Origin of the sequence: Leisingera sp. ANG-DT (genome assembly GCF_000813785.1) — a bacterium.
Lineage (GTDB): Bacteria > Pseudomonadota > Alphaproteobacteria > Rhodobacterales > Rhodobacteraceae > Leisingera.
Genome location: NZ_JWLE01000032.1, coordinates 1 through 57,079, shown reverse-complemented (window position 1 = coordinate 57,079; position 57,079 = coordinate 1). Strand labels below are relative to the sequence as shown.

At 64.2% G+C, this 57,079-nt stretch carries 52 protein-coding genes; 33 read left to right on the top strand and 19 right to left on the bottom strand.

Annotation, left to right across the window (positions count from 1 at the left end; translation table 11 throughout):
* The first annotated feature begins 252 nt into the window (after positions 1 to 252).
* Genes RA21_RS19770 through mdoH form a run of 4 tightly spaced genes read left to right on the top strand, consistent with a single transcriptional unit; the run spans position 253 to position 6,281 of the window.
* A complete protein-coding gene (locus tag RA21_RS19770) occupies positions 253 to 1,614 on the top strand; it encodes a tetratricopeptide repeat protein (RefSeq protein WP_039152040.1) in 1,362 nt (453 codons plus the stop codon).
* Between the two features lie 25 nt (positions 1,615 to 1,639).
* Entirely contained in the window at positions 1,640 to 2,902 is a 1,263-nt protein-coding gene (locus RA21_RS19765; protein WP_039152038.1) for an OpgC family protein, read from the top strand.
* Positions 2,899 to 4,407: a glucan biosynthesis protein gene (locus RA21_RS19760; RefSeq protein WP_039152036.1), complete on the top strand. Its 1,509-nt coding sequence runs from the start codon at positions 2,899 to 2,901 to the stop codon at positions 4,405 to 4,407. Before RA21_RS19765 ends, RA21_RS19760 begins: the two co-directional genes overlap by 4 nt.
* Entirely contained in the window at positions 4,404 to 6,281 is a 1,878-nt protein-coding gene (mdoH, locus tag RA21_RS19755) for a glucans biosynthesis glucosyltransferase MdoH (protein WP_039152034.1), read from the top strand. Before RA21_RS19760 ends, mdoH begins: the two co-directional genes overlap by 4 nt.
* A 249-nt stretch (positions 6,282 to 6,530) precedes the next feature.
* On the opposite strand, the gene RA21_RS19750 is transcribed toward mdoH, so the two are convergent.
* On the bottom strand, positions 6,531 to 7,376 hold the full coding sequence (locus RA21_RS19750; RefSeq protein WP_052257725.1) for an alpha/beta fold hydrolase: 846 nt from the start codon (positions 7,374 to 7,376) through the stop codon (positions 6,531 to 6,533).
* Positions 7,373 to 7,846: a rhodanese-like domain-containing protein gene (locus RA21_RS19745; protein WP_052257724.1), complete on the bottom strand. Its 474-nt coding sequence runs from the start codon at positions 7,844 to 7,846 to the stop codon at positions 7,373 to 7,375. Before RA21_RS19745 ends, RA21_RS19750 begins: the two co-directional genes overlap by 4 nt.
* Positions 7,847 to 8,101: 255 nt before the next feature.
* Between RA21_RS19745 and RA21_RS19740 the strand changes: the two genes are divergently transcribed.
* From RA21_RS19740 to selD, 7 genes are read left to right on the top strand one after another with little or no spacing between them, the layout of a single operon-like run.
* A complete protein-coding gene (locus tag RA21_RS19740) occupies positions 8,102 to 10,963 on the top strand; it encodes a monovalent cation/H+ antiporter subunit A (RefSeq protein WP_039152032.1) in 2,862 nt (953 codons plus the stop codon).
* Positions 10,964 to 10,965: 2 nt separating this feature from the next.
* Positions 10,966 to 11,319, top strand: coding sequence for a Na+/H+ antiporter subunit C (locus tag RA21_RS19735; RefSeq protein WP_019295817.1), 354 nt, complete (start codon positions 10,966 to 10,968; stop codon positions 11,317 to 11,319).
* Positions 11,319 to 12,851 (top strand): monovalent cation/H+ antiporter subunit D, encoded by a 1,533-nt coding sequence (locus RA21_RS19730; RefSeq protein ID WP_039152029.1) that lies wholly within the window; start codon positions 11,319 to 11,321, stop codon positions 12,849 to 12,851. Before RA21_RS19735 ends, RA21_RS19730 begins: the two co-directional genes overlap by 1 nt.
* Positions 12,848 to 13,345: a Na+/H+ antiporter subunit E gene (locus RA21_RS19725; protein WP_019295815.1), complete on the top strand. Its 498-nt coding sequence runs from the start codon at positions 12,848 to 12,850 to the stop codon at positions 13,343 to 13,345. Before RA21_RS19730 ends, RA21_RS19725 begins: the two co-directional genes overlap by 4 nt.
* A complete protein-coding gene (locus RA21_RS19720) occupies positions 13,342 to 13,611 on the top strand; it encodes a K+/H+ antiporter subunit F (RefSeq protein ID WP_019295814.1) in 270 nt (89 codons plus the stop codon). Before RA21_RS19725 ends, RA21_RS19720 begins: the two co-directional genes overlap by 4 nt.
* Before the next feature lie 11 nt (positions 13,612 to 13,622).
* Positions 13,623 to 14,024, top strand: coding sequence for a Na+/H+ antiporter subunit G (locus RA21_RS19715; protein WP_039152027.1), 402 nt, complete (start codon positions 13,623 to 13,625; stop codon positions 14,022 to 14,024).
* Positions 14,025 to 14,055: 31 nt separating this feature from the next.
* Positions 14,056 to 16,218 carry a selenide, water dikinase SelD gene (selD, locus tag RA21_RS19710; RefSeq protein ID WP_039152051.1) on the top strand — a complete coding sequence of 721 codons (2,163 nt, stop codon included), beginning with the start codon at positions 14,056 to 14,058 and terminating at the stop codon, positions 16,216 to 16,218.
* Between the two features lie 200 nt (positions 16,219 to 16,418).
* On the opposite strand, the gene mnmH is transcribed toward selD, so the two are convergent.
* Entirely contained in the window at positions 16,419 to 17,471 is a 1,053-nt protein-coding gene (gene mnmH / locus RA21_RS19705) for a tRNA 2-selenouridine(34) synthase MnmH (RefSeq protein WP_039152025.1), read from the bottom strand.
* A gap of 161 nt (positions 17,472 to 17,632) precedes the next feature.
* Between mnmH and RA21_RS19700 the strand changes: the two genes are divergently transcribed.
* Positions 17,633 to 18,124 carry a MarR family winged helix-turn-helix transcriptional regulator gene (locus RA21_RS19700; RefSeq protein WP_039152023.1) on the top strand — a complete coding sequence of 164 codons (492 nt, stop codon included), beginning with the start codon at positions 17,633 to 17,635 and terminating at the stop codon, positions 18,122 to 18,124.
* Between the two features lie 3 nt (positions 18,125 to 18,127).
* Here the strand turns inward: RA21_RS19700 and RA21_RS19695 are convergent, their stop codons facing one another.
* Positions 18,128 to 18,817: an SOS response-associated peptidase gene (locus tag RA21_RS19695; protein ID WP_039152020.1), complete on the bottom strand. Its 690-nt coding sequence runs from the start codon at positions 18,815 to 18,817 to the stop codon at positions 18,128 to 18,130.
* Between the two features lie 90 nt (positions 18,818 to 18,907).
* Between RA21_RS19695 and RA21_RS19690 the strand changes: the two genes are divergently transcribed.
* Positions 18,908 to 20,656 (top strand): tetratricopeptide repeat-containing sulfotransferase family protein, encoded by a 1,749-nt coding sequence (locus RA21_RS19690; protein WP_039152017.1) that lies wholly within the window; start codon positions 18,908 to 18,910, stop codon positions 20,654 to 20,656.
* 6 nt (positions 20,657 to 20,662) lie between these two features.
* Here the strand turns inward: RA21_RS19690 and RA21_RS19685 are convergent, their stop codons facing one another.
* Positions 20,663 to 20,971 (bottom strand): DnaJ family domain-containing protein, encoded by a 309-nt coding sequence (locus tag RA21_RS19685; RefSeq protein ID WP_039152014.1) that lies wholly within the window; start codon positions 20,969 to 20,971, stop codon positions 20,663 to 20,665.
* 152 nt (positions 20,972 to 21,123) lie between these two features.
* A complete protein-coding gene (locus RA21_RS19680; RefSeq protein WP_039152012.1) occupies positions 21,124 to 22,704 on the bottom strand; it encodes a bifunctional metallophosphatase/5'-nucleotidase in 1,581 nt (526 codons plus the stop codon).
* Positions 22,705 to 22,865: 161 nt separating this feature from the next.
* On the opposite strand from RA21_RS19680, the gene RA21_RS19675 reads away from it, so the two are divergent.
* The 3 genes from RA21_RS19675 to arsC are packed head-to-tail and all read left to right on the top strand — an operon-like array spanning position 22,866 to position 24,597.
* Positions 22,866 to 23,204 carry a DUF952 domain-containing protein gene (locus RA21_RS19675; protein WP_039152010.1) on the top strand — a complete coding sequence of 113 codons (339 nt, stop codon included), beginning with the start codon at positions 22,866 to 22,868 and terminating at the stop codon, positions 23,202 to 23,204.
* Positions 23,201 to 24,259: a quinone-dependent dihydroorotate dehydrogenase gene (locus RA21_RS19670; RefSeq protein WP_039152007.1), complete on the top strand. Its 1,059-nt coding sequence runs from the start codon at positions 23,201 to 23,203 to the stop codon at positions 24,257 to 24,259. Before RA21_RS19675 ends, RA21_RS19670 begins: the two co-directional genes overlap by 4 nt.
* Positions 24,256 to 24,597 (top strand): arsenate reductase (glutaredoxin), encoded by a 342-nt coding sequence (arsC, locus tag RA21_RS19665; protein ID WP_039152050.1) that lies wholly within the window; start codon positions 24,256 to 24,258, stop codon positions 24,595 to 24,597. Before RA21_RS19670 ends, arsC begins: the two co-directional genes overlap by 4 nt.
* Positions 24,598 to 24,721: 124 nt before the next feature.
* Here arsC and RA21_RS19660 read toward each other — a convergent pair whose 3' ends face one another.
* The 3 genes from RA21_RS19660 to RA21_RS19650 are packed head-to-tail and all read right to left on the bottom strand — an operon-like array spanning position 24,722 to position 26,983.
* Positions 24,722 to 26,041, bottom strand: a complete 1,320-nt coding sequence (locus tag RA21_RS19660) for an MATE family efflux transporter (protein WP_019295802.1) — start codon at positions 26,039 to 26,041, stop codon at positions 24,722 to 24,724.
* A 4-nt stretch (positions 26,042 to 26,045) separates the two neighbouring features.
* The gene (locus tag RA21_RS19655) at positions 26,046 to 26,564 is read right to left on the bottom strand and encodes a PaaI family thioesterase (RefSeq protein WP_019295801.1); all 519 of its coding nucleotides are present in this window, start codon (positions 26,562 to 26,564) and stop codon (positions 26,046 to 26,048) included.
* On the bottom strand, positions 26,561 to 26,983 hold the full coding sequence (locus RA21_RS19650) for a PaaI family thioesterase (RefSeq protein ID WP_019295800.1): 423 nt from the start codon (positions 26,981 to 26,983) through the stop codon (positions 26,561 to 26,563). The genes RA21_RS19655 and RA21_RS19650 overlap by 4 nt, the downstream gene beginning before the upstream one ends.
* 123 nt (positions 26,984 to 27,106) lie before the next feature.
* On the opposite strand from RA21_RS19650, the gene RA21_RS19645 reads away from it, so the two are divergent.
* From RA21_RS19645 to RA21_RS19605, 9 genes are all read left to right on the top strand, one after another.
* Positions 27,107 to 27,475: a MerR family transcriptional regulator gene (locus RA21_RS19645; RefSeq protein ID WP_019295799.1), complete on the top strand. Its 369-nt coding sequence runs from the start codon at positions 27,107 to 27,109 to the stop codon at positions 27,473 to 27,475.
* Between the two features lie 285 nt (positions 27,476 to 27,760).
* Positions 27,761 to 28,162, top strand: a complete 402-nt coding sequence (locus RA21_RS19640) for a MerR family transcriptional regulator (protein ID WP_029204772.1) — start codon at positions 27,761 to 27,763, stop codon at positions 28,160 to 28,162.
* A gap of 73 nt (positions 28,163 to 28,235) precedes the next feature.
* A complete protein-coding gene (locus RA21_RS19635; RefSeq protein WP_039152048.1) occupies positions 28,236 to 30,017 on the top strand; it encodes an acyl-CoA dehydrogenase C-terminal domain-containing protein in 1,782 nt (593 codons plus the stop codon).
* A 73-nt stretch (positions 30,018 to 30,090) separates the two neighbouring features.
* Positions 30,091 to 30,303: a hypothetical protein gene (locus RA21_RS19630; RefSeq protein WP_019295796.1), complete on the top strand. Its 213-nt coding sequence runs from the start codon at positions 30,091 to 30,093 to the stop codon at positions 30,301 to 30,303.
* Between the two features lie 23 nt (positions 30,304 to 30,326).
* Entirely contained in the window at positions 30,327 to 31,475 is a 1,149-nt protein-coding gene (locus tag RA21_RS19625) for an acyl-CoA dehydrogenase family protein (RefSeq protein WP_039152005.1), read from the top strand.
* Positions 31,476 to 31,754: 279 nt separating this feature from the next.
* On the top strand, positions 31,755 to 32,387 hold the full coding sequence (locus tag RA21_RS19620; protein WP_039152002.1) for a glutathione S-transferase family protein: 633 nt from the start codon (positions 31,755 to 31,757) through the stop codon (positions 32,385 to 32,387).
* 10 nt (positions 32,388 to 32,397) lie between these two features.
* Positions 32,398 to 33,609, top strand: coding sequence for an acetyl-CoA C-acetyltransferase (locus RA21_RS19615; protein ID WP_039152000.1), 1,212 nt, complete (start codon positions 32,398 to 32,400; stop codon positions 33,607 to 33,609).
* Positions 33,609 to 34,094 carry a cupin domain-containing protein gene (locus RA21_RS19610; RefSeq protein WP_039151998.1) on the top strand — a complete coding sequence of 162 codons (486 nt, stop codon included), beginning with the start codon at positions 33,609 to 33,611 and terminating at the stop codon, positions 34,092 to 34,094. Before RA21_RS19615 ends, RA21_RS19610 begins: the two co-directional genes overlap by 1 nt.
* Entirely contained in the window at positions 34,091 to 36,292 is a 2,202-nt protein-coding gene (locus tag RA21_RS19605; RefSeq protein ID WP_039151996.1) for a 3-hydroxyacyl-CoA dehydrogenase NAD-binding domain-containing protein, read from the top strand. The genes RA21_RS19610 and RA21_RS19605 overlap by 4 nt, the downstream gene beginning before the upstream one ends.
* A gap of 85 nt (positions 36,293 to 36,377) precedes the next feature.
* Here RA21_RS19605 and RA21_RS19600 read toward each other — a convergent pair whose 3' ends face one another.
* The 3 genes from RA21_RS19600 to RA21_RS19590 form a co-directional block, all read right to left on the bottom strand.
* Positions 36,378 to 37,052 (bottom strand): Hint domain-containing protein, encoded by a 675-nt coding sequence (locus RA21_RS19600; protein WP_039151993.1) that lies wholly within the window; start codon positions 37,050 to 37,052, stop codon positions 36,378 to 36,380.
* A gap of 183 nt (positions 37,053 to 37,235) precedes the next feature.
* Positions 37,236 to 37,901 (bottom strand): sulfotransferase family 2 domain-containing protein, encoded by a 666-nt coding sequence (locus tag RA21_RS19595; protein ID WP_039151991.1) that lies wholly within the window; start codon positions 37,899 to 37,901, stop codon positions 37,236 to 37,238.
* Between the two features lie 145 nt (positions 37,902 to 38,046).
* Positions 38,047 to 38,970 (bottom strand): DMT family transporter, encoded by a 924-nt coding sequence (locus tag RA21_RS19590; protein WP_019295788.1) that lies wholly within the window; start codon positions 38,968 to 38,970, stop codon positions 38,047 to 38,049.
* A 76-nt stretch (positions 38,971 to 39,046) separates the two neighbouring features.
* On the opposite strand from RA21_RS19590, the gene RA21_RS19585 reads away from it, so the two are divergent.
* From RA21_RS19585 to RA21_RS19575, 3 genes are all read left to right on the top strand, one after another.
* The gene (locus RA21_RS19585; RefSeq protein ID WP_039151989.1) at positions 39,047 to 40,675 is read left to right on the top strand and encodes an AMP-binding protein; all 1,629 of its coding nucleotides are present in this window, start codon (positions 39,047 to 39,049) and stop codon (positions 40,673 to 40,675) included.
* A 105-nt stretch (positions 40,676 to 40,780) separates the two neighbouring features.
* Complete coding sequence (locus tag RA21_RS19580; protein ID WP_019295786.1) at positions 40,781 to 41,791, top strand: hypothetical protein; 1,011 nt, start codon at positions 40,781 to 40,783, stop codon at positions 41,789 to 41,791.
* 102 nt (positions 41,792 to 41,893) lie between these two features.
* Complete coding sequence (locus tag RA21_RS19575; RefSeq protein ID WP_039151987.1) at positions 41,894 to 42,706, top strand: class I SAM-dependent methyltransferase; 813 nt, start codon at positions 41,894 to 41,896, stop codon at positions 42,704 to 42,706.
* An 82-nt stretch (positions 42,707 to 42,788) separates the two neighbouring features.
* Here RA21_RS19575 and RA21_RS19570 read toward each other — a convergent pair whose 3' ends face one another.
* The 6 genes from RA21_RS19570 to RA21_RS19545 form a co-directional block, all read right to left on the bottom strand.
* Positions 42,789 to 44,153: an SPOR domain-containing protein gene (locus RA21_RS19570; RefSeq protein ID WP_039151985.1), complete on the bottom strand. Its 1,365-nt coding sequence runs from the start codon at positions 44,151 to 44,153 to the stop codon at positions 42,789 to 42,791.
* 164 nt (positions 44,154 to 44,317) lie between these two features.
* Complete coding sequence (gene upp, locus RA21_RS19565; protein WP_039151983.1) at positions 44,318 to 44,950, bottom strand: uracil phosphoribosyltransferase; 633 nt, start codon at positions 44,948 to 44,950, stop codon at positions 44,318 to 44,320.
* Positions 44,951 to 45,026: 76 nt separating this feature from the next.
* Positions 45,027 to 46,238, bottom strand: coding sequence for a phosphopentomutase (locus RA21_RS19560; RefSeq protein WP_039151981.1), 1,212 nt, complete (start codon positions 46,236 to 46,238; stop codon positions 45,027 to 45,029).
* A complete protein-coding gene (locus RA21_RS19555; protein ID WP_039151978.1) occupies positions 46,238 to 47,542 on the bottom strand; it encodes a thymidine phosphorylase in 1,305 nt (434 codons plus the stop codon). Before RA21_RS19555 ends, RA21_RS19560 begins: the two co-directional genes overlap by 1 nt.
* Entirely contained in the window at positions 47,542 to 47,976 is a 435-nt protein-coding gene (locus tag RA21_RS19550) for a cytidine deaminase (protein ID WP_275041419.1), read from the bottom strand. Before RA21_RS19550 ends, RA21_RS19555 begins: the two co-directional genes overlap by 1 nt.
* Before the next feature lie 62 nt (positions 47,977 to 48,038).
* On the bottom strand, positions 48,039 to 49,124 hold the full coding sequence (locus RA21_RS19545; protein ID WP_039151976.1) for a cupin domain-containing protein: 1,086 nt from the start codon (positions 49,122 to 49,124) through the stop codon (positions 48,039 to 48,041).
* Positions 49,125 to 49,287: 163 nt separating this feature from the next.
* On the opposite strand from RA21_RS19545, the gene RA21_RS19540 reads away from it, so the two are divergent.
* From RA21_RS19540 to RA21_RS19525, 4 genes are all read left to right on the top strand, one after another.
* Positions 49,288 to 51,561, top strand: coding sequence for an NADP-dependent malic enzyme (locus RA21_RS19540; protein ID WP_039151974.1), 2,274 nt, complete (start codon positions 49,288 to 49,290; stop codon positions 51,559 to 51,561).
* A gap of 48 nt (positions 51,562 to 51,609) precedes the next feature.
* On the top strand, positions 51,610 to 52,002 hold the full coding sequence (locus RA21_RS19535) for a GFA family protein (protein WP_039151971.1): 393 nt from the start codon (positions 51,610 to 51,612) through the stop codon (positions 52,000 to 52,002).
* Between the two features lie 263 nt (positions 52,003 to 52,265).
* Positions 52,266 to 54,155, top strand: coding sequence for a propionate-CoA ligase PrpE (gene prpE, locus RA21_RS19530; RefSeq protein WP_039152044.1), 1,890 nt, complete (start codon positions 52,266 to 52,268; stop codon positions 54,153 to 54,155).
* 145 nt (positions 54,156 to 54,300) lie between these two features.
* The gene (locus RA21_RS19525) at positions 54,301 to 55,740 is read left to right on the top strand and encodes an amidase family protein (protein WP_039151968.1); all 1,440 of its coding nucleotides are present in this window, start codon (positions 54,301 to 54,303) and stop codon (positions 55,738 to 55,740) included.
* A 348-nt stretch (positions 55,741 to 56,088) separates the two neighbouring features.
* On the opposite strand, the gene RA21_RS19520 is transcribed toward RA21_RS19525, so the two are convergent.
* Positions 56,089 to 56,850, bottom strand: coding sequence for an NAD kinase (locus RA21_RS19520; RefSeq protein WP_019295774.1), 762 nt, complete (start codon positions 56,848 to 56,850; stop codon positions 56,089 to 56,091).
* On the opposite strand from RA21_RS19520, the gene RA21_RS23070 reads away from it, so the two are divergent.
* Positions 56,849 to 57,079, top strand: a 231-nt coding sequence (locus tag RA21_RS23070; protein ID WP_206540073.1) for a hypothetical protein, incomplete at its 3' end; no start/stop codon positions are given. The genes RA21_RS19520 and RA21_RS23070 overlap by 2 nt on opposite strands.

The window sequence follows — 57,079 nt, the reverse complement described above, 5'->3', positions numbered from 1 at the left end:
GGCAGCATTCCGCCAAGTGTTACAGTTTCCGGCAAAACACCGCCAAACCGGCGGTGTTTTTGCAATCAATTGCCACGGCCCCTTGCAGAATTTTCCGGGGAAATCCTACACATCCGGCGAAATTCGCATTTGCAGGCACACAGCCCATCACCAAACCGAGAGCGGGGTTCGCCCGGGTCAATCCGATGTTCTACTCTACATTACTGGAACACACGGAAACCGCGCAGAGTTCAAAAAAGAGATTGGAATCCCATGACGCATGACATTTTCGGCCAAGACAGCAGCCTGACTGACGCAGCCGCGCTGCAGGATTGGAACGCCGTGCAGCTGGGGGTTCTGGCCCACGCCGCCGTCACCGCCGACCACTTGGGCGCGGTGCTGAAAGCGGTACCGGAGTTTGCCCTGGCCCATGCGATCAAGGGGCTGTCGCTGCTAATGCTTGGCCGCTCCGAATTGCTGCCGACCGCCCGCGAGGCGCTGCGCGACGCCAAGGCGTTTTATGAAGGCGCCCTGCCCCGCGAACGCAAGTATGTCGACGCGTTGGAGAACTGGCTGTCGGGCCATCCCAGCCAGGCCATCCAGCGGATGGAGGAGGTGCTGGACATCTTCCCGCAGGACACGCTGGCGATGAAACTCAGCCACGGCATCCGCTTTATCATGGGCGACCCCGCTGGCATGCGCGCCTCGATTGAAAGGGTGCTGCCCTCTTACGATCCCGACCACGCAGGCCGCGGCTACCTCTTGGGCTGCCACTCCTTCTCGCTGGAGGAAACCGGCGAGTACGAACGCGCCGCCAACGCAGGGCGCCAGGCGCTGTGGATGGCACCGGACGATGCCTGGGGCTTGCACGCGGTCGCCCACGTTCACGACATGACCGGCAACGCGAAATCGGGGCTGGAATGGCTTGAGGGGCGCGAGGACGCCTGGGCTCATTGCAACAACTTCCGCTATCACGTCTGGTGGCACAAGGCGCTGATGCATCTGGACCTGGGCCAGATGGACGAAGCCATCGCGCTCTATGACAGTGAGGTCCGCAAAGACAAAACCGACGACTACCGCGACATCTCCAACGCCACCTCGCTCTTGATGCGGCTGGAACTGGAAGGCGTCAATGTGGGCCCCCGCTGGGAGGAACTGGCGAATCTCTGTGCCAGCCGGACCGAGGATGGAAGCCTGATTTTCGCCGACTTGCACTACCTCCTGGCCCTGACCGGCCACCGAAAGGAGGAGGCGCACCGGCTGGTTCAGCGGATTCACGCCGATGCTGATGCGGGCGGCAGCGAGGCGAAGGAGCGGATGGCCGCCCCCGGATGCGCCGCCGCCGACGGTTTGGAGGCCTTCGGAGACGGTAATTACAAGGCCGCTTTCGCAAATTTATCCACAGCCCGCGCCACCATGCAGCTGGCCGGCGGCAGCCACGCGCAACGCGATGTTTTCGAACGGATAACCATAGACGCCGGCCTGCGTGCAGGACAGCTTGACGAAGTCGAAGCAATACTGGATGACCGCTGCGTCAAGCGCGGCGGCACAGAGGACAATTACGCCCTGGCCCGCCGCGCTCTGATCGCCCAGGGCCGGAACTCACCCGACGCTGCAAGCGTTCCCGCCGAATAAGACCTTCAAGGACCAGAAACGACCGATGTCCAGCGTTGCGCCCTTCCCCGGGCCTCAGAAAGACCCCAATGCTGCCAACCGTGCAGAGCCCCCGCTGCAGGCGGCCCAACCCCGTGTGCGCGACCCGCGGCTCGACTTCTACCGCGGTATAGCGATGTTCATCATCCTGGTGGCGCATATCCCGGGCAACCGCTGGGCCAGCTGGATCCCGGCCCGGTTCGGCTTTTCCGATGCAACAGAGATCTTCGTCTTCTGCTCCGGCATGGCCTCGGCCATTGCCTTCGGCAGCTCCTATGCCAAGCAAGGCTGGTGGCTCGGCACCGCCCGCGTGGTGTTCCGCTGCTGGCAGGTTTACTGGGCCCATATCGGCCTGTTCTTCTTCCTCGCCGCCTCGATGGCGCTGCTCGACCTATACGGCGGCTTCGACAAGAGCTATATCGGCTCATTGAACCTGCACTGGTTCTTCACCAACACGGTGCAGCAGCTGACCGGGCTGTTCACCCTGACTTACGTGCCGAACTACTTTGACATCCTGCCGATGTACCTGGTGGTTCTTCTGCTGATGCCGCTGATGATGGGGCTGGAGAAGGCAGGTCTGTGGACTGTGGCCACCGCCAGCATCCTGATCTGGCTCACCGCCAACCCCTACATGATCGGCCTCGGCCCGGACGGTATCTCCTTCATGGCGGAGCCCTGGTCCGAGCGGGAATGGTTCTTCAACCCGCTCGGCTGGCAGCTGCTGTTCTTCACCGGTTTTGCCTTCATGAAAGGCTGGCTGCCTGCGCCGCCGGTCTCCAAGGCGCTGGTGATTCTGGCCGCCGCATTCCTGGTCCTGTCGGCGCCCTTCGGCTCATGGAAGGTGTTCCTGTGGGTGGAAGCTGCGAACAAGGACCTGGCCAGCCTGATCCGCCCGACCTGGGAAATCACCGCCGAATGGCGCGAGAAAACAGACTTCGGCCTGCTGCGTTATGCCCACTTCCTGTCGCTGGCCTATCTGGGCTGGGTAGCGGCCGGCACTGGCGGCAAGCGGCTCATCGCCTCCGGCCAGTCTCTGGCGGCCCGCACCTGGGCAGTTTTGCTGAAACTGATCACCAAGGTCGGCCAGCAATCGCTTGCGGTGTTTGTTTTCTCCATGGCTCTGGCGCGGTTCATCGGCTTTGCGCTTGACCAGACCGACCGCGCGGTTATGACCACGGCATTCGCCAACCTGGTTGGCTTTTTCCTAATCATTGTCTGCGCTTACACCGCAGCCTGGTTCAAGTCGCAACCTTGGAGAGCCAAGCGATGAGCACTTTGACCCGCCGCACATTCATGGCTGCCGCGCTTGGCAGCACCGCCCTTGCCGCATTGCCCGGCATGGCCAGCGAAGCCGTGCCGTTCACCCGCGACGTGGTGGTTGCCAAGGCCCGCGCCCTGGCCGCCAAGGATTATGCCGAGCGCCCGATGGTGCCGCAGGACTGGCTGGAGCAGTCCTATGACGACTACAAGGCCCGCTGGTTCCGCACCAAGGACGCGCTGTGGTCCAGCACGGACCGCAGCTACAACGTTGATTTCTTCCTTCCCGGCCTCTATTTCCCGCGCGCCATCCAGATCAATACGGTGACGGACGGGCTGTCCAGCCGCGTGCCCTTTGACCTCTCGCTGTTCGACAAAAACGAAAAGGCGCCGGACCTCACCACCGAGGGCGACCTGGGCTATTCAGGCCTGCGCCTGCGCACCGATTTGGACGACCCCACCAAGAAGACAGAGTTCTGCGTCTTCCAGGGCGCCAGCTATTTCCGCGCCATCGGCATCGGCAATGCCTACGGCCTGTCTGCCCGCGGCCTGGCTCTGAAAACCGCTGACCCCGAAGGCGAGGAATTCCCCGAGTTCATCGAATTCTGGCTCGAGGCCCCCGCCCCCGGCCAGCGCCATATGGTGGTGCATGCGCTGATGGACTCGCCGTCGGTCACCGGCGCCTACCGCTTCACCGTCACCCCGGGCAGCAGCGCCGTGATGGATGTGGAGGCAACGCTGTTTGCCCGCGAGGAGCTGAGCCATGCAGGCCTTGCGCCGCTCACCTCGATGTTCCTGTTCGATGCCACCAACCGCCACCGGTTCGACGATTTCCGCCCGGCGGTGCACGACAGCGACGGGCTGCTGGTACTGAACGGCAATGGCGAAACCCTGTGGCGGCCACTGGCCAACCCGAAACGCCTGCAAGTGTCCTCCTTCGTGGACGACAACCCGCGCGGCTTCGGTCTGATGCAGCGGTCGCGCAAGTTGTCGGATTTCAACGACCTCGAGGCCTTCTATCACAACCGCCCCTGCCTGTGGGTGGAACCCAAGGAAGACTGGGGCAAAGGCGCTGTCACGCTGGTGGAAATCCCGGCGGACAAGGAAATCTACGACAACATCGTCGCCTACTGGCGCCCGCGCGAACCCTATGCCGCCGGATCCGAGGTCAGCCTCAATTACCGCCTCACCTGGGGCGGCGAGCCGGTGCTGCCGATGCCGCGGGTGACCGACACCGCCGAAGGTGCCCGCATCTTTGGCGGTCCGGGCCGGATCATGACCATCGACTTTGCCGCGCACCCGTTGCTCGAAGGCGAACCGGACACCCTTGACGTCCACATCCACTCTCCCCATGTGGCGACCAGCGAAGGCGTGCTGCAGCGCAATCCGGAAACCGGCGGCCTGCGGCTCGCCTTCTACTTTGATCCGGGCGACCGGGACCACGTCGAACTTCGCGCCCAGCTCAGGAAAGACGGCAGCCCCGCCTCTGAGGTCTGGCTTTACAGGTGGACCGCATGACCATGTGTGATCTGATGCCTCCGGAACAGCCTCTGGCGATGCCGGAGCAAGATTTCAGCAAGGATTTTCGCGATGCGGAAGCCCCCGGCGGTGCCGCGCCGCGCCAGGTGGCGCTGTGGCGCCTGCTGGCGTTTTCGCCCGCGATGGCCGCAACCGGTGTTCTGACCTGGGTCATGGCCGGCTGGTTCACCGATGGCGGCTTCTCAGTGCTGGAGATGATCCTGCTGGCGCTGATCGCCTTCAACTTCTTCTGGATCGCCTTCACCGTCTCCACTGTTCTGCTCGGCCTCTACGGCCTGTCGCGCCGCGAGCGCACCGCCACCCGCGGTGCGGCCCGCCCGATGAAGGTGGCACTCTTGATGCCGGTCTACAACGAGGTGCCCTGGTACGTGCTGGGCAACGCCCAGACCATGCTGCAGGAGCTTCACGGCCGCGGCGGCCTGCATGAATACGCGATGTTCATCCTGTCGGACACCCGCGACGACGCCATTGCCGCGCAGGAGCGCGCCAGCGTCGAGGCGCTGCGCACCATGCTGCCCGAGGGCACTGAGCTCTACTACCGCCGCCGGGACGACAACGAGGGCCGCAAGGTCGGCAATATCTCCGACTGGGTGCGCCGCTGGGGCGCTGGGTATGAGGCAATGCTGGTGCTGGACGCCGACAGCCTGATGACCGGCCGCGCCATTGCCCGCCTGGCCGATGCACTGGCGCGCGACCCCGGCGCTGGTCTGATCCAAAGCTATCCTCAGCTAATTGGCGCCCAGTCCGTCTTTGGACGCATGCAGCAGTTTGCCAACGGTGTCTACGGCCTTGCGCTGGCCGAGGGCCTGGCCCGCTGGGCCGGGCACGAAGGCAACTACTGGGGCCACAACGCCATCATCCGCACCCGCGCCTTTGCCGCCTGTGCCGGCTTGCCGCTGCTGCGTTCCCGCTTTGGCGGCGGCGAGAAGCTGATCATGAGCCATGATTTCGTCGAGGCAGGCCTGTTGCGCCGGGCCGGCTGGTCGGTGCGCTTCCTGCCCCGCATCCGCGGCTCCTACGAGGAAACACCGGCCACCCTGATCGACCACATCCTGCGCGACCGCCGCTGGTGCCAGGGCAACCTGCAGCACCTCAACCTGCTGCACGCCAAAGGCTTCCGCGCGATCTCCCGCTTCCACCTGTTTGCAGGCGCGATCGGCTACCTGATGGCGCCGGTCTGGTTTGCACTGCTGGTCCTTTGGGCCGTGATCGGCCGCAGCGAAGAGGCGTCCGTCATCAGCTACTTCAGCGAAGCCAACCCCTTCCGCCCCAGCTGGCCCGACATGTCCGAGCCCAAGCATGTGCTGGTGATCATCCTGATCTACGCCATGCTTCTGGCGCCCAAGATGCTGGCCGCAGCAGCGCTGCCGCTCACAGGCAACCGGTTTTCCGAATACGGCGGCCCGGTGCATTTCGCACTGTCTTTCGTGTCCGAGGTGGTTCTGGCCATCCTCTATGCGCCGATCCTGATGGTGCAGCAGATGATCGCGGTGTTCCGCACTGCCCTGGGCCTCCAGCGCGGCTGGGCACCGCAGGCGCGTGACGGCGGCAGCTATTCTCTGCGCACGCTGATCACCTGCCACGCGCTGGAAACCGTCAGCGGTGTTGCGCTCTGGGCCGGGATCCTGACCGGGACCGTGTCGCTGTGGCTGGCGCCCATCGCACTGTCTCTGGTGCTGGCGGTGCCGCTGTCGGCGCTCTCCGGCGTCAAGACCGTGAACCGCATCCGCCACTGGATGGCCACGCGCGAGGAATTCACCGAACCCCAGATCACCCGCGCCGCCCGTGCCGCCCGCGCTGACCTGAAGGCGCTGCTGGACGGTACCACCGCCCGCGGCACCCCGGCAGAGTAACCGCCGCAAACAAGGAACTCCCGCGCCCGCTGGATGCCCCGGCTCACGCCGGATCACCTTGGCGGCCTTGGGCCCGGCGCCGCGCAGACGCGCGGCGAGGCCCGCGGCAAACGCTACCGCAGCGCGCCCGCACGGGAGCGCTGCCCGGCCCAACGCTTTGGCCTGCAAATCTTTGATTTTCAGGCCGAAGGGGCGGGTGCCCGCCGCCCTTTTCCAGACGCTCCGGCGGCGCTAGACGTTCCGGCGGCGTCAGCGCACCGCCGGCTGGTCCTCGAACCACTCCGCCATCAGCTCCGCCCAGCTCTTGGGCAGCGTATGGCCACCATCAAACAGCACCAGCTCAATATCCGCACCCGGCCCGCAGTCCCAGCGGCGGCGCATCAGGCCATCTGCGCTCCACGCCCTGTCCGGCGCATGAGAGGTGCAAGCGTTGGCCTCCCGCCAAACCTCCAGCGCGGCAAAGACATCGCCCTGCTCAAACCGCCCGCCACCCAGAATTCGACCCTCCAGCGGCACCACCTCGTCGCGCCAGCCATGCACCTGCAACAGCCGCACGGGGCCATTGCAGCGTTCCGGCTGCGGCCGCCAAAAGGCGCCGGACACCGGCGCATAAGCCGCAAAGGCGGCAGGGTCGCGGCAGGCCAAGTAATGCACCATGAAGGCACCGGCCGAGAACCCGGCCAGCACCGTCTGCGACCGGGAGGTTCCGAATTGCTCTGCCGCATCCGCCAGCACCGCGGCAAAAAACGCGCCCTCGTCACGCCCCCCGGTAAACGGGCCGAACCCCCAGGATTGCGGTCCGCTGCCATCCCGGCGCAGCCCCTCGGGCGCAATCACCGCATAGCCGCGCTGCGTCAGCCCCGCCACCAGCGTCCGGTTGCGCAGCACACTGCTGCTGCTGCCGCCATAACCGTGAAGGAACATCACCACCGGCACTGCGCCCTCTGCCCCCGCAGGATCCGGCAGGACAATTTGATACTGTCCCTCTTCAATGCTGCAGGCACCTGCCTCTGCGCCGCACTCCGCCATGGCCGCACTGCCGCAGACCGCAGCCAGAGCCGCGGCAGCCGCCGCCTTTCTCAACCCCTGCATCATCCCTTCCACCGCGCCACCGGCAGGTTGCCGGCGAGCCAGCCCGGCCCGGCTGCAGACCCCAGCATCCCTTCCGGCACGTCAATCACATGGGTATAACCCGCCTCCGACAGCATCAGCGTCACCCGTGCAGAGCGCACACCGCGGGCGCAGATCAGCGCCACAGGCACAGAGCGGTCAGGCCCCGCCACAGCCTGCAGGGCCTTGATGAAGTCTTCCCGCCGCATGTCGATCTGATGACTGCCCACTGGGACACCCGACGCCCGCCATTCCTGCGGCGTGCGGATGTCTACCAGGGTAATCTCGCCGGCCTGCGCCTGCGCATAGGCCTCCGCCACGGTCAGCCGCGGATGATCGTGGTCCGGTGGCTGGCGGCGCTGCCACCAGATGCCGGCCCCCGCTGCGGCAGCAGCGCCGCCCAGCAGCACCAGCCGCCGCGTAAGCGTCGGGTTTATTGCGTCTGCCCCAGCCATCGTTCCTCCGCTGCCGCTTTTGCCCCTATGGTCTAGCAGGCCACAGGCCCTCAATCACCAGAAACAGGCCGATTCCATCGGTCAAGTTCTTGTTATTGCGCGCCTGCTGCCCAATTATGCCCGTAACGAGCGTATTCACTCTGCCTTTGGCTGCGGCATTACCGCCGCAATCCGGGCGGCGGGGGTGGTTCTGAGCAACAAAATTGCTTAGCACTGGCCTAAAAACGACGCGCCAACCCGACAGGAGACTTGCACGTGTCCCTTTTCCTGATTGCGGCCCTGCCCTTTATCGGAGCCGTCTTTCCCGCGCTATTGATCCGCGCCGGACGCAATGCGGCTGCCTCTGCCGCCGGGCTGACCACGCTGCTCGCCTTCATCGGGTTGATGCTGCACATCCCAGCAGTGTTCCGCGGCGAGACGGTCTATGCCGCAGTGGACTGGCTGCCCGCCCTTGGCCTCAACGCGCATTTCTTCCTTGATGGCCTTGGCTTCCTGTTTGCGGCGATGATCCTCGGCATCGGCCTCCTGATCATCCTTTACGCCCGCTACTACCTGTCGCGCGAAGACCCGATGGGCCAGTTCTACAGCTACCTTCTGCTGTTCCAGGGCGCGATGGTGGGCATCGTTCTGTCCGACAACATCCTGCTGCTGCTGGTGTTCTGGGAACTGACCTCGCTCAGCTCCTTTCTGCTGATCGGTTACTGGAAGCACCTGCCCGAAGGCCGCCAGGGCGCGCGCATGGCGCTGACCGTCACCGGCTCCGGCGGGCTGGCGATGATTGCCGGCATGCTGATGCTGGGCCACATCGCAGGCTCCTATGACCTGAGCGTGATCCTCCAGAACAAAGACGCGATCCAATCCTCGGATCTCTACCTGCCCGCGCTGATCCTGATCCTGCTGGGCGCCTTCACCAAATCGGCGCAGTTTCCGTTCCATTTCTGGCTGCCGCACGCGATGGCCGCGCCAACGCCTGTCTCGGCCTATCTGCACTCTGCCACCATGGTGAAGGCCGGCCTCTTTCTGATGGCGCGCCTCTGGCCGGTTCTGGCCGGCACGCCAGAGTGGTTCTACATCGTTGCCACCACCGGCCTTGTCACCATGCTGGTCGGCGCGGTGATTGCGCTGTTCAAGGATGACCTCAAGGCACTGCTGGCGTTCTCCACCGTCAGCCACCTCGGCCTCATCACCATGCTGCTGGGCTTTGGCACCAAGATCGCCGCGGTTGCCGCGGTGTTTCACATCATCAACCACGCCACCTTCAAGGCGGCGCTGTTCATGACCGCGGGCATCGTCGACCACGAGGCTGGAACCCGCGACATCAAGCGCCTGGGCGGCTTGCGCCACCTGATGCCCATTACCTTTACCATCGGCACGGTGGCAGCCCTGTCCATGGCGGGCATCCCGCCCCTCAACGGCTTCCTCTCCAAGGAGATGATGCTGGAGGAAACCGCCCATACCATTTGGAACGGCTCGCACCTGATCGTGCCCGCCCTGGCCACTCTGGCGGCACTCTTCTCCGCCGCCTATTCCTTCCGCTTCATCGTGCACGTCTTCCTCGGGCAAAAGCGTGACGACTACCCCGGCCACCCGCATGACCCGAACACAGGCATGTGGATCGGCCCGGCCTTCTTGGTCGTACTGGTGGTACTGATCGGCCTTGCCTCGGCCAAACTCGCAGGACCGATGGTCGCCACCGCAGCAGGCGCAGTGATCGGCGGCGGCGAGCTGCCCTATTATTCACTCAAGCTCTGGCACGGGCTGACCCCGGCGCTCTACATGTCCATCGCAGCCACCATCGGCGGCCTGACCCTGCTGGCGCTGCACAAGCCCCTTCAGCGGGCCTGGAACGCCCTGCCCCGGCCTGAAGCCAAGACCATTTTCGAGGCCCTGATCGGCGCCTTCACTCGCCTCAGCCAGTTCGTGACCGAAGGCTTGCACAACGGCGTTCTCACCCGTTACGCGGCGATCATGGTCACCTTTACCGTGGCCATCAGCTATTTCGCCTACCGCGGCGGAACCCTGGGCGTTGAAACCCGCCAGATGCAGGAACCGGGCGCCCTGCCGGTTGTTGGCTGGTTCGCCCTGGTGGTGGCAACCCTGTTCATCGTCGCCAAGCACCGCAACCGCCTGCTGTCGCTGGTGCTGATCGGCGTGGTGGGCCTCGTGGTCTCGATGTCCTTCAACTACCTCTCCGCCCCCGACCTGGCGCTGACCCAGATCTCGGTTGAGGTGGTTACCATCATCCTGCTGCTGCTGGCCCTCAATTTCATGCCCAAGGAAACCCCGGTCGAGACCCCGGCCCTCACCCGCCTCCGCGATGGCGCAATTGCAGTAGTGGCGGGTCTTGGTGCCGGCGGGCTGATCTATGCGCTCCTGATGCGCGACTTCGCCTTCCCGACCATCTCGGACTTCCACCTCGCCAATTCCTACAAGGGCGGCGGCGGCACCAATGTGGTGAACGTGATCCTGGTCGACTTCCGCGGTTACGACACCTTTGGCGAGATCATCGTGCTGGGCATCGCCGCCATGGTGATCTTTGCCCTGACCGAGGCCGTGCTCGGATCCAAGGTCCGGGCCTATCTGCTGAACCGCAAGCCCGACCTGCCGCAAGCGGGCGACGCCCATCCGCTGATGATGGTGGTGGCAACCCGGGTGATGATGCCGCTGGCACTGATGGTCGCCGCCTATATCTTCTTCCGCGGCCACAACCTGCCGGGCGGTGGCTTTATCGCCGGCCTGGTCGCCGCCATCGCCATCATCATGCAGTACATGGCCTCCGGCTTTGCCTGGGCGACAGAGCGGCAGCGCTATCCCTACCACGCCATCATCGGCTCCGGCGTGCTGATTGCCGCCGCCACCGGCATGGGCGCCTGGTTCAACGGCAAGCCCTTCCTCACCAGCGATTTCGGCTACCTGCACTGGCCGCCGCTGGAGGAGTTCGAATGGGCCACCGCCGCCCTCTTTGACCTCGGCGTCTTCCTGGCCGTGGTCGGTGCGGTGCTGCTGGCGCTGGAAAGCCTGTCTCGCTTTGCCTGGCAGCCCGGCATCAGCTCCGAACACGCAATGGACATCAACCCGGCACGCGACGCAGCGGCCAAGACCGGGACGGAGGGATAACCATGGAACTTCTCGTTGCCTCTGCCGTGGGCATTCTGACGGCGGCAGGTGTCTACCTGATCCTGCGCCGCCGCAGCTTCCCGGTGATCCTGGGCCTGTCGCTCCTGACCTATGCGGTCAACGTGTTCCTGTTTGCCACCGGCAGGCTGGTCACCGGGGCGCCGCCGATCCTCAACAAATATGAGGAGGTCGCCTATACCGATCCGCTGCCGCAGGCGCTGGTGCTCACCGCCATCGTGATCTCCTTCGGCATGACTGCTGTTGTGGTGATGATCGCGCTGGGGGCCTATCTCTCGTCCCGCGATGACGGCACCGCCATGCCGGTTGAGGCAGACGGCGCAGAGGAGGACGCATAATGGAGCATCTTCTGATCGCGCCGGTGGTTCTGCCCGCCCTCGTTGCGCCCTTCATCATCATGGTGCTGCGCCACCATCTGGACCTGCAGCGGATCTTCTCGCTGGCCAGTGCGGTGCTGCTGGCAGGCATCACACTGGCGCTGGCCGCGCAGTCCGCTGATGGCACGGTAAAGGTCTACGAGCTCGGCGACTGGCCCGCACCCTTTGGCATCGTGCTGGTGCTGGACCGGCTGTCGGCAATGATGATCGTGCTGACGTCGCTCTTGGCGCTTCCGGTGCTGCTTTACGCCATCGGCTCCAACTGGGACACCCGCGGCGCCAACTTCCATGCGCTGTTCCAGTTCCAGCTGATGGGCATCATGGGCGCCTTCCTGACCGGCGACGCCTTCAACCTGTTCGTTTTCTTCGAAGTTCTTCTGATCGCCTCCTATGGGCTGATGATCCATTCCGGCGGCACCCGCCGGTTCCAGGCCGGGGTGCAGTATGTGGTGTTCAACCTCCTCGGCTCCACCCTGTTCCTGTTTGCACTCGGCACGCTCTACTCCGTGACCGGCACCCTCAACATGGCCGACCTGGCGGTGAAGGTCGCCCAGATTCCGGCAGAGGACACCGCCCTTCTGCGCGTGGGCGCGGTGATGCTCCTCTTGGTCTTCGCGATCAAGGCATCGCTCCTGCCGCTGCACTTCTGGCTGCCCTCGGCCTATGCCAACGCGCCGATGCCGGTGGCGGCACTGTTTGCAATCATGACCAAGGTCGGCGCCTATTCGATCCTGCGCATCTACACGCTGGTCTTTGGCCCCGAGGTTGAGGCCACCGCAGGCCTGACCGAAAGCTGGCTGCTGCCCGCCGCCATGCTGACTCTTGGCGCCGGCGCCATCGGCGTCCTCGGCTCCAAGAAGCTGGGCCGCCTCGCCGCTTTTGGCGCCATCGCCTCCATGGGCACGCTGCTGATTGCCATTTCGCTGTTCACCCAGACCGCCGCCGCCGCCGCGCTCTACTACCTTGTGCACTCCACCCTGGCCGCAGCGCTGCTGTTCCTGGTGGCTGACCTGGTGATGGAACGCCAGGGCCAATGGATCCTGCCGCAGCTGCCGATGCCCCAGACCGGGCTGATCTCGGCGCTGTTCTTTGCCGCGGCCATCGCGCTGGCGGGGATGCCGCCGCTGTCGGGCTTCCTGGGCAAGCTGCTGGTGCTGGACGCCACCCGCGGCGCCGCCCTCGCGCCCTGGATCTGGGGTGTGATCCTGCTCGGCTCGCTCATCACCATCATCGGCATGGCCCGCGCAGGTTCGCTCCTGTTCTGGAAGGGCCACGGCCTGCCTCAACGCGCTGCAGAGGAACCCGGCTACACCGCTGCTGAAACCGCACCGCCGCCTGCACTGGCCTTTGTGGCCTGCTTCGGCCTCCTGGCCGGGCTGGTGGCGCTCACCGTTTTTGCAGGCCCCGCCACCCGCTATGCCGAGGCAACGGCGGCGCAGCTCTACGCGCCCTCGGCCTATATCGACACCGTGCTTGGGAGGACGGCTGAATGAAACTGGTCTGGCGGCTTTTTCCGCACCCCTTGCTCACGCTCCTGCTGACCCTCACCTGGCTTTTGATGGTGAACCGCTGGTCGCTGAACTCATTGGTCTTCGGCTTCCTGCTGGGGGTGGTGATCCCCTTCGTGACCCAACCCTTCTGGCCCAACCGGCCCAACCTTCGCCGCCCGTTCAAGATCGCGGAATACATCCTGGTTGTGCTGCTGGACATCGTGCAGGCCAACATCATCGTCGCCCGCATCGTGCTGTTCAAACCCAACGCCGACCGGCGCCCCAACTGGATCACCATCCCGCTGGACCTGAAAACGCCGGAAGCAATCACCGCCCTTGCCGGCACCATCACCATGACGCCCGGCACCCTTTCGGCGGACGTCTCGGATGAGGGCCACGCCCTGCTGGTCCACTGCCTCGATGCCCCCAACCCCGACGCGGTGCGGGATGAAATCAAACAGCGCTACGAGCGCCGGCTGATGGAGATTTTCGAATGATCGAAAGCGCTGCCACCTTCGCCTTCGCCTGCTTCGCGCTCGCCATGCTGATGAACCTCTGGAAGGTCGTCACCGCCCCCGATGTGGCCGACCGCATCCTGGCGCTCGACACCATGTTCATCAACGCCATCGCCCTGATGGTGCTTTACGGCATGGCGCTGGGAACTGAGATCTTCTTTGAGGCCGCAATGATCATCGCGATGCTCGGCTTTGTCTCCACCGTGGCCTACGCGCGCTTCATCCTGCGCGGCAACATCATCGAGTAAGGGGCAGAAAGATGGAAACCCTGTTTGAATTCCTCGTCGCCGCCTTCCTGGTAACCGCCGGCATCTTCGGCATTGTCGGCTCCTTTGGGCTGATCAAGCTGAACGACCAGATGTCCCGCCTGCACGCCCCGACCAAGGCCACGACCCTTGGCGTCGGTGGCGTGCTCTTGGCCTCCATGCTGCACGCAGCTGCGTTTGAGAAATACTTCTCCTACCATGAACTGATGATCACGCTGTTCCTGTTCCTGACCGCACCGATCACGGCAAATTTCATTGCCAAGGTGCACATCCACCGGCAGGAAACCCGCGATACCATGCCGGAGGCGGGCGGCGACGATCACTGGGCCACCCATGACACGCCCGAGGATGAGGAACGCCGCAGCGCGGAACAGACGCCGCCCGCCGAAGACTGAACGCACAGCACTCAGGAAGGCCTGACCCGTGATCGACACCTCTCGCCTGCCGCTGACCCGTGACCTGGTTCTGGTGGGCGGCGGCCACACCCACGCGCTGGTCTTGCGCAAATGGGGGATGAAGCCCCTGCCCGGCGCCCGGCTGACGGTGATCAATCCCGGCCCCACTGCACCTTATTCCGGTATGCTGCCCGGCTTTGTGGCAGGCCATTACCAGCGGGATGAGCTGGACATCGACCTCGTGCGCCTCGCCCGTTTTGCCGGCGCCCGCGTGGTGCTGGGCGCGGCAGAACATATCGACACGGCTTCCCAGCTGGTGCATGTGCCCGGCCGCCCGCCGATTGCCTATGATGTCGCTTCCATCGACATCGGCATCACCTCCGCCATGCCTGACCTGCCGGGCTTTGCCGATCACGGCATCCCGGCAAAACCACTGGGACGCTTCGCCGCCCGCTGGGCTGGCTTTCGCGAGGATGACGGCCCCGCCCATGTCGCGGTGATCGGCGGCGGCGTCGCCGGGGTGGAGCTGATCCTCGCGATGGCCTATGCCCTCAGGTCACGCGGCCGCCTCGCTCAGGCAACGCTGATCGACAGTGACCAAGCCTTGCGCGCCATTGGCGAAAAGGCCCGCCAGACCCTGCGGCGCGCCTTGGTCGAACACGGCGTGCGGCTCGAGGAAAACGCAGCGATAGAACGTATCGAAGACGGCTACATCATGCTGCAGGACGGGCGCGAGATCCTCTCGGATTTCACCACCGGCGCCGCGGGCGCCCGCCCCTACGGCTGGCTCTCAAACAGCGGATTGGACCTGAACGACGGTTTCATCCGCGTTAGTGAAACCCTGCAAAGCTCTGATCCGCAGGTCTTTGCTGCCGGCGACTGCGCCCATATGGAGTTCACCCCGCGCCCCAAGGCAGGCGTCTACGCGGTGCGCCAGGCGCCGGTGCTGTACCACAACCTGCGCGCCCTGATGACCGGCGACCCGCTTCGGAAGTATAAGCCCCAGAAGGATTACCTGAAACTGATCTCCATGGGCTCCAGGGAAGCGCTCGGCGAACGCTTCGGCACCACCCTCGCAGGTTCGCTTATGTGGACCTGGAAGGACCGGATCGACCAGGCCTTCATGGAGAAGTTCCGCGATCTGCCCGCCATGGAGGCCTCGCCGCTGCCTGCCGAACACACCCTCGATATGGAGCAGGCATTGGGAGACAAGCCCATGTGCGGCGGCTGCGGCGCCAAGGTCGGGCGCGACGCGCTGCTCGGCACGCTTGCGGGCCTTAGCGGCACGGACCGCAAGGACATCCCCCCCCTGCCCGGCGACGACGCGGCCCTTCTGACCACCGGCGGTGTCAAACAGGTGATCAGCACCGACCACCTGCGCAGCTTCACCAATGACCCGGTGCTGATGACCCGCATCGCCGCCGTGCATGCGCTTGGCGATATCTGGGCGATGGGGGCAGAGCCTCAGGCCGCCACCGCCAACCTGATCCTGCCGCGCATGTCCCCCGCCTTGCAGGCCCGCACCCTGCAGGAGATCATGGGCACCGCATCAGAAGTCATGCAGGCGGCCGGGGCCGCCATCGTGGGCGGCCATACCTCGCTGGGGGATGAGCTGACCATCGGCTTTACTGTCACCGGCCTCTGCCCCCGCTCCGCCATCACCCTCTCTGGCGCCAAACCCGGCGATGCGCTGGTCCTGACCAAACCCCTCGGCTCCGGCGTGCTGATGGCCGCCGAAATGGCGGGCGAGGCCAAGGGCGAGTGGGTGGCGGCTGCACTGGAGCAAATGAGCCAGCCGCAGGGCGCCGCCGCCCGCATCCTGCAGGGCACCCATGCAATGACTGACGTCACTGGCTTCGGCCTCCTGGGCCATCTGCTTGGTATCTGCGAAGCGTCCCGCACCGGGGCAGATCTCTACACCGGCCGGATCCCCCTGATGCAAGGCGCCGCCGAATTGGCAGACCGCGGCATCCGCTCCTCACTGTTCCCCGCCAATCAGGCCGCCCTGCCGGAACTCCGAACCGCCGGCTGGCAGGACCTGCTTTTTGATCCGCAAACCGCAGGCGGCCTGCTGGCCGCGGTTGCCCCGGATCAGGCCGGAAATCTGCTGGAGCAGTTGCAGGCCGCCGGCTATCCGGCAGCCCTCATCGGCAAGGTCACAGAAGACACCGGGGCCATCACCCTCAGCGCCTAGCGCTGATACTGACAAGGGGCCAGCCCCTCTTGGCCCTAGGGGGCCAATTCACCCCGGGGTATTTCAGACCAGAAAGAAGCCCAACAACTGCTGCTTCTTTCTGGTCGAAAATACCCAGTCCCGCTGCGCCGCGGCGCAGCGCCACGCCAAACGGGCGCGGGGCATCGCAGATGTCCCGGCGACGGGCGGGAGAGCTCCGGTCAGAGACCGGACATAACCGCTGCCACCTGCGCTGCAGCCGCATCCAATCCCGCCTCATCCAGCGCCTCGGCCCCGACCGTAGAAGCGACCTCTGCGCCAATGGCCGTGCGCGACTTACGGTAGGCGGGGTCGTAATGCTCCACCATCAGCGCCTCGGTCAGAGCAGCCTTGTTGCCCGCCTCAATGCTGGCGAACCAGCCGTCCACCACTGCACCGGAGCGGTGGGCACGCAGCGGGCCCAGCTTCTCGCGCAGCCGCTCCGCATCTGACAGGATGTCATCGTAAGCCTGCACCAAGTAGCGGCAGCGCGCCGCCACCGGCACCTGCAGTTCGATCCGCGGGGCTTGCTTCATCGCGTCCCAGACCGCAGGCGGGATGATCCGCTGGCCAATCTTGCTCGACTCCGCTTCCACCAGCACCGGGCGGGCCGGGTCCAGCCTCATCAGCGCACCCGCCAAAGCGGACTCAAACCCCTTCTGGGAGGGCTGCGGCGTTGGCATATCCCCCAGCAAGGAACCCCGGTGATTGGCCAGCCCCTCCAGGTCCAGCACCTGCACCCCCAGGTCCCCGGCGCGCTTCAGAACCTCGGTCTTGGCAGACCCGGTATAGCCGTCCAGCGCCACCAGCCGGTGCGGCAGTGCGGATTGATAGAGCGCCGCATTCACCAGCCGCCGGTAGCTCTGATAGCCGCCCTCCACCACCTCGGCGCGCCAGCCGATCTGCTGCAGCATCCAGGTAAAGGACCCCGACCGCTGGCCGCCGCGCCAGCAGTAGACCAGCGGCTTCCAGCCGCCCTCGTGGTGGCTCAGGCTTTGCTCGATGTGATTGGCGGCATTGCGGAACACCAGCGCCGCGCCCAGCTTGCGCGCCTTGAAGGGGCTGTCCTGCACGTAAATCGTGCCGACCTCAGCCCGTTCCTCGTTGTTCAGCACCGGCAGGCTGATTGCGCCCGGCACGTGATCCTCGGCAAATTCCGCCGGGCTGCGCACGTCGATCACGGTGTCGAACCCGTGGGCATAGAACTCTTGCAATGAGGTGAATTTCAGCGCCATGGCCCATGCCTACCGCGCCCCATGCGCAAGGAAAAGCCGCAATTGCTGCTGCCGCGGCGATAAGTCTTGCGCGCATTGCGCACAGGGCGCTATGGCAAGTCTCGCGAACAGACACCCCGGCGCAAACAGCCCGGTGACAGACTGCCAAGGACCAAAAGGCCATGACTACTGACCCGTTGGACATCCACTCCCTGCCCGGCCACCTGATCCGGCGGCTGCACCAGATTTCCGTGGCCCAGTTCATGGACCGCATGGCGGGTGAAGGCATTGACCTCACACCAGTGCAGTTTGCCGCAATGGCCGCCATCCACCGCCATCCCGGCATCGACCAGGCTTCGGTTGCCGGGCTTATCGCCTATGACCGCGCCACCCTGGGCAAGGTGGTGGACCGGCTGGCGGACAAGGGACTGGTGGAACGCCGCGTTTCCCGGGCCGACCGCCGCGCCCGCGAGGTCAGCCTGACCCGAGACGGAACCGCGCTTCTGGAGCACATCCTGCCCATCGTGCGGGCCTCGCAGCCCGGCATCCTGACCGGCCTCACCGAGGCGGAACAGGACACCTTCGTGGCGCTGCTGCAAAAGGCGACCCTTGCAGGCAATGACCTCAGCCGCGCGCCGCAGCGCGACCTGCCCGCCCGCCACGCTGCCGAGTAGCGCTCAGATCAGCTGCCCGCGCGGGATATCCTCCTCCCCGAAGGGTTCTATCAGTTCCGGCCCCTCGGCACGGTTGGAATTCACCGCCGGATCAACCCGGTGGAAGTCCAGCACGCCCTCCGCTCCCGGCTGCAACAGCCTGGCGGCGCCAGGGCCGTCCTCGCCCAGCCATTTGCCCCAGTCTCCTGCCTCCAGGATCAACGGCATCCGGTGGTGGATGGCGGACAGGCCCTGATTGGCGGCTGTGGTGACAATTGCACAGGTCTTGACCGGATCATCAGATCCCCAGCTTCGCCAGACCGCGGCAAAGGCAATGGGGGCCGTGTCGCTGCGGTGAATGTACCAGGGCAGCCGGGCACCCTCCTCTGATTTGGTCCATTCATAAAAACCCGTAGCAGGGATCAGGCAGCGCCGCTTCCGGGCGGCCTTGGCAAAGGCGGGCTTATCCGCAATCGTTTCGGCCCGGGCGTTGATCAGCAGCGGCCCGGCAGTCTCGCTTTTGTACCAATGCGGCAGAAAGCCCCAGCGCATCGCAACCAGCTGCCGTCCTGCCTCCCCTGCCTGCACCACATTCACCGGGTTGGTCGGGCAGACGTTGTAATTGGGCACCGTGGGCAAATCATTTGCCGGCTGCGCCGCAAACAGCTGCGCCATTGCATCCGTGGGCAGGGTTATGGCAAATCGTCCGCACATGCTGATTTCTAACCCGGCCCGCGGCGCGTTTGCAAAACCTTCCGCGGCGCAGGATTTTCAGCCGCCCTGACAGGATGATAGATAGGCCTCATGACTCTTCAGAACGATCTCCAGTCCGCCCTGGGTTTCCTCAACCAGGGCAAATTCAAACAGGCGCTGAAACAGTCCAAGGGCGGCATGAAGCGGCACAAGAGCCACCCGGATTTCCCCAATATCGCGGGCATCTCCCTGTCCGGCCTGGGCAAGCACCGCGACGCTGTCCCCTATTTCAAGAAGGCGCTGGCGCTGGCCCCAGGCTTTCACGACGCCCGCAAGAACCTGGCGCAGACGCTTCTGTTCATGCAGCAGGGCGAACCGGCGATGAAACTGCTCGAGCGGGTACTGAAGGACCAGCCCGGCGATCAGGCCGCGCTCTATCTTCAAGCACAGGCGCATCTGGTGATGAACGACGCAGAGGCCGCGATTGAGGCCGCCACCGCGGCGCTGGCCCGCGACTCGCGCCAGCCGCGGATGCTGCGGCTGCGCGCCACTGCCTGGAACACGCTGGGCGATGAAAAGGCCACGCTGGCGGATTATCAGGCCGCGCTCAAGGTGAACCCCAATGACGCCGACGCGCTGCAGAACGCCAGCCTGCTGCTGGCCCGCCTAATGCGCCAGGACGAGGCCACCGAAGCCGCACAAAAAGCCGTCGCTGTGGCGCCCCAGAACGCCGAGGCCCGCCGCCGCCTCGCCAGCCAGCTGATCTCCAACGGCGAAAGCGCTGCAGCGCGCGAGCAGTGCCTGGCGCTGATGGAGCTGGATCCCAAGGACACCCAGGTGCTGGAAATGCTGGCCCGCATCAGCAGCCGCGAGCAGAACGCAGAGTTGTTGCCGATAGCACAGAAGGCGCTGAAGGCCGCCGCGCCCCGCTCGCTCGACCGCGCCAACGTCAGCTTTGCCCTCGCCCGGATCGCCGATCAGGCGGGCGACAAGGAGGCTTTTGCCGCCCACAATGACGAGGCCAACGCCTGTATGGCGGCGCAGACCCCCTACGGCTACGAAGAGAGCGAGCGTCAGTTCAGCCGCATCATGGCGGCTTTCCCAGGTCAGATCGCCCCGGCAGAAACCGCGCCGGAAGGCCCGCGCCCGATCTATGTGGTGGGGATGCCCCGCTCCGGCACAACCCTGACCGAAACCGTGATCGGCCTGCACCCCGAGGTGTTTCCCTTGGGCGAACGCGGCGTGCCGGCGTTCCTGCTGCACCCCTTTATCGAAAAGGATCAGGAGTTCACGCCTGAGGCCGCCCGCACTTTCGTGTCGGAGGACATCAGCCGCCTGCCCGGAATGCCTGAGGGCACCGCAGCCTATGTCGACAAGATGCCCGACAACTACCGCCTGCTGGGCCACCTTGCCACCGCCTACCCGGATGCACGCTTTGTTCATCTTTGCCGCGATCCGCGCGATGTGGCGCTGTCGATCTGGCGCGGCTATTTCTCCGGCAGCTCGCTCACCTATGCCTACGACCTCAAGGCGATGGCGCACCGGTTCAACCTCTATGGCCGGCTGATGCAGCACTGGCGGCAGGTGATGCCGGGCCGGATCTATGATCTGCGCTATGAAAGCTTCGTTGCCGATATTGAGGGCGAAAGCCGCAAGCTGGCAGACTTCTGCGGGTTGGAGTGGGTCGAGGACATGGCCCACCCCGAACGCCACGAGGGTCAGGTGCTGACCCTGTCGAACACGCAAGTCAGGCAAACCGCGCACACTCGCTCAATCGGCAAGTGGGAGAAATACGCCGATGTCCTGGCACCCTTCATCGACGGGTTGGACCCGGAAATATGGCCGGAAATCAATGAGTAACGGGGCTTACTTGGTGTAGGCCTTGCGCGCGATTTCGATCCGCGCGTCCATCATCGACATCTCTTTCAGGATCTCCTGCCGGCGGCTGCGGTCGCCGGCCTCGCGCAGTTCGGCCCTCAGGCGCTGCAGCTCGCGCGACAGGCTCACGAACTCCGGCACCCCGCCGCTTTCGCGCACCAGCCGGTTGACCAGTTCATTCTCAGGGTCATCACACTGCGGCAACGGCTTTCCCGCGCCCTGCAGATTGTCAAAGGCGCCGTCCTTCTCGGCGGCTTCGATCCGGGCGTTGATGAGGTCGATCAGCGGGTGGTCCATGTCGGCATTCTGCCACGCTGTTCAGCCCCCCGCCAGCCCGTTAACGAAGCGCCAGCCAAGGTTAACAGTCTCCAAAAATAATGCGGCAGCCCTCCTGCCCGAATGTTTCGCGCGCGAAACATTGGGTCCGATCCGGACCTATGCAACACAGCCTATTTCACCTGCACAATCCGCCCGTCGGTATAGGGCGTATAGGGCCCCTGCGCCGCCAGATACTCCGCCAGCACATCGGCCAGATCCGGCCCGAAATCATAGGCGTTCTTGTCGTCACCCTCGAACATCGCATAGCCGTCACCGCCGTTGCGGACGTAGTCGTTGGTGACCACCACATAGGTCCTGGCCGGATCAAGCGGCACAAAGCTCTCGCCCTCTGCCACCAGCACCTCGGTGACGCGGCCCGCATTCGGCGCGGCTGAACTGTCCCAGCTGAACTTCAGCCCCGCCACCTGCGGGAAGCGGCCCTTGACGTCCTCCACCTGGCTGACGCCGTTCTCCAGCGCCGCGACCAAAGTCTTGCCGTCGATCTGGAAAGTAGACAGCGTGTTCTGGAACGGCAGGATGGTCAGCACCTCACCCATAGTGACCTCCCCCGCGTCCAGACTGGCCCGGATACCGCCTGAATTCGCAATGGCAATTGTCACGCCCTGATCCTTCACCCGGTCCAGCATTGCATCGGCCACCAGGTTGCCCATCGGGCACTCTTGCACCCGGCAGACATCCCGGCTGCCTTCAACGGGTTCTGCCGCCTCTGCCACTACCTTGTTGCGGATCTCATCGAGCGGCTGCGCCAGCTCCGCGATCCGGTCCAGCGTGGCCGCATCCTCGCTGACGGCCGCATCCATAATCAGCGGCTCGCCAGTCGCGCTGACCACATTGCCCGCATCGTCAAACGTCACGTTCAGTTCGCCCAGGAACTTGCCATAGGCATAGGCCTGCACAATCTGCACCCCGTTCACCACGGTCGGATACGGGCCGGCGGCCTTGTCCGAGGTGTTCGACAGATAGGTGTTCGAATGCCCGCCGACGATCACATCCACGCCGGTGGTATCCGCCGCCACCCGCTGGTCCACGCCATAGCCGGAGTGGCTCAGCACCACGATCTTGTTCACACCCTCAGCAGTCAGCCGGTCCACCTCCGCCTGCACCGCCGCAACAGGATCGGAGAAATGCACATTCTTGCCGGGGCTTGCCAGCTCATGCGTATCTTCCGGCGTCAGGCCGATCAGGCCGATCTTCTCGCCGCCCCGCTCGATCACCGTGGATTTCTTCAGCACATCCGCCAGCGCCGGTTCACCCGACACATCCGCATTCGACATCAGCACCGGAAAGCCCACCGCATCCATGAAACCGCGCAGCACTTCCGGCCCGTCGTCGAATTCATGATTGCCGACGGTCATCCCGTCATAGCCCAGCTGGTTCATGAACTCCGCCGCGGCCTTGCCCTTGTAATAGGTGTAGAACAGCGATCCCTGGAACTGGTCGCCGCCATCCACCAGGATCGAATTCTCCGCCCGTCCCCGTGCGTCCGCGATGGCCGTCACCAGCCGCGCGGTGCCGCCGAAACATTTGCCCTCAGCCTGATCTTCGGCGTCGCAGGTGCTGTCGTATTTGTTGATCGGCTCGAACCGCGAGTGGAAATCATTGGTATGCAGGATGGTCAGCTTGTACTCCGCCGCCGCGCTGCCCGAGATCAGGGCCAGGGCTGCAACCGATGTGAGAATACGTGCAATCATGAGGAGCGCTCCCGTTGTTCTGTTTTTGGGAATCCTGCGCCCAAACCCCGCGCCGGTCAAAGGGGAAAAGCCGTAGTGCTGCCTCCCCTTGCGTCAGCTTGACCGGCGGCTAGCCCCCAATCCCCCTTGATTCCTTTGCAAACGCAGGGCATCAGGCCGCTATGCTGATTTACAAGATTTTCCGGGCGGACGAATGGGCCGCACTGCAGGCCGCGGGCGAGACGCCGGGCGCGCCGATCGATGTTGCGGACGGCTATGTCCATTTCTCCACCGCAACCCAGGCGGCGGAAACCGCAGCCAAGCATTTTGCCGGCGCCGAGGGGCTGACCCTGCTGGCCTGCGATGCGGATGCGGTGGGCGCGGACCTGAAGTGGGAAGTGTCCCGCGGTGGCGCCGAGTTCCCGCATCTCTACCGCAATATCCGCATGTCGGATGTGGTCTGGGCCAAGCAGCTTCCGCTGGTGGAGGGCACCCATCAGTTCCCGGAGGAAATGGCATGAAGCTGACAGAGAAGCTGGCCCTTGCCGCGATGCACCGGATCGACCCGGAGGCCGCGCACGGGCTGTCGGTGAAGGCACTGACTATGGGACTGGCCCCAGCTCCCGGCCCGGTCACCTCTGCCCGGCTCAAGACCACGCTAGCCGGGATTGACCTGCCGAACCCGGTTGGTTTGGCGGCTGGCTATGACAAGAACGCCGAGGCACTGGCACCGCTGTCAAAATCCGGCTTCGGCTTTATCGAGGTCGGCGCGGCGACGCCCCGCCGGCAGCCGGGCAATCCCAAGCCGAGATTGTTCCGCCTGACGGAGGACAAGGCGGCCATCAACCGCTTCGGCTTCAACAATGAGGGCATGGCGGCGATCGGCGCCCGGCTGGCGCAGCGCCCGCGCGATGCGGTCATTGGCCTGAACCTCGGCGCCAACAAGGACAGCGAGGACCGCGCCGCGGATTTCGCCAAGGTGCTTGCACACTGCGGTGCGCATCTGGATTTTGCCACCGTTAACGTGTCCTCGCCCAATACCGAAAAACTGCGCGACCTGCAGGGCAAGGCGGCGCTGTCAGCGCTGCTGGCCGGTGTGATCGAGACCCGCGAGGGCCTTAGCCGCCGGGTGCCGGTGTTCCTGAAGATCGCGCCGGATCTGGACCGTGCGGGTATCGAGGATATTGCCGCCGTCGCTCTGGAAAGTGGCATCGACGCGGTGATTGCCACCAACACCACCCTGTCGCGCGACGGTCTGCAAAGCGCCCACAAAGGCGAAGCCGGCGGTCTGTCCGGCGCGCCGCTGTTTGAAAAGTCCACCCGGGTTCTGGCACAATTGTCGGAGCTTTTGGATGGCAAGGTGCCGCTGGTCGGCGTCGGCGGCATCAGCACGGCGGAACAGGCCTATGCCAAGATCTGCGCCGGGGCCTCTGCGGTGCAATTCTACACAGCAATGGTCTATGGCGGGCTGTCGCTGGCCGGGGACATTGCCCGTGGCCTGGATGAATTGCTGGCCCGCGACGGGTTCGAAAACGTCGCGCAAGCGGTTGGAACCAAACGGAAGGATTGGCTGTGATCACCTATTGGCATTACCCGAAATGCTCCAAATCCCGCGCGGGCCTTGCGCTGATCGAGGAGCGCGGCGCAGAGGTGCAAACACGCGCGTACTTGGAGGATGCACCCTCGGTTGAGGAACTGAAGGCGGTGCAGACCGCTCTTGGCGTCTCCGCGGTGGAGATGATGCGGACCGGCGAGAAGGTCTTCAAGGAACTGGGCCTTTCCAAGGACAGCGCCGAGGAGGAACTGCTGGCGGCAATGGCCGCGCATCCGATCCTGATCGAGCGCCCGATTGCCATCAAGGACGGCAAGGCGGTGATCGGTCGCCCGACCGAGGCGATCGAAACCCTGCTCTGACCGTTTCCCGGCGCGGGAAACGGCCAAAAATCCTGCGAGGATTTTTTTAGCGCTCCATTAGCGGCGGAGCGCCAGCTTTCCGCGCCGGAAAATTGGCCGGAATTCTCGCAGAATGCCGGCTTGCTTAGACGCCCACCTGCGCCTCCAGCCGCGGGTAGCGCAGGCCCAGCGTGACGCCGCGGGCGAGGTTCAGGACGATCAGCGCAGCCCAAAGGCCATGGTTGCCAAAGGTCGGCACCAGCAGCAGCAGTGCCGCCACATAGATGGCCACCGATTGCAGCATCGCCCAACGCATGTCGCGGGTCCAGGTGGCGCCGATATAGATGCCGTCGAACATGTAGCTGGCAACGCTCAAGACCGGCAGCACCGCCGCCCAGATCAGGAATACACGGCCCGCTTCGCGCACCTCCGGCGAGGTGGACATCAGGTCGATCAGCCAGGGGCCGCCAGCGGCAAAGGCAATACCCAGCAGCACCGCACCGCCCACACCCCATTGCGAGGTCACGATGGAGGCACGGCGCACCCGCTGCCGGGCCTTGGCACCGACCGCCCCACCCACCAAAGCCTCTGCCGAAAAGGCAAAACCATCCAGCGCGAAGGCGGTGATCTCGACAAATTGCAGCAGGATCTGATTGGCGGCGAGGTTCACGTCGCCGATGCCGGAGCCGATGAACAGGAAGGTGGTGAAGGAGCCGGTCAGCAGCACCGAACGCACCATGATGTCGCCGTTCACTTGCATCATACGTTTGAGCCGTGCCGGATCGAACACCCGCGCCCAATCGCGCCATTGGTCGCCCGCAAAGGCATCGCGGCACAGGTAGAGCCCGAGCGCCAGCCCGCTCCACTCGGCGATCAGCGTGGCAATGGCAACGCCCTCCACACCCCAGCCGAGGCCAAGCACGAACCACAGGTCCAGCGCGATGTTCAACCCGTTCATCCAGACCTGCAGCAGGAATACGCCGCGGGTGCGCTCCACCGCGATCAGCCAGCCGGTGACGGCATAAAGCGCGATGGTGGCCGGTGCGCCCCAGATCCGGATCTGCAGGTAGTCACGGGCCAGGCTTTCGACCTCGGCACTGGCGGGTGCCAGTGCGAAGGCGCCCCAGAAAACGGCGCCTTGCGCGATGATAAAGACGGCTCCGGCAGCAAAGGCCAGGAGCAGCCCGCGCATCAGAAGCGCGCCGGTTTCCCCCCAGTCCCCGGCCCCGCGCGCCTGCGCTGCGAGACCTGTGGTGCCCATGCGCAGGAAACCGAAGATCCAGTAGATCGTCGCCAGAATCACCGCGCCGATGCCCACCGCGCCAATTGGCGCAGCCTCGCCCATCTGCCCCACGACGCCGGTGTCGACGGCGCCCAGAATGGGAACCGTGGCGTTCGACAGCACAATCGGCAATGCGATGCTGAGCACCCGTCTATGGGTGATCTCCGTGTCCGCGCTGGTCATCCGGTCAGCCTTCGCCGTTCTGGTCCTGCGGCATCAGGAAATGGCCGGTGGCCTGGGCAAACAGCTTGTCCTTGTGATCCTGCCAGGCCTCCACATGCACCGAGGCATAGCGGCGCCCCGAACGGTTCACCCGGGCGCGGGCATAGGCATCGCGCGGCAAGCCGGAACGCAGGTAGTCGACGGTGAAGTCGATGGTTTTGGGCTGGCGCGGCAGGTTGCCCTTGGCCATTTCCGCCGGGTCCAGATCACCGCTTTCGATGCGCTGCCAAAGGTGCGACCAGTTGAGCGTGATCATCGCGGTGATTTCCAGGAAGGCCGCCGTCACCCCGCCGTGGATCGCCGGCAGGAAGGGGTTGCCGATCAGCTTGTCATCGAAATTCAGCACCGCAGTCAGCTCATCACCGCGGCGCTCGAAGGTCACGTTCAGGAAGCGGATGTAGGGCACCGAGTCGACCAGCGCCGACAGGGCTGCATCGCGGCGCTGCTTGACCACCTGGATCGGTTCGGGACGGGGGCGGCTCAAAACTTCTTCTCCACGGTAAAGGCGCCTGAGGCGGTGGCGACGGGGCGGTCCGTGTCCTCGTCCATTGCCACGGCGCGGACAAAGGCGACGGTGCGGGTGATGTGGTGGCAGGTGGCGCGGGTGGTAATGGCCTGCCCCGGTGTGGCGGGGCGCATGTAATCAATGCGCAAGTCGATGGTGGCGGTGCCGCCCGGGGCGGACGGGTGGCTCATCACCGCTGCGCCGCAGCATGTGTCCATCAGGGCTGAGACCGCGCCGCCGTGAATGACGCCGGTGGCGGGATCGCCGATCAGCTTTTCGTCATAGGCCATGCGGATCTCGGCGGTGCCGTCGCCGATCTCTGTCAGCTTCATTCCCAATTGCTTGGCGTGCGGAATCGCTTCGATGAACTGGCGCGCGAGGTCGGTCTTGTCGGCCATGGGAGTGTCCTTTGGATTCTCTCCCTCATCTTTGGCCCTGCCCCGGCAAAAGCGCAAGTGTGCCGCCGCGGAGGTTGCACTGTTCGCTGCAAGTGCATAGGTTCCCGGCAAGGGAGACGACGGATGACCGACAAAAGATTGTCATTCAAGGAAATGTGCGCAGAGTTCGAGGTCACGCCGCGGACGCTGCGCTACTATGAATACATCGAATTGCTGCAGCCGGACCGCGAAGGCCGGTCGCGGTTCTACGGAGCGCGGGAGCGCGCCCGGATGAAACTGATCCTGCGCGGGCGCAAGTTCGGCTTTCAGCTGGAAGAGATCCGCCAGTGGCTGCTGATCTATGAGAAAGAGGGCAACGACGCCCAGAACCACGCCTTCATGGAAATGGCCGACCGGCAGCTGGTGGAGCTGGAAAAGCAGCGTGAGCAGATCAATGAGGCGATTGAAGAGCTGAGCGAGCTCCGCGAAAGCACACGGGCGCTGCTGAAATAAGCCCAGCACATCTTTCCGGTAGTTGAACCCCGTCCTTTTGGCGGGGTTTTTCTTTTGCAGATTCCGCTGCCGGATTCGCCGGGTTTCTGGCCAGACGCATTGCCGGAACCCGCCTGCAGACAGCCAGCCAGCCCATAACGTTACGTCACTTTATGTTCGTTTTGCGAACCAGTAACGCCCCGCAAAGTGACGCAACGTACAACTTACGTAAACGTAAAGTCAGTCTTGATCGAAATCCGAACTGCGCACAGCTTGGGCCTGCACCAAGCCGTAAGAGTGACGATGATGACCGAAGAAACCATGACCATCCGCGAGATGTGCGAGGCCTTTGACGTGACGCCCCGCACACTCCGGTTCTACGAAGCCAAGGAACTGCTGTTCCCGATCCGCGACGGCCAGAAGCGGCTGTTCACCAAACGCGACCGCGCCCGGCTGAAGCTGATCCTGCGCGGCAAGCGGTTCGGGTTCAGCCTGGAGGAAATCCGCCAGCTGCTGGAGCTGTACCACGTCGGCGACCAGCAGGTGACCCAGCTCACCAAGACCTATGAGGTCGCGCGTGACCGGCTCGCCGATATGGAGCGCCAGCGCGAGGAGCTGACCGAGGCAATCGAGGACCTGAAGGACCAGCTGGCCTGGGGCGAGAAGATGATCGCCTCGATGAAGGCCAAGCAGGAGGCGGCCGAATAGGCCGCCGCCCCGCCCTTTCCCGCCGGCCTGCCCGGCATTGACCACGATCACCAAGACCCTGAAGAGGACCGCAATGCCTTCCTATCGAGCCCCCGCCAAAGACGCCCAGTTCATCCTGCACGACGTGCTGAAGGTCTCCGGCCAGGACATCCCCGGATACAACGAACTGGAACCGGATTTCACCGGCGCCGTGCTGGAAGAAGCGGGCAAGATCGCCAGCGAAGTGCTGCACCCGCTGAACACGGTGGGCGACCAGGAGGGCTGCCGCCTGGAAAACGGCGTGGTCTACACCCCCAAGGGATTCCTGGAAGCCTTCGAGCAGATGAAGGAAGGCGGCTGGACGGGGCTGGACATGCCGGAGGAATTCGGCGGCCAGAACATGCCCTATGTGATGGGCACCGCGGTAGGCGAGTTCTTCTCCGCCGCCAACCAGGCCTTCACCATGTACCAGGGCCTGACCCATGGCGCGGCCTCCGCCATTCTGGCGCATGGCACGGAAGAGCAGAAAGCAACCTATCTGCCCAATATGATCAGCTGCCAGTGGACCGGCACCATGAACCTGACCGAACCGCATTGCGGCACCGATCTGGGCCTGATGCGCACCAAGGCGGAACCGCAGGGTGACGGCAGCTTCAAGATTTCCGGGCAGAAGATCTTCATCTCTTCCGGCGATCACGACATGGCGGAGAACATCGTGCATCTGGTGCTGGCCAAGATCCCCGGCGGCCCCGAGGGCATCAAAGGCGTCAGCCTGTTCATCGTGCCGAAGTTCCTGGTGAACGAAGACGGCAGCCTGGGTGAGCGCAACGGCGTCTCGGTCGGCAAGATCGAAGAGAAGATGGGCATCCACGGCAACTCCACCTGCGTGATGAACTATGACGGCGCGACCGGCTGGCTGCTGGGTGAAGAGCACAAGGGCATGCGCGCCATGTTCACCATGATGAACGAGGCCCGCTTGGGTGTCGGCATGCAAGGTCTGGCGCAGGCCGAGGCCGCCTATCAGAACGCGCTGGAATACGCCAAGGACCGCCTGCAGGGCCGCGACGTGACCGGCGTCAAGAACCCGGACGGCCCGGCGGATCCGCTGATCGTGCATCCGGATATCCGCCGCTCGCTGATGGATCAGAAAAGCTTTGCCGAGGGCGCCCGCGCGTTCCTTCTGTGGGGCGCCACCCTGATCGACCAGGCGCACCGCGCAGGCGACAAGGATGCGGACGGGCTGATCTCTTTGATGACGCCGGTGATCAAGGGTTTCCTGACCGATCAAGGCTATGACATGACGGTGCAGGCGCAGCAGGTTTATGGCGGCCATGGCTACATCGAGGAATGGGGCATGTCGCAATACACCCGCGACGCCCGTATCGCGATGATCTACGAGGGCGCCAACGGCGTGCAGGCGCTGGATCTGGTGGGCCGCAAGCTGGGCCAGCATGGCGGTAAATACGTCCTCGCCTTCTTTGACATGGTGAAAACCTTCTGCCAGGAAAACAAAGAGATTTCAGAGGCTTTCACCAAAGATTTCATCAAGCCGCTGCAGGCTGCCTCCAAGGATCTGCAGGCGGCTGGCATGTTCTTCATGCAAAGCGGCATGAAGAACCCGAACCACGCGCTGGCGGGGTCTTATGACTTCATGCATTTGTTCGGCCAGGTCTGCCTGGGCCTGATGTGGGCGCGGATGGGCAAGGCGGCGCAGGAAGCGCTTGACGCCGGGACGCAAGACGCGGCGTTCTATGAGACGAAACTCGCAACCGGCCGGTATTACATGGCACGGCGGCTGCCCGCGACCAAGCTGCACCTGGCCCGCATCGAAAGCGGCGCCGACACGGTGATGGCGCTGGACGCGGACGCCTTCTGATGCCTGCGGGCGTCCCCTTGCGGGGCGCCCGGTTCTGCCCCGGCCGGTGCTTTGACACGCAAAGGACCGCAAGATGCCAAAACGTTTCCGCCTGACCCGCCGCCTGCCGATCGCGATGACCGAGGACGGCTACCGCAGGCTGAAGAAGTTCGCCCAGGAGGCGGGGCTGGATGAAGGCGAAGCGCTGTCATTCCTGTTCGAGAATTTCGACAGCGTGACAGACTACGAGAACCTGAGCCACCGGCTGCGGCTGTTCAACGCCGAGCTGGAGGCGCGAAAGCGCTAGAAAAGCGCAGCAAAGGGAGAGAGATGACCGAGACGCACTCCGCATGGATGACGGATGAGCACCAGATGCTTGGGGAGATGACGGCCCAGTTCATCACCAATGAATGGGCCCCCAAATTCGAGACCTGGCGCAAGCAGGGCCTGATGGACCGGGAGACCTGGACCCAGGCCGGTGAGCTGGGCCTTCTCCTCCCCTCGATCCCCGAGGAGTACGGCGGCGCCGGCGGCGATTTCGGCCATGAGGCGGTGATCCTTATGGAAGGCAGCCGCGCCAACCTGGCCAGCTGGGGCCATGGCATCCATTCCGGCATCGTCGGCCATTACATCCTGGCCTATGGCACCGAGGAGCAGAAAGCGCGCTGGCTGCCGAAGATGGTGACCGGCGAGTTGGTTGGCGCGCTGGCGATGACCGAACCCTCCACCGGGTCGGACGTGCAGGCCATCAAGACCAAGGCAGTCAAGGATGGCAACGCCTACCGGCTGTCGGGGCAGAAGACCTTCATCACCAACGGCCAGCACGCCAACCTGATCCTGGTGGCGGCCAAGACCGACCCCTCACAGGGTGCCAAAGGCGTGTCGCTGGTGGCGGTGGAAACCGACGGTGCAGAAGGGTTTTCCCGCGGCCGCAACCTCGACAAGATCGGCTGCCACGCGGCGGACACATCGGAGCTGTTCTTCAGCGATGTGGAAATCCCGCCGGAGAACATCCTGGGAGGCGTTGAAGGCCAGGGCTTCTACCAGATGATGCAGCAGCTGCCGCAGGAACGGCTGATCATCGCCTGCGGCGCGGTCGGCGCGATGGAAGGCGCGGTGGAACGCACGGTGGCTTATTGCAAAGAGCGCGAAGCCTTTGGCGGGCCGCTGACCCAGTTCCAGAACACCCGCTTCAAGCTGGCCGAATGCCTGACCAAGACCAAGGTCGCGCGCGCTTTCCTGGATGAATGCATCAGTGAGCATCTGCAGGGCAAGCTGACCGTCGAGAAGGCCGCAATGGCCAAGTATTGGATCACCGACACCCAAGGCGAGGTGCTGGACGAATGCCTGCAGCTGCACGGCGGCTATGGCTACATGCAGGAATACGCTGTGGGCGAGATGTGGGCCGATGCCCGGGTGCAGCGGATCTATGGCGGTACCAACGAGATCATGAAGGAGCTGATTGCGCGGTCGTTGTAGGCGCAGGGGCCGCGGAGGCACCGGCAGGAGGCCGATGATGGACTTTGAGTATTTTGGGAAAGATGAAGCCAAGGCAGTGTCCCAGCCCCCAAGCCTTCGCCAAATGGGCAGGGACGTCTTCACCTTTCACGGCCATCGGCTCTCCAGCCTGTACCGCAAGCCCAAGGTAACAAACGGAGCGATGAGGCGGGTTAATGCCCCATCATCTTTCCAAAAATACTCCACGGGGGTGCGGGGGTGTGAAACCCCCGCTCCGCCATCCGAAACAGGGAGCAACAAATGACAATCAAACTGCATTGCTTTGGCGAAAGCGGCAACTCCTACAAAGCCGCGCTGGCGCTGGAGCTGGCCGGTCTGGACTGGGAACCGGTTTTTGTCGACTTCTTCGGCGGCGCGGCCCGCACGCCGGAGTTCCGGGAATTTTCCGCCATGGCCGAAGCGCCTGTTCTGGTGGATGGCGATCTGACGCTCAGCCAGTCGGGGGCGATCCAGCAGTATATCACTGACAAGACCGGCAAATTCGGCGGCCGCCCCGAGGATAAATACGAGGTGCTGCGCTGGGTGCTGTGGGACAATCACAAGATGTCCAGCCAGGCCGGCATGACCCGGTTTCTGATCAACTTCCTGCCGGAACAGCACCGCTCGCAAGAAGTGATCAACTTCATGCAAGGCCGCCTGAAGGCCGCCTATGCCACGCTGGAACACCATCTGGAGGGCCGCGAGTGGATTGTTGGCGACAGCCTCACCAATGCCGACATCAGTTGCTGCAGCTACCTCTACTACCCGGAACCCTTCGGCTTTGACCGGGCCGAATGGCCGCATATCGACGCCTGGCTGGACCGCATCAGCGCCCTGCCCGGCTGGAAACACCCCTATGATTTGATGCCCGGCAACCCGTCGGACCGGGCCTGAGGAGAGCACAATGACAGACGCATATATCTATGACGCGCTGCGCACCCCGCGCGGCAAGGGACGCAAGGACGGCTCCCTGCATGAGGTGACCTCGGTCCGCCTCTCGGCGCTCACGCTGAACGCAATCAAGGAGCGCAACAATCTGGAAGGCCATGCAGTAGAGGATGTGATCTGGGGCAACGTGACCCAGGTGATGGAACAGGGCGGCTGCCTGGCGCGCTCTGCCGTACTGGCCTCGGACCTGGATGAGCGCATCCCGGGTCTCGCCATCAACCGCTTCTGCGCCTCCGGCATGGAAGCGGTGAACCTGGCGGCCAACCAGGTGAAGGGCGGCGCGGGCGATGCCTATATCGCAGGCGGCGTCGAGATGATGGGCCGGGTGGCCATGGGCAGCGACGGTGCGGCGATTGCCGTGGACCCGAGCCTCGCGATGGAGACCTATTTCGTGCCGCAGGGTATCTCGGCCGACATCATCGCGACCGAATACGGCTTTACCCGCGATCAGGCCGATGCGCTGGCGATGGAATCCCAGCGCCGGGCCGCCAAGGCCTGGGAAGAGAAGCGGTTCGAGAAGTCGGTGATTACCGTCACCGACCAGAACGGCCTGCCGATCCTCGCCCATGACGAATACATGCGCCCCGGAACAGACATGCAGGCGCTTGGCTCGCTGAACCCGGCGTTCCAGATGATGGGCGAGCAGATGCCGGGCTTTGACAAGGTGGCGATGCTGAAATACCCGCATCTGGAGCGGATCAACCACATCCACCACGCCGGCAACTCCTCTGGCATCGTCGACGGTGCTGCGGCGCTGCTGATCGGCAACAAGGAGTTTGGTGAACGCCACGGCCTGAAGCCGCGCGCGCGCATCAAGGCCACCGCCAAGATCGGCACCGATCCGACCATCATGCTGACCGGCCCGGTGCCGGTGACCGAAAAGATCCTGGCCGACAACGGCATGAAAATCGGCGACCTGGACCTGTTCGAGGTGAACGAGGCCTTTGCCTCTGTCGTAATGCGCTTCCAGCAGGCGTTTGACGTCGACCCGGAGCTGGTGAACGTCAACGGCGGCTCCATCGCCATGGGCCACCCGCTGGGCGCCACCGGCGCGATCATCATCGGCACCCTGCTGGATGAGCTGGAGCGGCAGGACAAAGAATGCGGCCTCGCCACCCTGTGCATTGCATCGGGCATGGGCGCCGCAACCATCATCGAGCGCGTCTGATGCCGAAGCTGGACCTATCCCAACTGCCCTGGCGGACCGGATCGGGCTACCCCGGCAAGCTGGCCGAGGCCTGCGAAGGCCGCAGCGTGCAGCCGCTGGGGGATCCCGGCGGGCTCAGCCAGTTCGGTGTCAACATCGTGCGGCTGGAGCCTGGCGCGGCCTCCTCCCTGCGCCACTACCATATGGAGCAGGACGAGTTCGTGATGGTGACAGAGGGCACCTGCACCCTGATCGACGATCAGGGCGCGCATGAGATGATGCCCGGCGACTGCGCCGCCTTTCCGGCGGGCGAGGAGAACGGCCACCATCTGGTGAACCGTTCGGACAAGCCTGCCGCCTTTCTGGTGGTGGGCACCCGCACCGCAACCGAGACCGGCTATTACAGCGATTTGGACATGATGGTGAAATTCGCAAGCGGCGAGTTCACCTTTACCCGCAAGGACGGCAGCCCGCTGACGGCTGACCAGACCGGAGAAGACACATGAGCGATTTCAAATACGACGTGGACGCAGACGGCGTCGCAATCATCACCTGGGATGCCGAAGGCAAGAGCATGAACGTCCTCACCCGCGAGGCCTTTGGCCTGGTGGAGGAATACGTGGACCGGGCGCTGGAGGACGACGCCGTAAAGGGCATCGTGATCACCAGCGGCAAAAAGGACTTTGCCGGCGGCATGGACCTCAATGTGCTGGCCACCATCCGCGAGGAGTCGGGGGAGAACCCGGCGCAAGGCCTCTTTGACTTCACCATGGGCGGCCACCGCATCCTGCGCAAACTTGAACTCGCAGGCATGGATCCCAAGACCAAGAAGGGCGGCAAGCCGGTGGCCTGTGCCATCAACGGCACCTGCGCCGGCATCGGCACCGAGATTGCGCTGGCCTGCCATCACCGGGTGATGACCTCCAATCCCAAGGCGAAAATCGGCCTGCCGGAGATCATGATAGGCATCTTCCCCGGCGGCGGCGGCACCACACGGTATTCGCGCATGGTGGGCGCGATGGCGGCGGCCCCTGTCCTGCTGGAAGGCAAGATGATGGACCCGAAAAAGGCCAAGGGCGCCCAGCTGATCGACGCGGTGGCCGACGATGCGCTGGCGGCGGCCAAGGAGTGGGTGCTGAACGCCAAGGACGCCGATCTGGTCAAGCCCTGGGACGCCAAGGGCTACAAGATGCCGGGCGGCGCCCCATATCACCCCGCGGGCTTCATGACCTTTGTCGGTGCCTCCGCGATGGTGCACGGTAAGACCCAGGGCGCCTTCCCGGCGGCCAAGGCGCTGCTGTCCTCCATCTACGAAGGCGCGCTGGTCGATTTCGACACCGCACTGAAGATCGAGGCGCGCTGGTTCACCAATGTGCTGATGAACCCGTCGTCCTCCGCCATGATCCGCAGCCTGTTCCTGAACAAGCAGGCGCTGGAGAAGGGCGCAGTGCGGCCCAAGGACGTGCCGGACCAGTCGGTGAAGAAGATCGGCGTACTGGGTGCGGGCATGATGGGCGCGGGCATTGCGCTGGTCTCGGCCCAGGCGGGCATGGAGGTGGTGCTGATTGACCGTGACCAGGACGCCGCCGACAAGGGCAAGGCCTATTCCGCCGCCTATATGGACAAGGGCATCAAGCGCGGCAAGGCGACCGAGGAGAAGAAAGAAGCGCTGCTGGCGCAGATCACCGCCACCCCGAACCTGGACGCGCTGAAGGGCTGCGACCTGATCATTGAGGCCGTGTTCGAAGACCCGGGTGTCAAGGCCGAGATGACCCAAAAGGTCGAGGCGATCATTCCCGAAGACTGCATCTTTGCCTCCAACACCTCCACCCTGCCGATCACCGAGCTGGCCAAAGCATCGAGCCGGCAGGACCAGTTCATCGGCATCCACTTCTTCTCGCCGGTTGAGAAGATGTTCCTGGTGGAGATCATCAAGGGCAAAGAAACCGGCGACCGCGCGGTGGCCAAGGCGCTGGATTATGTGCGCCAGATCCGCAAAACGCCGATTGTGGTCAACGACGCGCGCTTCTTCTACGCCAACCGCTGCATCCTGCCCTATATCAACGAGGGCCTGCGGATGATCACCGAGGGCGTCAGCCCGGTGCTGATCGACAACGCTGCGCGCCAGCTGGGCTTCCCGGTGGGTCCGGTGCAGTTGACCGATGAGACCTCGATTGATCTCGGCGCCAAGATTGCCCGCGCCACCAAGGCGGCGATGGGTGATGCCTACCCGGAAAGCCCGGCCGATGACCTGATCTTCTGGATGGAAGAACTGGGCCGTCTGGGCCGTAAGTCGAACGCGGGCTTCTTCGAGTATGACGACAAGGGCAAGCGCGCCGGATACTGGACCGGCCTGCAGGAGAAGTACCCGCTGGCAGCCGAACAGCCCGACCTGATCGAGGTGCAGGAACGGCTGATGTTCGCGCAGGTGCTGGAAGCGGTCCGGGCGCTGGAGGAAGGCGTGCTGATGGATATCCGCGAGGGCGACGTCGGCGCCATCCTGGCCTGGGGCTTTGCGCCGTGGTCCGGCGGCCCGCTCAGCTGGCTGGACATCCTGGGCACGCCCTATGCGGCGGAGCGTTGCGACAGCCTGACGGAGCAGTTCGGCGAGCGTTTCGCCTGCCCGGAACTGCTGCGGGAGATGGCGGAGAAGGGCCAGAGCTTCTACACCCGCTTTGCGCCGGAAACTTCTGCGGCGGCCTGAAGGCAAACATAAAACGAGGAAAGGCCAGCGCCCATGCGCTGGCCTTTTTTATGCCTTATCAGCAAGTTGAATGCCGAAACTGATCTTACATTCTGACCTCAGGCTGCAAAGCGCCGGCAGCGGCGCCTGCGGGCCAGTATTCTTCCTCAGCCATCATCGACAGAACCAGGCCGCGGGCCTCATCCGGGTTCAGCACGCGGTAGGCGCCTTGTTCGGAGAACACCCGGCCGCACATCAGGTTCGCCGGTGCCGCCGAGTAGCCCAGCATCCCGGCTTCCAGATAGATCACCTGATCCTCGGCAAATCGCGGCATCACCAGTTCCAGCTGGGCGCCCGGATGCATCCGGCGGATACCGCGGTAGCCTTCCAGGGCGCAAGCCGGAACGATGGCAAAGGGATCACCCTGGGCGTCTTCCACCAGTTCGCTTTCCAACAGCACGCCTTGATCCGGCATCAGCCACATCGGCACCCGGTTCATCAGCGCATCGCGCGGCACAAACAGCGGACAGCGGGCAGGTTCCAGATCGCCCTCTGCCGGGATCATGACCTCGCGCTGCAACTCCACCACGGTTTGCATGCCGTGATCGAAGGTCAGCACCTTGTCACCGGGCGTCAGCGCCTCCACCGGGCGCCAGCCCAGGTTAGAGGCCACATGGGTGCCCGCCAGGAAACCGCCCTGACCCACGGCGACCAGGGGAAAGCCGCTGTTCATGACCCCGCCAGCCGGGGTGCTCGTGCGTTTCAGAAGCCAGTCCAGCATCCGCTTTCCTTTCCAGAGGCTGCGGAGAACCCCCAACAGCCAGCCCGATAATTTTTTCCTTTGATCCTTGCCGCTTATGGGACGGAACTAAGGCGAAAACCGGACATTGTTCACGTTTCTGCGCCGATCTGCCAAACCTTTGCCGGATTAGGCTCCGGCCAGGCGCAATCAGCGCGCTACACGCTATCTGGATAGGAGAGAATCGTTAAAAGAGTATTCAAATTGCGCGATATCCTGCGCGCAGGCTTCGGCCACGGCCCCAGCCGCGGCATCGTCATAATAGACCCGCCAGTCGCGCTGGCGGCCGCTTTCATTGACCACTGGCAGTTCAAGGGAAAACCCGAGGTGATCAAACAGCAGCTGCGCATCGCTCTGGAAATGCTCCAGCCGGATATAAAGCTGGCACTGCTCCGCCCCGTCCGCGCGGCGCATGTAGGAAGACGCCGGGCTGCTGCAGAAGGCTGCGATGATCTCCGGGTGCTGCACAAAGGCACGGAACTCTTGCGCCTTCGCCAGGCCGATGGCCGGATGATCGAAGCTCTGCTCGCGCAGCCAGTGGTAATAGCTGACAGCGCGGTCCCAGGGATTGCGCACCAGGGTAAAGGCAAAGAGGCCTTTCAAAGTGTCCTCAGGAACCAGCCCTTCGATGTCTGCCAGGGTGGAATGCTTCCACAGCCGCCCGCGTGCCTCAGCGTCCTTTAGGCGGCGGCGGCGCTTCAGGGCCTTTGGCGTATCCCCCAGCATCATGTCATCGGCCATGGCACGCGCCTCCAGCGCCAGCGCCAATGCGGTGCCGCCGGTCTTGGGGATATGGATGAAAACGTACCGGCGGCCTTGGGACAGGATCATGCCCCGACCCTAGGATATTGATCTGGGTAAGGAAACGATGGATTTACGCCTGCTGTGGAGCGCCTCGCAGACCCATTCACCTTTGCACAAATACTCCGGGGTGAATTGGCCCCGTGGGGCCAAAGAGGGGCAGCGCCCCTTCCCTTCACTTCGAACGCAGCGCGATGGTGGTGCCGGCCGTGATGATCAGACCGATCCCCAGCATTTGCCAGAGGTTCAGCGCCTGCCCCCAATAGGCCCAGGCAACCCCCGGCCCGACGATCATCACCGAGTATTCGAACACAGCGACATAAGAGGCCTCACCCAGCTGGTAGGCCTTGGTGATCAGGAACACGCCACCCACTGCTGCGCAGCCCTGCAGCAGGATCAGGTGCGGGATCTCCCACAGCGGCCAGACCCAGCCGCGGGTGACAAAACCGTCCGCTCCCGCGGGCACGTCCTGCGGCCAGATCTCCAGCCCCGCCAGCAGCATCGCCCCCAGCACACCCTGCACCAGCAAGTAGACGAACAGCATCGCCACCGTGCTTTCGCCCTGGCAGTAAAGCCCGGTTGCCAATGAGCCGAGCGCATAAAATAGTCCGCCCGCCACTGGCACCAGGATCAGCCAGCTAAAGGCCGCGGGGTCAGGCTGCAGCACCATCATGACACCCGCAAAACCGCCGAGCACCGCGCCGACACGGATCCAGCCGATCCGCATCTTCAGGAACAGGACGGAAATCACCACGATCAGGATCGGCGAGGTGAACAGCCCGGCCAGCGCTTGGGCAATCGGCATCAGCGCCACGGCGGAGAAGTAGAAAACCATCGACACCGCCACCAGCACCGCACGCAGCAGTACAGCGCCGAAGTTGCGGCAGCGCAGCCCGCCCAGTCCGGCGCGCGCCATCAGCCACAGGAACGGCAGTGCGACAAATGTGCGCAACAGGTAGAACTGGCCGAGCCCGATGGTCTCCGCCATCAGCGGCACGGCGTTGTCGGTGATGCCGATAATCAGCATTGCCGCCAGCATGGCCTGTGCGGCTGCGGTCTGGCTGGTGCCCGGGGCGGAGAGTGCGGCTGTTTGTTTCATACCCTTCCCATTGCCCGCAACTTTCCGCAATATCTGTCCTCTAAGCGACACCAAAGTGATTCAGGGGAGGAAACTGATGGGGTGGATGGCGGATGAAACCGGTCTGGAGAAGACCGCCGCGAATTATGTGCCGCTGTCGCCGCTCAGCCATCTGCAGCGGGCGGCGCAGGTGTTTCCGGACCGTTTGGCGGTCAGCTATGGCAAGCACCGCAAGAGTTATGCGGAATACCATGAGCGCTGCACCCGTCTGGCCTCCGGCCTGGTCAAGCTGGGGGTGAAGCCCGGCGATGTGGTGGCGACCTTGCTGCCGAACATCCCCGCCCAGGCAGAGGCGCATTTCGGCGTGCCCGCCTGCGGCGCGGTGCTGAACACCATCAACACCCGTCTGGATGTGGGCACTGTTGCCTATATCTTTGAGCATGGCGAGGCCAAGGCGGTGCTGGTTGATCCGCAGTTCATTGAGCTGGCAGAGGCCGCCGTCGAAGAGATGGAAGGCCCCGCCCCGGTCCTGATCGAGGTGGCCGACGATCAGGCGAGCTGGCACGCCACCGGCCGTCACATGGAATACGAGGCGCTGCTGGCCAGCGGCGACCCGGACTTCCAGTGGATCATGCCCGAGGATGAGTGGGAAAGCCTGGCGCTGAACTATACTTCCGGCACCACCGGACGCCCCAAGGGCGTGGTCTATCACCATCGCGGCGCCTATCTGATGACCATGGGCACGGTGGTGTCCTGGCGGATGGTGCTGCACCCGGTTTATCTGACCATCGTGCCGCTGTTCCACTGCAACGGCTGGAACCACACCTGGATGATGCCGCTGGTTGGCGGCACCCTGGTCTGCTGCCGCGATATCAGCGCGCAGAACATCTACAACGCCATCCACTACGAGGGCGTCACCCATTTCGGCGGCGCCCCGATCGTACTGAACATGATCGTCAACGCGCTGGACGAGGAGCGCCGCACCTTTGACCACACGGTCGAGGTCTTCACCGCCGGCGCCCCGCCTGCCCCGGCGACGCTGTCGAAGATCGAGAACCTTGGTTTCAACATTACCCATGTCTACGGGCTGACCGAGACCTTCGGCCATGTCACCGAATGCTACTGGAAGGCAGAGGACTGGGACGCGCTGGACAAGGCGGGTATCGCCGCCAAGAAATCGCGCCAGGGTGTCGCCATGCCGATGCTGGAGCCGGTGGTGGTGCGCGACAGCGAGCACAACGTGCTGCCGATGGACGGCCAGGCCCAAGGCGAGATTGCCCTGCGCGGCAATGTGGTGATGAAAGGGTATCTGAAGAACCCCGAAGCCACGGCGGAGGCCTTCAAGAACGGTTACTTCAACTCCGGCGACCTCGCCGTCCAGCACCCCGACGGCTACATCCAGATCGCTGACCGGGCCAAGGACATCATCATCTCCGGCGGCGAGAACATCTCCTCAGTCGAAGTGGAGGGCGTGCTGATGGCGCACCCGGATGTGCTGCTGGCCGCCGTTGCCGCAATGCCGGATGAGAAATGGGGCGAAGTGCCCTGCGCCTTTGTCGAGCTGAAAGCCGGTGCCAAGGAAGACGCCGCGGCGCTGATCGCCTTCACTCGCGAGACGCTCGCAGGCTTCAAGGCGCCCAAGAAAGTGGTGTTCCAGGAGTTGCCCAAGACCTCCACCGGCAAGATCCAGAAGTTCGAACTGAGAAAAATCGCCAAGAACCTGTAACTTTTCACCGCGAAACAGCATCCGGGGGCGGCAAAGCAAATTGCCGCCCCTGTTTTATGTGCTTATTCTGGCGGCAACGAGACGGATGGGGACCGGGCAAGCTGCATGACGGCATTGAAGGAATTTGAGCGGCTGGAGGCTGCGGGCCTGTGGCGTGCTGATCCTGAGGCCCAGCGGCGGGATGTGATCATCTCGCTGGGCGATGCAACGCTGACCATTGCCAGCATGAACGACCAGCCGCTGGCGCATTGGTCGCTGGCCGCAGTGGAACGTGCCAATCCCGGTGAGTTCCCGGCCCTGTTCCACCCCGACGGCGACCCCGGCGAAACGCTGGAGCTAGCGGAAGACGAAACCGCGATGCTGGAGGCCATTGCCCGGGTGCAGAATGCGATTGGGCGGTCGCGTGCACGGCCGGGGCGGCTGCGGGCGGTCAGTATCCTGGGCACACTGGCACTGGTGCTGGCGCTGCTGGTACTGTGGCTGCCGGGTGCCGTGACCCGCCATGCGGTCAGCGTCGTGCCTGATATCAAACGCAAGGCCATCGGACAGGCGCTCTTGGGGCGGATCGAGCGGGTCTCCGGCCCGGCCTGCGCCACCCCGGAGGCGGCACCGATCCTGAAGAACCTGGCGCAGCGCACCGGCGTGCGGCAGCTGGCGATTCTGCGCTCCGGCATTCCCGGCAGCCTGCATCTGCCCGGCGGCATCGTTCTTTTGAACCGCTCGTTCGTCGAGGATTTCGAGGATCCGGCGGTTGCCGCCGGAGCCATCCTGGCAGAACGCGCCCGGGCAGAGGCCAGCGACCCGATGCAGGAGCTGCTGGAGGCCGGCGGCTTCGTCTCCACCTTCAAGCTGCTGACCACCGGCGAGCTGGACCGCGCCGCGCTGGATGCCTATTCCGAAGCCACCCTGTCCAGCCCCCGCCCGCAGCTGCCCGACGAGGTGCTGCTGGCGGAGTTTGCCCGCGCTGCCCTGCCCTCCTCCCCCTATGCCTATGCGCTGGACATCACCGGCGAGACGGTGCTGGGGCTGATCGAAGCCGACCCCATGGCCGGCCGCGAGCTGGAGCCGGTGCTGAACGACCGCGACTGGGTGCAGCTGCAGAACATCTGCGGCTGATCCAGCTTTCTACTCCCCTGTCCCCTGCCAATCGCGAAAATGCGCCGGATCTGCTAGGATCGTCAAACCTGCGCAAACGCACGATCAGGGGGGACGTGAGCCATGCCGGACAACTCAGCCAGTTTCACCGGGGATATTCCCAGTCACTATGACAGCGGCCTGGGGCCGGTGATTTTCTACAACTATGCAGATGATCTGGCCGCCCGATGCCGAAGCCTGGCGCCGCAGAAGGTTCTGGAACTGGCAGCGGGCACCGGTATTGTCTCGCAGCGGCTGCGGCGCAGGCTTGCGCCGGACTGCACGCTGACGGTTACCGATCTGAACGAGCCGATGCTGCAGCTGGCAATGGCAAAACTGTCCGATACAACCAATGTCACCTTCCAGCCCGCCGACGCGATGGCGCTGCCCTTTGCGGATGGCAGCTTTGATCTGATTGCCTGCCAGTTCGGGGTGATGTTCTTCCCGGACAAGGCGGCAGCTTTCCGGGAAGCCGCGCGGGTGCTGAAACCCGGCGGGCACTATGTCTTCAATGTCTGGGCACCGATGGCAAAGAACCCGTTTGCGGAAATCGCCGACTTGGCCGCGGCGGAGTTCTTTCCTGCGGATCCGCCGGGATTTTACAAGGTGCCGTTCCACTATGGCGATCCCGAATCCGTGAAAGGCGATCTGAATGATGACGACTGGTCCGGCATCCGCCATGAAACGGTCCGGCAGGACAAGACCATTGACGACCCGGAGAAATTCGCCGAGGCGCTGGTTTACGGCAACCCGATGATTGATGAAATCCGGTCCAGGGGTGGTGTCGACCCGGACGAGGTTGCCAGCGCCATTCTGGACGCCCTTCGCGGCCGTTTCGGACCGCCGCCTTTGAGGATGCCGCTGGAGGCCGTGGTCTTTACCTGCCGCCGGCACTAGCCATTGAGTGCCGGGCCGCATCTGTCCTGGTGCCGAAAAGGCCGGGCAGACGCCCGGCCTGTGAAATTTGGGGTTCGAAGTCTTACTTGCTAAGCCGGGCGCCGCTGAAACCGGCGCGCTGCACCTTGGCCAGTGCTGCGGCTGCCTGTGCTTCACCCTGGTAGGGTCCCGCCAGAACCACCTTGTAAGGCTGCCCCTTGCGGCTGACGGTACCAAGACGCACTGTCAGGCCGGCGGACGCCAGTTTGCGGGCGGCTGCCTTGGCCTGTGCTGGTTCGGCATAGGTCGCTGCACGGACATAGCGGCTGGCAGGTGCAAGCTGATCCGGTGCCGCAGCGCCGGGAGCCGAGCGGGTCGACAGGCGCAAGCCTTTGGGCTGTGCCTCTGCCGGGCTGAGCCGCGCACCGCGCGGCAATTTGACTGCGGGGCGGTCCAGCGGCAGCTGAACCAGCTTGCGGGGCACGCCGCCGGTCCAGATCTGCGCCATCTGCGCATCGCCTTCCGGGGTGCGCACGCCGCGCATCGGGTTCATCCGCCCGTCTTCGCGTGCCACTGTCTCATATCCTGCAGGGGCCTGGGCAAAACTGGTCACCACTGCGGGCCGCACGGTGCGTTCCGCCCGCTGCGGATTCAGCCGCCCGTCGGTCCAGACCGGGCGGTAGCCCTCCGGCACCGTGAAACTGTTGCTGAGACGGCGGTCCTGGTAGATGTGGGTCTGCACCACGCGGGTATTCGGGGTGAGCCGCACTGAACTCTGCGGCCCGATTTCCTGACTGCCATAGGTCACTGGCGCAGCATCCTGAGGGCCGCAGCGCACGCCCGAAGAACCCGCGTATTGGCGGCTGATATCGGAAAGGCCCGCGCAGGAGGTATTGCCTGCAGGCTTCGCCGCCGGAACCGGAGCGGGTGCTGGCTTGGGCGCGACGCGCACGACCTTCTTGGCCGCGGGCTTGGGCGCTGCAGGCGCCGTGGCAACTGCGGCCGGCCGGACACTGGTCGTTTGCGGGGTGCGGCGCGGCTTGGCGGTGGTGACAGACTGCGGCTGCGTGCTTGAGGCTGCCGGCTTGGGCTGCACAGCGGCAGGTTTGGCCGGAGCCGGGGCCGGCTTAGCCGCGGCGGTTTGCGCAGGCTGCTGGCTGGGCTCGAGGGTGATCAGCTCAGGCGCTGCGCTCCGCTGCTGCTGCCGGGTTGCGCCGGCGACCTTAGTGGGCGCATAGCCGCATAACTGCTTCCGGGAGCGGGAAACCCGCGGAACCCAGCTGACATTGCCGTCGATGCCTGCACGGATGTAGATACAGCCGCGGCTGTCGACATACTGCTTGCCCTTGTACGATGCGGGCGGATACTCAGCGGGCGGACGGGTTTCACGCAGGGTTTGTGCCTGTATCCCTGCGGCGCCAGCAGCCCCCGCGATGATGGCCAGTGCAATAATTCTAGTTATTTTCATTCCTGAGCCCCACAAAATATGGCTGCAGGATGCCCGAAACTGGCCTGTGAGTAAAGATTCTGCGGCAACAATAAGGCCGCACTCCGGCAATTTTTGCGCGAATTGCAACTAATTCACACCGCGTGGCTGCCAAGGCGGATTTGCTCCGCCCTGGCGCCAGCGGATCACTTGGTGCCGAACATCCGGTCGCCCGCATCGCCAAGACCTGGCAGGATATAGCCCTTCTTGTTCAGCTCGCGGTCCAGCGAGGCGGTGACGATCGGCACATCCGGGTGCGCCTCTTTCATCCGCTCGACGCCTTCGGGCGAGGCCAACAGGCACAGGAAGCGGATGTTGTTGGCACCAGCTTCTTTCAGCAGGTCAATGGCGGCGGCGGAGCTGTTGCCGGTGGCCAGCATCGGATCCACGGCAATCACCAGCCGGTCCTTCAGACCCTCAGGCGCCTTGAAGTAATACTGCACCGGCTCCAGCGTTTCCTCGTCACGGTAAAGGCCGACAAAGCCGACACGGGCCGAGGGGATCAGTTCCAGCACGCCGTCCAGCATGCCGTTGCCCGCGCGCAGGATCGACACCAGCGCCAGTTTCTTGCCGGCCAGGATCGGCGCGTCCATTTCCTCCATCGGGGTTTCGATGTTGGTGGTGGTCAGCGGCATTTCGCGGGTGATTTCATAGGCCAGCAACTGGGTGATCTCGCGCAGCAGCCGGCGGAACCCCGCGGTGGAGGTGCCCTTGTCCCGCATCAGGGTCAGCTTGTGCTGCACAAGCGGGTGATCAACAACGGTCAGGTGGTCGGTCATGGGGCACTCCTAAAGTTTGCTTTTCCGCGCTTTTACGGGCTTGGCCGCGGCAGGCAAGCGTGTTTTGACCACGAGGTCAAAGAAAGCTTTTGCCGGGGCCTTGGGCAGGCACGTCCAGATGGGCCGCGATGGAGGCGCCCACATCGGCGAATTTGACCTGCCCGATGGGGCCCGCGTCAAGGCCTGCGATCAGTACCGGCACCTGTTCGCGGGTGTGGTCAGTGCCGGGCCAGCTGGGGTCATTGCCGTGATCGGCGGTCAGCACCAGCATATCGCCCGGCCGCAAGCGCGGCAGAAGGCGGCCCAGTTCGGCGTCAAACCACTCCAGCGCCCTTGCATAGCCGGAGATGTCGCGGGTGTGGCCGTACAGAGTGTCGAACTCGACGAAATTGGCGAAAGTCAGGCTGCCGTCCTCTGCCGTCTCCACCGCGTCGAACAAGTGCTGCATCAGCTGCGCATCCGCGCCTTTTTTCAGGGTGTCGATACCGGACATGGTGAAGATGTCGCCAATCTTGCCGATAGCATGGACCTTGCCGCCCGCATCCTGCACCCAGTTGGTCAGCACCGGCGCCGGCGGGGTGATCGCAAAGTCGCGGCGGTTGGTGGTGCGGGTGAAGCCCTCTTCTTCGGAGCCGAGGAAGGGACGCGCAATGACCCGCCCCACTTTCATTGCGTGCAGGCGCGGTGCGACGGCCTCGCAGAGGCTCAGCAGCTGGTCGAGGCCAAAGGTCTCCTCATGCGCAGCAATCTGGAACACGCTGTCGGCGGAAGTGTAGCAGATCGGTTTGCCGGTCCGCATGTGCTCGGCGCCCAAATCATCCAGGATCACAGTGCCGGAGGCATGGCAGTTTCCCAGGATGCCATCCGTGCCCGCCTGCTCTGCCACAAAGGCGGAGAGGTCTTCGGGGAACGACGGCGCCTGATCGGGGAAGTAGTGCCAGTCCCAGGGCACCGGCAGCCCTGCCAGCTCCCAATGGCCCGACGGCGTGTCCTTGCCACGGCTGAGTTCGCGGGCACAGCCCCAGCGGCCTTGCGGCGCTGCGTCCAGGCCGGGAAACGGCACCGAGGACGCCAGCCGCATCGCCGCGCCGAGACCAAGGCGTTCCATGTTCGGCACGTTGAGCGGGCCGCTGCGTCCCTCCTCTGCCTGCCCGGCAGCGCAGGCCTGCACGATATGGGCCAGCGTGTTGGCGCCCAGGTCCGGCAGATCGCCGTTGAAGAAGGTTCCGGCATCCGGCGCGCCGCCGATGCCAACGGAATCCATCACCACAAGGAAGGCACGGGGCATCAGGAGATCCTTTCGTGAACCAGCGGCGGCAGAGTTTCCGGCGCATCGCCGATGGCGATGGCGGCAAGGACCGCCGCCTCTGCCATCTCTGCCGCATCATCGCTGGCGGCGTGGATGCGAGCAAGCCTGTCCCCTGCTCCGACGGGCTGGCCCAGGCGGACAATGTCCGAGATGCCGACACCGGGGTGAATGCGGTCGCTCTCCACCATGCGGCCGCCGCCGAGGGCGACAACCGCCAGGCCAAGCGCTTCGCCGTTCATGGCGGAGACATGCCCGGCAGCGGGCGCCTTGATCGCGCGCACCACTTCCGCGCCGGGCAGATGATCCTTCCAGCGTGCGGCAAAATCCGCGGGGCCGCCCATCGCGGCAATCATCCGGGCAAAGCGGTCTGCCGCGCGGCCATCGGTAAGGGTTGCGCTGATCCTGGCCGCGCCCTCCTCCGCATCCGCTGCGAGGCCTGCGAGCACCAGCAGCTCGCCGCCCAGAATGGCTGTGATCTCCGCCAACGGGCCTAACGCTGCGCCGGTCAGCACCCGCATCACCTCTGCCACCTCAAGCGCATTGCCAAGCGCGGGGGCTAGCGGCTGGTTCATGTCGGTGATCAGCGCGGAGGTCCGGCAGCCTGCGGCATTGGCGGTGTCACACAGCGACTGCGCCAGCGCGCGGGCGTCACCGGCGGTTTTCATGAAGGCGCCGGAGCCGATCTTGACGTCCAGCACCAGCGCGTCCGGGCTGGCTGCCAGTTTTTTGGAGAGGATCGAGGCGGTGATCAGGTCGAGGCTTTCCACCGTCGCTGTCACATCGCGGATCGCATAGAGCCGCTTGTCCGCGGGTGCGATCTGCGCGGTGGCGCCAACGATGGCGCAGCCCACGTCCTGCATCATGTTCCGCAGGTGATCCTCGCTGACGCTGGTGGAGACGCCGGGGATCGCCTCAAGCTTGTCCAGCGTGCCGCCGGTGTGGCCGAGCCCGCGGCCCGAAATCATCGGCACATAAGCCCCGCAGGCCGCGAGCGCAGGCGCCAGCAGCAGCGAAACACAATCGCCCACACCACCGGTGGAATGCTTGTCCAGCACCGGACCGTCCAGATCCCACGCCAGCACATCGCCAGTGTCGCGCATCGCCAACGTCAGGGCGCGACGGCCTTCGACACTCAGGCCCTGCAGGCAGACCGCCATGGCAAACGCCCCGGCCTGCGCGTCTGAGACGGCGCCGCTGGCGAGACCCTCGGCAAACCAGCGCAGCGCGTCCTCGCCGGGTGTTTCACCGCGGCGCAGGCAGGCGTTGATGGCGCGGGCGTCCATCAGCTGCGCTCCATATGGTCCGCGTCAAAGGCGCCGGGCAACAGGCCGCCGATGGTCGTCTCCTGCTCCTCGCCGTCGGTGGTGGCCATGATAACCTTCACATCACCGCTGGCAAATTCCTTGATCTTCTGGCGGCAGCCGCCGCAGGGCGTGATCGGGGTCGGGCAATCGGCGATCACATAGACCTCGGCCAGCTCTTTCTCCCCCGCGGCCACCATCGCGGCAATCGCACCGGCCTCGGCACAGGTGCCCTCGGGGTAGGCCACGTTTTCGACGTTGCAGCCCACATAGATCTGGCCGGAGGCAGAGCGGACAGCGGCGCCGACCTTGAAGTTGGAATAGGGCGCGTGGGCGTTTTCACGGACAGCGGCGGCGGCGGCTTTGAGGCTCATGGCGATTCCCCGATTTTTGATCATTTGGTCAAGATGCCGCAGGATAGCTGAATTGATCCGGGAAGCGGAAGCCCCCGGATGCAGTTCTTTGCGCCGCCCTGGGTTCAGGCCAGCGAGGTGTTGAACACCCCGGGCAGCGTCACCTCCAACAGCTCCACATCATCCGACGGCGCGCTGAGGCGGGTCTTCATGCCCGGCGGAACAACAAAGGCGTCGCCCTGCTCCAGTTGGTACGGCTCGCGGCCCTCACCCTCCAGCGTGACAGCCCCGTTCATCACGAAGGTGAAGTGAATGTCGGTGTCATGCGCCGCCCATTGCGGATCGCCGTTGCCCCGGCGCACCACCTGCACACCTGCAACGCCCTTGGTGTTTTCGGCAATTGTGGTGTCGCGGCAGATGTAGCCCGGCAGGCGGAACGGACCCCACGCGGCGCCTTCCGCCTTGTTGTAGACAAAGCGCTGTCCCTGCCATTCCCGTTCGGGACGGTAGTGCGGCGTCGGCAGTGTCATCTCGTGGTCGATCTCGGTCACATGCTCCGCAGGGACGCCGATCTCGATCACCTGCACATTGTCGCTGGCCTCCAGCACCCGGTGGCGGATTTCCGGCGGCTGGATGAAACAGTCGCCTGCCGTCAGCCGCATCTTATCGCCCTGATCCTCATAGACCACATCGACCCAGCCGTGGATGCAGAAGATCAGCTGAAAGCCGACGCGGTGGAAATGCACCATGTCCGGCACCGGACCGCCGTCGGGAATGCGGATGTGGCTGGCAATGATCGACCCGCCCAGCCGGTCCGGCACCAGGTCGCGGTAATGCATCCCAGCGCGGCCGATGATCCAGGGCGCCTGATCCTTGAGGCGGCGGACCACAAAACTGTGCACCGTTTCCGGCATCACCATTGGCGGGTGGCGCTCTTCGATTTCGATTTTCGTTCCGTTGGGCGCGGTCAGGCGGCGCTGTCCTTCGGCAAATCCATCAGGATCTTCAGTCAGAATGCGGATAGTGCCGGGGGATTCCTCTGCGCCTTTCTCAACCCGCAGCCGCAGCCCGTGACCGGAAAACACCGCGGTGCGCGGATCATCCGCCGGATAGATCATGTCCATCTTCATACCCAACACCTTGGTAAAAAACGGAATATCGTTGCGCAGCTCATCCGTCGGCAGGCGGATCTCGGCGATTGTTTCGCTCATTTTTCACTCCCTGATCTGTTGGCAGGACAGTGACCCTGCGGCATGGTTTATGCAAGAACCCGCCGCCCGTGCTGCCGCCGCGTCCGTTTGCGTCAGTTTGGGCTATGTTTCCGGCAATAAAAATGGTTTAACGCTAAACAATACCCTTTCCGAGGAGCGCCAGATGTCCGATTCACAGAGCACGCGGCAAGCCGCACTCAACTATCACGAGTTTCCCCGCCCCGGTAAGCTGGAGATCCGCGCGACCAAGCCGATGGCCAACGGCCGCGATCTGTCCCGCGCCTACTCACCCGGCGTGGCGGAGGCCTGCGTGGAGATCAAAGCGGATGAGGCCAATGCCGCCCGCTATACCTCGCGCGGCAATCTGGTGGCGGTTGTGTCAAACGGTTCGGCAGTGCTGGGGCTGGGCAACATCGGTGCGCTGGCCTCCAAACCGGTGATGGAGGGCAAGGCGGTCCTGTTCAAGAACTTCGCGGGCATCGACTGTTTCGACATCGAGGTGAACGAAAGCGATCCGGAGAAGCTGGCGGATATCGTCTGCTCGCTGGAGCCGACGTTCGGCGCGATCAACCTCGAAGACATCAAGGCGCCGGACTGCTTTGTGGTCGAAAAACTGTGCCGCGAGCGGATGAATATCCCGGTCTTCCATGACGACCAGCACGGCACCGCGATTGTGGTCGGCGCCGCGGCCAAGAACGCGCTGCATGTGGCGGGCAAATCGTTTGAAGACATCAAGATCGTCTCCACCGGCGGCGGCGCGGCAGGGATTGCCTGCCTCAACATGCTGCTGAAGCTGGGCGTGAAACGCGAGAACATCTGGCTCTGCGATATTCACGGGCTGGTCTATGAGGGCCGTGAAGAGGACATGAACCCGCAGAAGGCTGCCTTCGCCCAGGCCTCGGACCTGCGCACTCTGGACGAGGTGATGGACGGTGCCGACATGTTCCTAGGCCTCTCCGGCCCCAACGTGCTGAAGCCGGAAATGGTCGCCAGGATGACCAAGCGCCCGATCATCTTTGCGCTGGCCAACCCGACGCCGGAGATCATGCCCGACCAGGCGCGCAAGGTGGCGCCGGATGCGATCATTGCCACGGGTCGCAGCGATTTCCCCAATCAGGTCAACAACGTGCTGTGCTTCCCCTTTATTTTCCGGGGCGCGCTGGACGTGGGTGCAACCGAGATCAACGACGAGATGCAGATTGCCTGCGTTGACGGCATTGCCGAGCTTGCCCGCGCCACCACGTCAGCTGAGGCGGCGGCGGCCTACAAGGGCGAACAGCTGACCTTTGGCGCTGATTACCTGATCCCGAAACCCTTTGATCCGCGGCTGGTGGCTGTGGTGTCCTCTGCTGTGGCCAAGGCTGCGATGGAAAGCGGTGTGGCCACACGCCCGATCGAGGATATCGAGGCCTATAAGCAGAAGCTGAAACAGACCGTTTTTAAATCGGCGCTACTGATGAAACCGGTGTTTGAGGCCGCACGCGCCGCCGCCCGCCGCATCGTGTTCAGCGAAGGCGAGGATGAGCGGGTGCTGCGCGCGGCGCAGGCCATTCTGGAAGAAACCACCGAGACCCCGATCCTGATCGGCCGCCCCGAAGTGATCGAGCGCCGCTGCGAGCGGCTGGGGCTGGACGTGCGCCCGGGCCGCGACTTCCAACTGGTGAACCCGGAAAACGATCCCCGCTACCGCGACTACTGGAACAGCTACCACAAGGTGATGCAGCGCCGTGGCGTCACACCGGATCTGGCCAAGGCAATCATGCGCACCAACACCACTGCCATCGGCGCCATCATGGTGCATCGCGGTGAGGCCGACAGCCTGATCTGCGGCACTTTCGGGGAATACCGCTGGCACTTGAATTACGTGCAGCAGGTGCTGGGTGGCGGCACCTACTCGCCGCACGGCGCGCTGTCGATGATGATCCTGGAAGACGGCCCTCTGTTCATCGCCGACACCCATGTGCATGTGGAGCCGACGCCGGAACAGATCGCCGAAACCGTGATTGGTGCTGCCCGCCACGTGCGCCGTTTCGGTCTGGAGCCGAAGATTGCCATGTGCTCGCAATCGCAGTTCGGCAATATCTCCTGCGACACCGGCAGCCGCCTTCGCGCCGCCATCGAAATCCTCGACGATAAGCGCCGCGATTTCGTCTATGAGGGCGAGATGAACATCGACACCGCGCTGGACCCGGAACTGCGCGAGCGGATCTTCCCCAATTCGCGGCTGGACGGCGCGGCCAACGTGCTGATCTTCGCCCATGCCGACGCCGCTTCCGGCGTGCGCAACATCCTCAAGATGCGGGCCGGCGGGCTGGAAGTGGGGCCGATCCTGATGGGCATGGGAAACCGCGCCCATATCGTCTCCCCCTCGATCACCGCGCGGGGCCTTCTGAACATGGCCGCCATTGCCGGCACCCCGGTCGCGCACTACGGTTAACAGCGCGGCCATGCATTACCGCCGGCCGCCCAATCAGGGAGGCCGGATATGAGAGGGCATTGCCACTGCGGCGCAGTGCATTGGGAGAGCCGGGCCGATGCGGCCTGGAGCTGCTACTGCCACTGCGCCGACTGCCGCCGCAACTGCGCGGCACCCGTCACCGCGTTTTTCGGGCTGCCGCATGAGGCGGTCGAATGGTCCGGTTCGGATCCCAAGGTCTACAATTCATCGGAAGGCGTCGAACGGCTGTTCTGCGAAACCTGCGGCACCCAGATGGCCTATCGCACCGCGCGCGATCCGGTGAACATACACCTCTATACCGCGACGCTGGAAAGCCCCAGCCAGATGCCGCCCAGGTTTCACGTGTTCCATTCCGACCACGTGAGCTGGCTGGAGCTGAAAGACAGCCTGCCCCGCTATGCAAAATCCTCAGGCGGGTGATTCCCGGTGGCAAGGCCGGGTGAGCTGCGCCCGAATTTGCAAGTTTGCAAAACTTTCGGGCTTTTCCCGAATATTCTGCAGCAAACACCACTTTGCAAAGCGGGTAGAGTGCAAACCCGTCCGGCCTTGTAAATCCGGTAAATCATCTGCGCAAATCCGGCCAAAACCTGTAAATTCCTTGACGAACCTTGCGTGAAGACGCGGCAAAACTTGCCCGGCCGCCGCTTTGTCGCCTACGCAATTGGCAGGAGGAGATGAACACCATGGGATATCAGGATATTTACGCCGCCTGGAAACAGGATCCGGAAGGTTTCTGGATGGAGGCCGCCCAGTCGATCAGCTGGGACGAGGCCCCAAAGCAGGCGCTGTTTGACAAGGGCGAAGGCCTTTACGAGTGGTTTGCCGATGCCAAGGTGAACACCTGCTACAACGCCGTCGACCGTCATGTGGAACAGGGCCGCGGCGAGCAGACCGCGATCATCTATGACAGCCCGGTTACCCATACCAAGCGTGAAATCTCCTATGTCGAATTGCGCAACCGTGTCGCCAATCTGGCCGGGGCGCTGCGCGCCAAGGGCGTGGAAAAAGGCGACCGAGTCATCATCTACATGCCGATGATCCCCGAAGCGCTGGAGGCGATGCTGGCCTGTGCCCGCATCGGCGCGGTGCATTCGGTGGTGTTCGGCGGCTTTGCCTCTAACGAGCTGGCGGTGCGGATCGACGACGCCAAGCCCAAGGCGATCATCGCCGCCTCCTGCGGCATCGAGCCGGGCCGGATCGTGCACTACAAGCCGCTGCTGGACGGCGCCATCGACCTGGCCGCGCACAAGCCTGACTTCTGCGTGATCTTTCAGCGCGAGCAGGAAGTGGCGGAGCTGATCCCGGGCCGCGACGTGAACTGGCACGGCTTCCAGTACGGCGTGGAACCGGCCGAATGCGTGCCGGTCGAGGGCAACCATCCTTCCTATATCCTCTATACCTCCGGCACCACCGGCCAGCCCAAGGGGGTGATCCGCCACACCGCGGGCCAGCTGGTGGCGCTCAATTGGACCATGAAGAACATCTACAACGTCGATCCCGGCGATGTGTTCTGGGCTGCGTCGGACGTGGGCTGGGTCGTCGGCCACAGCTACATCTGCTATGCGCCGCTCATCCACGGCAACACCACCATCGTGTTTGAGGGCAAGCCCGTGGGCACCCCGGATGCAGGCACCTTCTGGCGGGTGATTTCGGAACATAAGGTCAAGAGCTTCTTTACCGCCCCCACCGCATTCCGCGCGGTGAAGCGGGAGGATCCGAAGGGCGAGTTTGTCAAGAAATACGACCTGAGCTGCCTCAGCCAAGTTTACCTGGCCGGTGAGCGCGCGGACCCCGACACCATCACCTGGGCGCAGGAGCAACTGAAGGTGCCGGTGGTCGACCACTGGTGGCAGACCGAAACCGGCTGGTCGATTGCAGCGAACCCGCTTGGGATCGAGGAACTGCCGACCAAACTCGGTTCGCCTGCGGTGCCGATGCCGGGCTATGAGGTCGACATTCTGGACGAAGGCGGCAACCCGGTTGCGGCGGGTGAGCTGGGTGCGATTGCAGTGAAGCTGCCGCTGCCACCGGGCACCCTGCCGACCCTGTGGAACGCCGAGGACCGGTTCAAGAAGAGCTACCTCAACACCTTCCCCGGCTACTACGAGACCGGCGATGCCGGCATGAAGGACGAGGACGGATACCTCTACATCATGGCGCGCACCGATGACGTGATCAACGTGGCCGGGCATCGCCTCTCGACCGGCGGCATGGAGGAAGTGCTGGCAGGCCACCCGGATGTCGCGGAATGCGCGGTCATTGGCGTCGCCGACAGCCTCAAGGGGCAGATGCCGGTGGGTTTCCTTTGCCTCAATGCAGGTGCCGATCGCGACAACGCAGAAGTTGTCTCCGAGGTGGTGAAGCTGGTGCGCGAAAAGATCGGCCCTGTTGCCGCCTTCAAGCTGGCGGTTGTGGTCGACCGCCTGCCCAAGACCCGCTCCGGCAAGATCCTGCGCGGCACCATGGTCAACATCGCCGATGGCACCCCGTGGAAAATGCCGGCCACCATCGACGATCCAGCCATTCTGGACGAGATCACCACGGCGCTGCAAACCATCGGCTACGCCAAGTAACCTCCCTCGTTTCCAAGTTCTGGAAACGGCCAAAGATCCTTCAAGGATTTTTGTAGGCTCCGCCCGCAGGCGGAGCCTGTTTGCCGTCCGGTTTTGCTTGCAACGCCGCCCTGCCCGCCTAGGCTGCGGCTTGGGAGGCCTGAGCATGACAAAAGCGGACATCTGGCAACTGAGCGCCACAGAACTGACGAAGCTCACTCGCACCGGGAATCTGAGCGCGGAAGCGGCCGTACAGGCCTCCATCGACCGTATGAAGGCGGTGAACCCGTCCTTGAATGCGGTGGTGGTGGATCTCAGCAGCGAGGCGCTGGAGCGCGCCCGTGCCCTGGACAAGGCGCGCGAGAACGGCGCGGCATCCGGCCCGCTGCACGGGGTGCCGGTCACCATCAAGATCAATATCGACCAGAAGGGCCACGCCACTTCCAACGGTGTCACCGCACTGAAGGATTTGATTGCCCCGGCAGACGCCCCTGTGGTGGAGAACCTGCACAGGGCCGGCGCGGTGGTGATCGGGCGCACCAACACGCCGGAGTTCTCCTTCCGCGCCGATACCGACAACCCGCTGTTTGGCCGCACCCACAACCCCTGGGGGCGGCATATCTCACCCGGCGGCTCCTCCGGCGGCGCGGGGGCCGCGGTGATGGCCGGGATCGGCGCGCTGGCCCATGGCAATGACATCGGCGGCTCCCTGCGTTTCCCGGCGGCGGCCAATGGCGCGGTGACGGTCAAGCCAGGTCTTGGCCGGGTGCCCGCCTGGAACCCCAGCCAGACGGTTGAGCGCGGACTGCTGGCGCAGCTGATGTCGGTGCAGGGGCTGATCACCCGCAGCACCGAGGACCTGCACCTGTCGATGCCCGCGCTGATTGCCGCCGATCCCCGAGACCCCTTCCATGTGCCAATGCCCTGGCGCGGCGAGCCGCTGGAGGGGCCCATCAAGGTTGCCTTCACCAAGAACACCCATGGCTATGACCTGCACCCCGAGGTCGAGGCGGCACTGGATTTCGCCCGCGATGCTTTGACCGATGCGGGCTACCAAGTCGAAGAAGTGGAGCCGCCTAACGTGTTCGATGCCGGGCGGACCGGCTACCGCGCACTGATGGGTGAGATCTTTGCGCTGATGAAACATGATGTGGACGCGGCCGGCTCCCGGACCGTGCGCGATATCTTTGCGGTCTATTTCCAGGAGTTCCCGCCCTTTGCCGGCGATGAGCTGCTGCGGATGATGGCCAAGCGGACCCATTACGCGCGGGAGTGGTCGCTGTTCATGGAGGACTACCCGTTGGTGCTCTCGCCCTTCCTGCCGCAGCCGTTTTTTGCACCGGACCGAGACACCGAAGGTGCGGAAGGCGTGCATGAGGTGCTGGGCTGTGCGGTTTATTCCTATGCGATGAATTTTCTGGGCCTGCCCGCCGCCTCGGTCCCGGCCCGGCTGGCGCAGCTGGCGAAGGGTCCACAGCCTGTCAACGTGCAGATCGCTGCCCGCCGCTGGCGCGAGGACCTGGCGGTGGACGCCTGCGCCGCGATTGAAGCCCGCGCGGGCCGCATGTGCCTGCCCCTGTGGGAGAAGATGGCAGCAGAGGGCTGAGTATAGCGCCCGCCCCGCGCCGTGCTTGATCGCACCGGAACAGCTTCCTAAGGGCTGCAAAGAAAAGAAACGCTTTGCGAACATCCCGGGAGCGGGGCCAGCCGCCCCCGGGAGTCTTCCTGACCCAAACCACTCACTACCAACGCTGCATCGTCCGCCCGCAAACAAAGCTACGGGCGTGCCGGACCAGACCGGCGGGAAACACAAAACTGGAACACCTAAAAACCGCCGGTCAGGCACATCGGCTCTGCAGCCTCAGGCAGTGCCAACAGCATCAGCCTGTGGATAAATCCTCGCACGGAATGGTTACCGGGACGTTCACAGCCTCGTAAAGCCCGCGTTAAACACTCAGGTAAACTGTTCGGAAATCAGCCGCTCCTCCAGCCCATGGCCGGGGTCAAAAAGGATTTTATGGCGGATTTGCGTATCGGTCCGGATTTCCACCCAGTCGATATCCGCAACCGAAATCGAGTCGGCATCGGCCATTACCGGACGCTTGTCCGCCTCCAGCACATCAAAGCGCACCATCGCATTGCTGGGCAAAAGCGCCCCGCGCCAGCGCCGCGGCCGGAAGGCGGCGATGGCGGTCAGCGCCAGCACATCGGAGCCGATCGGCAGGATCGGACCATGTGCGGAGTAATTATAGGCGGTGGAGCCGGCGGGTGTGGAGACCAGCGCGCCGTCGCAGACCAGTTCCTCCATCCGCATCCTGCCATCCACCGAAATCCTCAGCCGCGCTGCCTGCGGGCCTGCGCGCAGCAACGAGACCTCATTGATCGCCAGCGCCTTGTGCACCTCACCGCGCCGGTCCATTGCGGTCATCGACAGCGGGTTGATGATCTCCTGCACCGCTTCCTCAAGCCGCTCGATCAGCCCGTCCTCGCGGTATTCATTCATCAGGAAGCCAACGGTGCCGCGGTTCATGCCGTAAACCGGCGCCGGGTGATCGATCATGGTATGAAGGGTCCGCAGCATAAAGCCGTCGCCGCCGAGCGCCACGATCACCTGGGCCTGATCCGGCGGCACATGGCCGTAGCGGCGGCTCAGCTCCGCCAGCGCATCCTGTGCCACCTCAACGTCACTGGCCAGAAAGGCGATTCTCAAACTCATGAAATCTGTTTCCGGTATTAGGCATCTGGTTCCGAAACAATCACAGCTTTCCGCCGATGACCATAGTTGCCGTTCTGTCGCAGGGAAATGTCGCTTTACAGGCTTCCGGCGCAAGGATGTTTCCTATAGGAAATCGCTCAAATCTGATCCCTACTCCAACGGAGCCACCATGACTGAAGCGACCCGTGACACCGGCTTTTTCACCCAAGCGCTGTCTGAGCGCGATCCT

Coding starts and splice junctions, on each gene's coding strand:
- RA21_RS19695 (WP_039152020.1), bottom strand. CDS start 18,817: ATGTGCGGACGATTTGCCATAACCCTGCCCACGGATGCAATGGCGCAG.
- RA21_RS19545 (WP_039151976.1), bottom strand. CDS start 49,124: ATGAGCGAAACAATCGCCGAGATCCGCCTGCCGACGGATGAGCTGCGC.
- RA21_RS19520 (WP_019295774.1), bottom strand. CDS start 56,850: ATGAGTTTGAGAATCGCCTTTCTGGCCAGTGACGTTGAGGTGGCACAG.
- RA21_RS19610 (WP_039151998.1), top strand. CDS start 33,609: ATGCCGAAGCTGGACCTATCCCAACTGCCCTGGCGGACCGGATCGGGC.
- RA21_RS19640 (WP_029204772.1), top strand. CDS start 27,761: ATGACCGAAGAAACCATGACCATCCGCGAGATGTGCGAGGCCTTTGAC.
- RA21_RS19735 (WP_019295817.1), top strand. CDS start 10,966: ATGGAACTTCTCGTTGCCTCTGCCGTGGGCATTCTGACGGCGGCAGGT.
- RA21_RS19680 (WP_039152012.1), bottom strand. CDS start 22,704: ATGATTGCACGTATTCTCACATCGGTTGCAGCCCTGGCCCTGATCTCG.
- RA21_RS19730 (WP_039152029.1), top strand. CDS start 11,319: ATGGAGCATCTTCTGATCGCGCCGGTGGTTCTGCCCGCCCTCGTTGCG.
- RA21_RS19645 (WP_019295799.1), top strand. CDS start 27,107: ATGACCGACAAAAGATTGTCATTCAAGGAAATGTGCGCAGAGTTCGAG.
- RA21_RS19590 (WP_019295788.1), bottom strand. CDS start 38,970: ATGAAACAAACAGCCGCACTCTCCGCCCCGGGCACCAGCCAGACCGCA.
- RA21_RS19620 (WP_039152002.1), top strand. CDS start 31,755: ATGACAATCAAACTGCATTGCTTTGGCGAAAGCGGCAACTCCTACAAA.
- RA21_RS19615 (WP_039152000.1), top strand. CDS start 32,398: ATGACAGACGCATATATCTATGACGCGCTGCGCACCCCGCGCGGCAAG.
- RA21_RS19570 (WP_039151985.1), bottom strand. CDS start 44,153: ATGAAAATAACTAGAATTATTGCACTGGCCATCATCGCGGGGGCTGCT.
- RA21_RS19750 (WP_052257725.1), bottom strand. CDS start 7,376: ATGATGCAGGGGTTGAGAAAGGCGGCGGCTGCCGCGGCTCTGGCTGCG.
- RA21_RS19580 (WP_019295786.1), top strand. CDS start 40,781: ATGACGGCATTGAAGGAATTTGAGCGGCTGGAGGCTGCGGGCCTGTGG.
- RA21_RS19720 (WP_019295814.1), top strand. CDS start 13,342: ATGATCGAAAGCGCTGCCACCTTCGCCTTCGCCTGCTTCGCGCTCGCC.
- RA21_RS19715 (WP_039152027.1), top strand. CDS start 13,623: ATGGAAACCCTGTTTGAATTCCTCGTCGCCGCCTTCCTGGTAACCGCC.
- RA21_RS19535 (WP_039151971.1), top strand. CDS start 51,610: ATGAGAGGGCATTGCCACTGCGGCGCAGTGCATTGGGAGAGCCGGGCC.
- RA21_RS19770 (WP_039152040.1), top strand. CDS start 253: ATGACGCATGACATTTTCGGCCAAGACAGCAGCCTGACTGACGCAGCC.
- RA21_RS19635 (WP_039152048.1), top strand. CDS start 28,236: ATGCCTTCCTATCGAGCCCCCGCCAAAGACGCCCAGTTCATCCTGCAC.
- RA21_RS19765 (WP_039152038.1), top strand. CDS start 1,640: ATGTCCAGCGTTGCGCCCTTCCCCGGGCCTCAGAAAGACCCCAATGCT.
- upp (WP_039151983.1), bottom strand. CDS start 44,950: ATGACCGACCACCTGACCGTTGTTGATCACCCGCTTGTGCAGCACAAG.
- RA21_RS19605 (WP_039151996.1), top strand. CDS start 34,091: ATGAGCGATTTCAAATACGACGTGGACGCAGACGGCGTCGCAATCATC.
- RA21_RS19585 (WP_039151989.1), top strand. CDS start 39,047: ATGGGGTGGATGGCGGATGAAACCGGTCTGGAGAAGACCGCCGCGAAT.
- RA21_RS19525 (WP_039151968.1), top strand. CDS start 54,301: ATGACAAAAGCGGACATCTGGCAACTGAGCGCCACAGAACTGACGAAG.
- mdoH (WP_039152034.1), top strand. CDS start 4,404: ATGACCATGTGTGATCTGATGCCTCCGGAACAGCCTCTGGCGATGCCG.
- RA21_RS19690 (WP_039152017.1), top strand. CDS start 18,908: ATGACTCTTCAGAACGATCTCCAGTCCGCCCTGGGTTTCCTCAACCAG.
- RA21_RS19560 (WP_039151981.1), bottom strand. CDS start 46,238: ATGCCCCGTGCCTTCCTTGTGGTGATGGATTCCGTTGGCATCGGCGGC.
- mnmH (WP_039152025.1), bottom strand. CDS start 17,471: ATGGCGCTGAAATTCACCTCATTGCAAGAGTTCTATGCCCACGGGTTC.
- RA21_RS19540 (WP_039151974.1), top strand. CDS start 49,288: ATGTCCGATTCACAGAGCACGCGGCAAGCCGCACTCAACTATCACGAG.
- RA21_RS19725 (WP_019295815.1), top strand. CDS start 12,848: ATGAAACTGGTCTGGCGGCTTTTTCCGCACCCCTTGCTCACGCTCCTG.
- RA21_RS19555 (WP_039151978.1), bottom strand. CDS start 47,542: ATGGACGCCCGCGCCATCAACGCCTGCCTGCGCCGCGGTGAAACACCC.
- RA21_RS19700 (WP_039152023.1), top strand. CDS start 17,633: ATGACTACTGACCCGTTGGACATCCACTCCCTGCCCGGCCACCTGATC.
- RA21_RS19660 (WP_019295802.1), bottom strand. CDS start 26,041: ATGACCAGCGCGGACACGGAGATCACCCATAGACGGGTGCTCAGCATC.
- RA21_RS19600 (WP_039151993.1), bottom strand. CDS start 37,052: ATGCTGGACTGGCTTCTGAAACGCACGAGCACCCCGGCTGGCGGGGTC.
- RA21_RS19595 (WP_039151991.1), bottom strand. CDS start 37,901: ATGATCCTGTCCCAAGGCCGCCGGTACGTTTTCATCCATATCCCCAAG.
- RA21_RS19745 (WP_052257724.1), bottom strand. CDS start 7,846: ATGGCTGGGGCAGACGCAATAAACCCGACGCTTACGCGGCGGCTGGTG.
- RA21_RS19685 (WP_039152014.1), bottom strand. CDS start 20,971: ATGGACCACCCGCTGATCGACCTCATCAACGCCCGGATCGAAGCCGCC.
- RA21_RS19575 (WP_039151987.1), top strand. CDS start 41,894: ATGCCGGACAACTCAGCCAGTTTCACCGGGGATATTCCCAGTCACTAT.
- prpE (WP_039152044.1), top strand. CDS start 52,266: ATGGGATATCAGGATATTTACGCCGCCTGGAAACAGGATCCGGAAGGT.
- RA21_RS19650 (WP_019295800.1), bottom strand. CDS start 26,983: ATGGCCGACAAGACCGACCTCGCGCGCCAGTTCATCGAAGCGATTCCG.
- RA21_RS19670 (WP_039152007.1), top strand. CDS start 23,201: ATGAAGCTGACAGAGAAGCTGGCCCTTGCCGCGATGCACCGGATCGAC.
- RA21_RS19675 (WP_039152010.1), top strand. CDS start 22,866: ATGCTGATTTACAAGATTTTCCGGGCGGACGAATGGGCCGCACTGCAG.
- RA21_RS19625 (WP_039152005.1), top strand. CDS start 30,327: ATGACCGAGACGCACTCCGCATGGATGACGGATGAGCACCAGATGCTT.
- RA21_RS19760 (WP_039152036.1), top strand. CDS start 2,899: ATGAGCACTTTGACCCGCCGCACATTCATGGCTGCCGCGCTTGGCAGC.
- RA21_RS19630 (WP_019295796.1), top strand. CDS start 30,091: ATGCCAAAACGTTTCCGCCTGACCCGCCGCCTGCCGATCGCGATGACC.